At 37.4% G+C, this 57671-nt stretch carries 48 protein-coding genes and 2 pseudogenes (1 of these 50 running past the window's edge); 15 read left to right on the forward strand and 35 right to left on the reverse strand.

Going from position 1 to position 57671, the window contains the following annotated elements; genetic code table 11:
* The 3 genes from BN1082_RS10190 to BN1082_RS10200 form a co-directional block, all read left to right on the forward strand.
* Positions 1-507, forward strand: the end of a protein-coding gene (locus BN1082_RS10190) for a CdaR family transcriptional regulator (protein WP_090633934.1). 615 nt of this gene lie to the left of the window's left edge; 507 of the gene's 1122 nt are visible here — the last part of the coding sequence; the start codon falls outside the window, past its left edge; it ends in the stop codon at positions 505-507.
* Between the two features lie 109 nt (positions 508-616).
* Positions 617-2029, forward strand: a complete 1413-nt coding sequence (gene glcD / locus BN1082_RS10195) for a glycolate oxidase subunit GlcD (protein ID WP_090633937.1) — start codon at positions 617-619, stop codon at positions 2027-2029.
* The gene (locus BN1082_RS10200; RefSeq protein WP_090633939.1) at positions 2026-3372 is read left to right on the forward strand and encodes a (Fe-S)-binding protein; all 1347 of its coding nucleotides are present in this window, start codon (positions 2026-2028) and stop codon (positions 3370-3372) included. Before glcD ends, BN1082_RS10200 begins: the two co-directional genes overlap by 4 nt.
* A gap of 1541 nt (positions 3373-4913) precedes the next feature.
* Here BN1082_RS10200 and BN1082_RS10205 read toward each other — a convergent pair.
* Together BN1082_RS10205 and BN1082_RS10210 are read right to left on the reverse strand one after the other, a co-directional pair.
* Positions 4914-7010 carry an ATP-binding protein gene (locus BN1082_RS10205; protein WP_090633941.1) on the reverse strand — a complete coding sequence of 699 codons (2097 nt, stop codon included), beginning with the start codon at positions 7008-7010 and terminating at the stop codon, positions 4914-4916.
* Between the two features lie 526 nt (positions 7011-7536).
* A complete protein-coding gene (locus BN1082_RS10210; RefSeq protein ID WP_090633943.1) occupies positions 7537-9105 on the reverse strand; it encodes a hypothetical protein in 1569 nt (522 codons plus the stop codon).
* A 312-nt stretch (positions 9106-9417) separates the two neighbouring features.
* Here BN1082_RS10210 and BN1082_RS10215 point away from each other — a divergent pair, with 312 nt between their 5' ends.
* Positions 9418-10158, forward strand: a complete 741-nt coding sequence (locus BN1082_RS10215; protein WP_090633945.1) for a GntR family transcriptional regulator — start codon at positions 9418-9420, stop codon at positions 10156-10158.
* A 331-nt stretch (positions 10159-10489) separates the two neighbouring features.
* Positions 10490-11878: an MFS transporter gene (locus tag BN1082_RS10220; protein ID WP_090633947.1), complete on the forward strand. Its 1389-nt coding sequence runs from the start codon at positions 10490-10492 to the stop codon at positions 11876-11878.
* Between the two features lie 329 nt (positions 11879-12207).
* On the opposite strand, the gene BN1082_RS10225 is transcribed toward BN1082_RS10220, so the two are convergent.
* The 6 genes from BN1082_RS10225 to BN1082_RS27420 all read right to left on the reverse strand — a co-directional run bounded on the left by BN1082_RS10225 (position 12208) and on the right by BN1082_RS27420 (position 18941).
* Entirely contained in the window at positions 12208-12645 is a 438-nt protein-coding gene (locus BN1082_RS10225) for an OsmC family protein (protein ID WP_425412147.1), read from the reverse strand.
* Positions 12646-13574: 929 nt separating this feature from the next.
* Positions 13575-15218, reverse strand: a complete 1644-nt coding sequence (locus BN1082_RS10230) for an amidohydrolase (RefSeq protein ID WP_342666638.1) — start codon at positions 15216-15218, stop codon at positions 13575-13577.
* Between the two features lie 222 nt (positions 15219-15440).
* On the reverse strand, positions 15441-16847 hold the full coding sequence (locus tag BN1082_RS10235; RefSeq protein ID WP_090633951.1) for an MATE family efflux transporter: 1407 nt from the start codon (positions 16845-16847) through the stop codon (positions 15441-15443).
* Between the two features lie 149 nt (positions 16848-16996).
* Positions 16997-18283 (reverse strand): NAD(P)/FAD-dependent oxidoreductase, encoded by a 1287-nt coding sequence (locus tag BN1082_RS10240; RefSeq protein WP_090633953.1) that lies wholly within the window; start codon positions 18281-18283, stop codon positions 16997-16999.
* 216 nt (positions 18284-18499) lie between these two features.
* Positions 18500-18781, reverse strand: coding sequence for a cupin domain-containing protein (locus tag BN1082_RS10245; protein WP_090633955.1), 282 nt, complete (start codon positions 18779-18781; stop codon positions 18500-18502).
* 13 nt (positions 18782-18794) lie between these two features.
* A complete protein-coding gene (locus BN1082_RS27420) occupies positions 18795-18941 on the reverse strand; it encodes a hypothetical protein (RefSeq protein WP_176699730.1) in 147 nt (48 codons plus the stop codon).
* Positions 18942-19106: 165 nt separating this feature from the next.
* Between BN1082_RS27420 and BN1082_RS10250 the strand changes: the two genes are divergently transcribed.
* A complete protein-coding gene (locus BN1082_RS10250) occupies positions 19107-20345 on the forward strand; it encodes a MerR family transcriptional regulator (RefSeq protein ID WP_176699731.1) in 1239 nt (412 codons plus the stop codon).
* Between the two features lie 539 nt (positions 20346-20884).
* On the opposite strand, the gene tnpA is transcribed toward BN1082_RS10250, so the two are convergent.
* The 3 genes from tnpA to BN1082_RS10265 all read right to left on the reverse strand — a co-directional run bounded on the left by tnpA (position 20885) and on the right by BN1082_RS10265 (position 24695).
* On the reverse strand, positions 20885-21289 hold the full coding sequence (gene tnpA / locus BN1082_RS10255; protein ID WP_090634945.1) for an IS200/IS605 family transposase: 405 nt from the start codon (positions 21287-21289) through the stop codon (positions 20885-20887).
* Between the two features lie 283 nt (positions 21290-21572).
* Entirely contained in the window at positions 21573-23279 is a 1707-nt protein-coding gene (locus BN1082_RS10260) for a S53 family peptidase (protein WP_090633959.1), read from the reverse strand.
* 423 nt (positions 23280-23702) lie between these two features.
* On the reverse strand, positions 23703-24695 hold the full coding sequence (locus BN1082_RS10265; protein WP_090633961.1) for a peptidoglycan recognition protein family protein: 993 nt from the start codon (positions 24693-24695) through the stop codon (positions 23703-23705).
* A gap of 513 nt (positions 24696-25208) precedes the next feature.
* On the opposite strand from BN1082_RS10265, the gene BN1082_RS10270 reads away from it, so the two are divergent.
* The 3 genes and pseudogenes from BN1082_RS10270 to BN1082_RS26980 form a co-directional block, all read left to right on the forward strand.
* A complete protein-coding gene (locus tag BN1082_RS10270) occupies positions 25209-25637 on the forward strand; it encodes a helix-turn-helix domain-containing protein (RefSeq protein WP_090633962.1) in 429 nt (142 codons plus the stop codon).
* Positions 25628-26440, forward strand: a complete 813-nt coding sequence (locus BN1082_RS10275; RefSeq protein WP_245640408.1) for an RNA-guided endonuclease InsQ/TnpB family protein — start codon at positions 25628-25630, stop codon at positions 26438-26440. The genes BN1082_RS10270 and BN1082_RS10275 overlap by 10 nt, the downstream gene beginning before the upstream one ends.
* A 360-nt stretch (positions 26441-26800) precedes the next feature.
* Positions 26801-26935, forward strand: a pseudogene (locus BN1082_RS26980) (DUF4386 domain-containing protein); the annotation flags it as partial.
* Here the strand turns inward: BN1082_RS26980 and BN1082_RS10280 are convergent.
* A pseudogene (locus tag BN1082_RS10280) lies at positions 26891-27414 on the reverse strand (Crp/Fnr family transcriptional regulator). The pseudogenes BN1082_RS26980 and BN1082_RS10280 sit on opposite strands and share 45 nt — an antisense overlap.
* A 183-nt stretch (positions 27415-27597) precedes the next feature.
* On the opposite strand from BN1082_RS10280, the gene BN1082_RS10285 reads away from it, so the two are divergent.
* Positions 27598-28458, forward strand: a complete 861-nt coding sequence (locus BN1082_RS10285; RefSeq protein WP_090633965.1) for a helix-turn-helix domain-containing protein — start codon at positions 27598-27600, stop codon at positions 28456-28458.
* Between the two features lie 55 nt (positions 28459-28513).
* On the forward strand, positions 28514-28891 hold the full coding sequence (locus BN1082_RS10290; RefSeq protein WP_090633967.1) for a VOC family protein: 378 nt from the start codon (positions 28514-28516) through the stop codon (positions 28889-28891).
* An 84-nt stretch (positions 28892-28975) separates the two neighbouring features.
* Here BN1082_RS10290 and yeiL read toward each other — a convergent pair whose 3' ends face one another.
* Positions 28976-29647, reverse strand: a complete 672-nt coding sequence (gene yeiL, locus BN1082_RS10295) for a transcriptional regulator YeiL (RefSeq protein ID WP_090633969.1) — start codon at positions 29645-29647, stop codon at positions 28976-28978.
* A gap of 81 nt (positions 29648-29728) precedes the next feature.
* On the opposite strand from yeiL, the gene BN1082_RS10300 reads away from it, so the two are divergent.
* From BN1082_RS10300 to BN1082_RS10305, 3 genes are all read left to right on the forward strand, one after another.
* Positions 29729-30901 (forward strand): MFS transporter, encoded by a 1173-nt coding sequence (locus BN1082_RS10300; RefSeq protein WP_090633971.1) that lies wholly within the window; start codon positions 29729-29731, stop codon positions 30899-30901.
* Between the two features lie 502 nt (positions 30902-31403).
* Positions 31404-31649 carry a hypothetical protein gene (locus BN1082_RS27425; protein WP_176699733.1) on the forward strand — a complete coding sequence of 82 codons (246 nt, stop codon included), beginning with the start codon at positions 31404-31406 and terminating at the stop codon, positions 31647-31649.
* Positions 31630-32715, forward strand: a complete 1086-nt coding sequence (locus BN1082_RS10305) for a GerAB/ArcD/ProY family transporter (RefSeq protein WP_090633972.1) — start codon at positions 31630-31632, stop codon at positions 32713-32715. The genes BN1082_RS27425 and BN1082_RS10305 overlap by 20 nt, the downstream gene beginning before the upstream one ends.
* A gap of 272 nt (positions 32716-32987) precedes the next feature.
* Here the strand turns inward: BN1082_RS10305 and BN1082_RS10310 are convergent, their stop codons facing one another.
* From BN1082_RS10310 to BN1082_RS10410, 21 genes are all read right to left on the reverse strand, one after another.
* The gene (locus BN1082_RS10310; RefSeq protein WP_176699734.1) at positions 32988-34289 is read right to left on the reverse strand and encodes a C40 family peptidase; all 1302 of its coding nucleotides are present in this window, start codon (positions 34287-34289) and stop codon (positions 32988-32990) included.
* Between the two features lie 826 nt (positions 34290-35115).
* Positions 35116-35979 (reverse strand): nitrilase-related carbon-nitrogen hydrolase, encoded by an 864-nt coding sequence (locus BN1082_RS10315; protein WP_245640384.1) that lies wholly within the window; start codon positions 35977-35979, stop codon positions 35116-35118.
* Between the two features lie 35 nt (positions 35980-36014).
* Positions 36015-37496 (reverse strand): sodium:solute symporter family protein, encoded by a 1482-nt coding sequence (locus BN1082_RS10320; protein ID WP_090633977.1) that lies wholly within the window; start codon positions 37494-37496, stop codon positions 36015-36017.
* Positions 37493-37693 carry a DUF3311 domain-containing protein gene (locus tag BN1082_RS10325; protein ID WP_090633979.1) on the reverse strand — a complete coding sequence of 67 codons (201 nt, stop codon included), beginning with the start codon at positions 37691-37693 and terminating at the stop codon, positions 37493-37495. Before BN1082_RS10325 ends, BN1082_RS10320 begins: the two co-directional genes overlap by 4 nt.
* A gap of 117 nt (positions 37694-37810) precedes the next feature.
* Positions 37811-39436, reverse strand: coding sequence for an amidohydrolase (locus BN1082_RS10330; protein ID WP_090633981.1), 1626 nt, complete (start codon positions 39434-39436; stop codon positions 37811-37813).
* A gap of 204 nt (positions 39437-39640) precedes the next feature.
* On the reverse strand, positions 39641-40972 hold the full coding sequence (locus BN1082_RS10335; RefSeq protein WP_245640385.1) for an alkaline phosphatase: 1332 nt from the start codon (positions 40970-40972) through the stop codon (positions 39641-39643).
* Positions 40973-41317: 345 nt separating this feature from the next.
* Complete coding sequence (locus BN1082_RS10340) at positions 41318-42178, reverse strand: PhnE/PtxC family ABC transporter permease (RefSeq protein ID WP_090633983.1); 861 nt, start codon at positions 42176-42178, stop codon at positions 41318-41320.
* Positions 42178-42963, reverse strand: a complete 786-nt coding sequence (locus BN1082_RS10345; RefSeq protein ID WP_090633985.1) for an ABC transporter permease subunit — start codon at positions 42961-42963, stop codon at positions 42178-42180. The genes BN1082_RS10340 and BN1082_RS10345 overlap by 1 nt, the downstream gene beginning before the upstream one ends.
* A complete protein-coding gene (gene phnC, locus BN1082_RS10350; RefSeq protein WP_090633987.1) occupies positions 42953-43741 on the reverse strand; it encodes a phosphonate ABC transporter ATP-binding protein in 789 nt (262 codons plus the stop codon). The genes BN1082_RS10345 and phnC overlap by 11 nt, the downstream gene beginning before the upstream one ends.
* 112 nt (positions 43742-43853) lie before the next feature.
* A complete protein-coding gene (locus BN1082_RS10355; RefSeq protein ID WP_090633989.1) occupies positions 43854-44915 on the reverse strand; it encodes a phosphate/phosphite/phosphonate ABC transporter substrate-binding protein in 1062 nt (353 codons plus the stop codon).
* Between the two features lie 137 nt (positions 44916-45052).
* Positions 45053-45766 (reverse strand): phosphonate C-P lyase system protein PhnL, encoded by a 714-nt coding sequence (phnL, locus tag BN1082_RS10360; RefSeq protein WP_090633991.1) that lies wholly within the window; start codon positions 45764-45766, stop codon positions 45053-45055.
* Between the two features lie 69 nt (positions 45767-45835).
* The gene (gene phnM, locus BN1082_RS10365; protein WP_090633993.1) at positions 45836-47020 is read right to left on the reverse strand and encodes a phosphonate metabolism protein PhnM; all 1185 of its coding nucleotides are present in this window, start codon (positions 47018-47020) and stop codon (positions 45836-45838) included.
* A 24-nt stretch (positions 47021-47044) separates the two neighbouring features.
* Positions 47045-47890, reverse strand: a complete 846-nt coding sequence (locus tag BN1082_RS10370; protein ID WP_090633995.1) for an ATP-binding cassette domain-containing protein — start codon at positions 47888-47890, stop codon at positions 47045-47047.
* Positions 47877-48746 carry an alpha-D-ribose 1-methylphosphonate 5-phosphate C-P-lyase PhnJ gene (locus BN1082_RS10375; RefSeq protein WP_090633996.1) on the reverse strand — a complete coding sequence of 290 codons (870 nt, stop codon included), beginning with the start codon at positions 48744-48746 and terminating at the stop codon, positions 47877-47879. The genes BN1082_RS10370 and BN1082_RS10375 overlap by 14 nt, the downstream gene beginning before the upstream one ends.
* On the reverse strand, positions 48730-49875 hold the full coding sequence (locus BN1082_RS10380) for a carbon-phosphorus lyase complex subunit PhnI (RefSeq protein ID WP_090633998.1): 1146 nt from the start codon (positions 49873-49875) through the stop codon (positions 48730-48732). Before BN1082_RS10380 ends, BN1082_RS10375 begins: the two co-directional genes overlap by 17 nt.
* Positions 49875-50471: a phosphonate C-P lyase system protein PhnH gene (phnH, locus tag BN1082_RS10385; RefSeq protein WP_090634000.1), complete on the reverse strand. Its 597-nt coding sequence runs from the start codon at positions 50469-50471 to the stop codon at positions 49875-49877. Before phnH ends, BN1082_RS10380 begins: the two co-directional genes overlap by 1 nt.
* 12 nt (positions 50472-50483) lie before the next feature.
* On the reverse strand, positions 50484-50909 hold the full coding sequence (gene phnG / locus BN1082_RS10390; protein WP_090634002.1) for a phosphonate C-P lyase system protein PhnG: 426 nt from the start codon (positions 50907-50909) through the stop codon (positions 50484-50486).
* A gap of 152 nt (positions 50910-51061) precedes the next feature.
* Positions 51062-51763: a GntR family transcriptional regulator gene (locus BN1082_RS10395; RefSeq protein ID WP_090634004.1), complete on the reverse strand. Its 702-nt coding sequence runs from the start codon at positions 51761-51763 to the stop codon at positions 51062-51064.
* An 81-nt stretch (positions 51764-51844) separates the two neighbouring features.
* Complete coding sequence (locus tag BN1082_RS10400) at positions 51845-52726, reverse strand: PHP domain-containing protein (RefSeq protein WP_090634006.1); 882 nt, start codon at positions 52724-52726, stop codon at positions 51845-51847.
* A 577-nt stretch (positions 52727-53303) separates the two neighbouring features.
* Positions 53304-53609 (reverse strand): ArsR/SmtB family transcription factor, encoded by a 306-nt coding sequence (locus tag BN1082_RS10405; protein ID WP_090634008.1) that lies wholly within the window; start codon positions 53607-53609, stop codon positions 53304-53306.
* 27 nt (positions 53610-53636) lie between these two features.
* Positions 53637-54401, reverse strand: coding sequence for an SDR family NAD(P)-dependent oxidoreductase (locus tag BN1082_RS10410; RefSeq protein WP_090634010.1), 765 nt, complete (start codon positions 54399-54401; stop codon positions 53637-53639).
* Between the two features lie 219 nt (positions 54402-54620).
* On the opposite strand from BN1082_RS10410, the gene BN1082_RS10415 reads away from it, so the two are divergent.
* Positions 54621-56543 carry a S53 family peptidase gene (locus BN1082_RS10415; RefSeq protein ID WP_090634011.1) on the forward strand — a complete coding sequence of 641 codons (1923 nt, stop codon included), beginning with the start codon at positions 54621-54623 and terminating at the stop codon, positions 56541-56543.
* A gap of 249 nt (positions 56544-56792) precedes the next feature.
* On the opposite strand, the gene BN1082_RS10420 is transcribed toward BN1082_RS10415, so the two are convergent.
* The gene (locus BN1082_RS10420) at positions 56793-57608 is read right to left on the reverse strand and encodes a class II aldolase/adducin family protein (RefSeq protein ID WP_090634013.1); all 816 of its coding nucleotides are present in this window, start codon (positions 57606-57608) and stop codon (positions 56793-56795) included.
* Positions 57609-57671 lie beyond the last annotated feature (63 nt).

Genomic DNA, 57671 nt, shown 5'->3' on the forward strand with positions numbered 1-57671 from the left:
ATCGATTGCTCCGACTCCGTTCATCCAACCACAACCAAAAACCGGCTTATACACCTTCTACAATTTTTAAAAAATAGCTTTGGAATTTCTGCCTATGCTGGGGTTGGCCAGAAAGCAGCTCCGTCTGCGATCCGCCATTCCTATGAACAGGCTGAACGAGCATTGAAAATTGCCCGAAACAAGCGAAATATTGTGTTCGATGAGGAATTAACACTTGAAATGATTTCCGGCGAGCTTAGTCCAAAAGTAAAATCAGATTTCATTGACCGTACGATTGGTTCAATTTTAGACGATAAAGAACTATTAGGAACGTTAAGAGAATTATTTCAGCAAAACCATTCGTTAAAAAATACCGCGAAAAACTTACATATCCATATTAATACCTTACATTATCGCTTAAAAAAGGTAGAGGAGCTGACGCAATTAAATCCAGGGAACATCCATGATTTACTAAACATATATTTAGCCCTGCTTTTTTTGGATGAACAACCAAAAATCAAAAAATAAAACAGCTTTTTTTTAGATATATATCCATAGCTGGAACCCTTCATTAATTTTATACTGTAAGTAGTTTGTAAATAGGGATGAAGCACGGAAAACGAATGGGGGAAACAGCATGCTTTCAAGTGAAGTAAAAGAAAAATTAATATCAATTGTATCCGAGGTAAACTTCGATGATTCTAAAACAGAATGTCTTGTTTACTCTTATGATGCTACACCAAATTTCCAGTCAATGCCCGATGCCGTGGTTAGTCCACGAAATGTAGAGGACGTTTCCCAAATAGTGAAGATTTGTAATGAATATAAGGTTCCGATTGTTCCACGAGGTTCTGGCACCAATCTCTGTGCTGGAACTTGCCCGACTAATGGTGGGATTGTCCTTCTTTTTAAACATATGAACAAAATTATTGAAATTGACGAAGAAAACTTAACGATCACCGTACAGCCAGGTGTCATCACACTTGATATGATTCACGCCATTGAAGATAAGGGCCTGTTCTATCCTCCTGATCCAAGTTCCATGAAAATCTCCACTATTGCCGGCAACATCAATGAGAACTCCGGCGGATTACGGGGCCTCAAATATGGCGTAACGAGGGATTATGTCATTGGACTCGAAGCGGTATTGCCAAATGGAGATATCATCCGAACAGGTGGAAAGTTGGCAAAGGATGTCGCAGGCTATGATTTAACTCGTCTTTTTGTTGGCTCAGAAGGTACGCTTGGTATTATCACTGAAGCCACGTTGAAATTAATTCCTATGCCGGAAACAAGGAAAACCATGCTCGTACTCTATCAAGACCTATCTGCTGCTGCAAAGTCTGTTTCAAAAATTATTGCTAATAAAATCATTCCGACAACACTGGAGTTTCTTGATCAGCCGACATTAAAGGTTGTCGAAGACTTTGCCCAAATCGGGCTGCCTACCGATGTGCAAGCTGTTCTTTTAATTGAGCAAGATGGTCCTCCTGAAGTGGTGGAAAGAGATATAAAAAAAATAGCGGATGTTTGTAAGGAGGAGAATGCAGTATCGATTCAAATCGCTGCATCTGAGGAAGAAGCCGAAGCCCTAAGAACAGCTCGACGCGCTGCTCTCTCCGCGATCGCACGTTTAAAGCCGACAACGATCCTCGAGGATGCTACCGTCCCAAGGTCAGAAATTGCCAATATGGTGAAGGCCATCAATGAGATAACCGAAAAATATCAGCTAACGATTTGTACCTTCGGCCACGCTGGAGACGGTAATCTACACCCAACGTGCGCGACCGATGCAAGAAATCATGAAGAAATGGAACGGGTGGAGAAAGCGTTTGCGGAAATTTTTGAAAAAGCGATTGATTTAGGAGGAACAATCACCGGGGAACATGGTGTTGGAGTAATGAAGGCTCCATACCTTGAATGGAAGCTTAAAAAAGAAGGAATTGCCGCTATGAAAGCGATTAAGCAGGCTTTTGATCCTAATAATATCATGAATCCAGGGAAAGTTTTTGCCAAAGACAGCAAGAAACGAGTGGTGGTTACAAGATGACATCTGAAAAAGAGCAAGAAAAGATTCAGGAACAATTTAAAGCGCGAATGAACGAAGATGAATTGTTAAACTGTATGCGCTGTGGCTTTTGCCTGCCCACATGTCCAACCTATATTGAATCAGGCTATAAGGAATCACATTCTCCTCGAGGGAGAATCGCTTTAATGAAAGCAGTCGTGGATGGAATCATCGAACCGGATGAGGACTTCGAGCGTTCACTCGAACTTTGCCTCGGCTGCCGTGCTTGTGAACCCGTTTGTCCTTCCGGCGTGAATTATGGTCACTTGCTAGAAGAAGCCAGGGACATTATCAATCAAAACAAAAAACATTCCTTGCCAGTGCGTGCGATTCGAAAAACAGTTTTTCAAGGGTTATTCCCCCACCAGAACCGCATGCGTAATCTCGTAGGTCTTATCGGTTTCTATCAGCGTTCAGGGCTCCAAACCATTGCCCGGAAGACTAGATATTTAGGCCTTTTACCTAAACCAATTGCCACGATGGAAAAAGTTCTGCCAAAGGTCCCTACGATGAAGGAAATGAAAAACAGGCCCGAACACCTGAATCCGATGGCAGAGAAGATTCATAGGGTTGCTTTTTTCAGTGGCTGTTTAATGGATACAATGTTCCTTCAGACAAATGATGCCACCATGAAATTATTGCAATTAGCCGGATGTGAAATCGTTATTCCTAAGAACCAAACATGCTGCGGAGCATTACATGGTCACAGCGGTGAAAAGGAAGCGTCCAAGGATCTTGCTAAAAGAAATATTATGGCCTTTGAAGCGTTAGACGTGGACTATATTATTACTAATGCTGGTGGATGCGGAGCGTTCCTCATTGATTATGATCATTTACTAAAAGATGATCCTATTTGGAAAGACCGGGCAGTGGATTTCAAGAAGAAAATCAAAGACATTTCCGAAATTTTAGTGGCGGTTGATTTTCATAAGAAAGTGAAACTAGAGCTTCCGCCTCAAGTGATTACCTATCAAGATTCTTGTCATTTAAGAAATGTAATGAAAACCGCCTCTACCCCACGAACCCTGCTTCAATCCATACAAGGAGTTCAGTATCAAGAAATGAAGGACGCAGATCGCTGTTGCGGTTCCGCCGGAATTTATAATATCGTAGAGTCAGAGATGTCGATGGTGATGCTCGACTATAAAATGGTTCAAGCAAAAGCTACTAGTGCTGCCACCATTGTCACAGCAAATCCAGGCTGCCTATTACAAATGCAACTTGGCATTGAGAGAGAGAACCTATCCACTAAGATGAGGGCGGTTCATATCGTAGATCTATTAGCAGAAGCTACTAAAAACGCTAATCCAAACATTAATATATAATTTTTACACTCATGGGCTGCTTTTCAAAAAAGTTAGCCCTTTACTCTCTTTAATGCATAATTAAATAGGAAGTAGATGCTAATTATCTTTTATACATTATTAATGGTTTATTCATCATTTGTTCATTTCTTGGGTTTATTATGAATATATGAAAAGGACATGATCTTTTCATAGACCTCCACCCCCCTTTTATATATATTTTTTTATCCGGCCTAGTGCCGGAAATTTTTTTTGCCCTTAAAACTCCAATTTCTATGTTTTAACTACAAAGAAAAGAGACTATTACAAAAGTATAAAATACTTCTGCTACAGTCCCCGTTATTCTTTTAACTATTAATTATATAGTTTTATTTCGGATGCCCCTTTACTCTCTTTAATGGGTAATCTCATAGGGAGTAGATACTAATTATCTTTTATACATTATTAATGATTCATTCATCATTTGTTCATTTCTAGGGTTTATTATGAATATATGAAAAGGACATGATCTTTTCATACCCTTCATCCCCCTTTTATATATATTTTTTTATCCGACCTAGAGTCGGATATTTTTTTGACCTTAAAACTCTAATTTCTATGTTTTAAATACAAAGAAAAGGGACTATTGTTAAAGTAAAAAATACTTCTGCTACAGTCTCCGTTATTCTTTTAACTATTAATTATATAGTTTTATTTCGGATGCCCCTTTGCTCTCTTTAATGCGTAATCTCATAGGAAGTAGGTGCTAATTATCTTTTATACATTATTAATGATTTAGTCATCATTTGTTCATTTCTAGGGTTTATTATGAATATATGAAAAGGACATGATTTTTTCATAGCCTTCCATCCCCCTTTTATATATATTTTTTTATCCGGCCTAGTGCCGGATATTTTTTTACCCTTAAAACTTTAATTTCTTTGTGTGAAATACAAAGAAAATTTTCAACAAAGTTAGCCCTTTACTCTCTTTAATGCGTAATCTCATAGGAAGTAGCTGCTAATTATCTTTTATACATTATTAATGATTTATTCATCATTTGTTCATTTCTAGGGTTTATTATGAATATATGAAAAGGACATGATCTTTTCATAGCATTCCATCCCCCATTTATATATATTTTTTTATCCGTCCTAGTGCCGGATATTTTTTTGCCCTTAAAACTCTAATTTCTATGTTTTATATACAGGGCTGTTTAAACTTGCCTGTTGATTTGCGCTCCAGGCGCTTCGCTTTCCGCGGGCGTTCCGGGGAGCCTCCTCGGCCCCGTACTCCCGCAGAAGTCTCGCGCCTTCCGCTCCAATCAACAAAGTTTCAAAAATCAACAATGACCTTTAACACAGCCAAATACAAAGAAAAGAGACTATAGCAAAAGTAAAAAATACTTCTGGTACAGTCCCGTTATTCTTTTAACTATTAATTATATAGTTTTATTTCGGATGCTGAAGCAAATCCACCGTATCCTGAAACTATTCAAGCTTTACGTATTGAGCATCTACTTTACTGAAGCTTGCATTCTTATGAATAAAATGGCTGATGCCAATAAAAGCAACTACAATGAATTATTTAGGTACAAAGTGCGAATTAAATTTAACAAAAAAAGTAGTGCCTTCTCGTCCAGTTTGAATTTCAATTTTTGCGTTATGTCGAGCAGCAATGGCATAACTTACACCTAATCCTAAACCCGTTCCTTTTTCCTTTGTAGTGAAGAATGGAGTACCTAATTTTTCTAATATTTCAGGCCTAATCCCTTCTCCTTCATCTTGCACTGCAAGAGTCACCCAATCATCTTCCTTGTAGGTTCTTAGTGTTAAAACTTTTCCTTCATTCATTGCTTCTAAGCCATTACGGTATAGGTTAATAATTAATTGGCGTATCTCATTCCGATTCAAAAGTAATTCTGGAATGTCGTTCGTCTCTATTTTTATCTCTTTATTTTGGTTAAACGCATCAACTTTAATTAATTGGGCTATATCATGTAAGATTGCATTTAAATCTAATTTCTGTAAATCTGATGTTCTTGTATTGCTCATAGAAAGGAATTCTGTAATGATAGAATTCGCACGGTCAAGTTCTTCAATCATTACATTCAAGTGATGTTTGTACTTCTTAAATTCAACCTCTTCATTTAAAATCTGCAAAAATCCCCGTACCGTTGTCATGGGATTTCTTATTTCATGACTGATTCCGGCAGCCATTTGGGCGATTAACTCTAGCCCAGATAGCCTTTTCATTTCCTTCTCATATTTCTTTTTTTCTGTTATATCCTTAATCAGACTACAAATCCCTTCGTCATACGGATAAGCAACAATTTCATACCAACTATCCGTATTGGGACAGTGAATTTCGAAATGTACGGGTAACCTTTCTAGCATAACCTTATGAAATTCTTGATATAAGACTGTATCAACGAATTCCGGGTATACTCCCCATATATTCTTGCCTAATACGTCTTTTGATGTTTTATTCAGAGGTAAAAAAAGATTCTTATTTAAATAAGTAACTCTCCAATCTTTACTTAATGCAATGAATCCATCTGTAATACTTTCAATTACACTCAAATTTTTCTCGTTAGCAATGGTTAGTTCCTTTGTCCGCTCTTCTATCATGTTTTCAAGTTGGTTCATATTCAATAAGCTGGATATCGTACAAGTCGTGGCTTCAACGATAGATTGCGCCAGCTGGATTTGTGAACTAGTGTAAATGAGATCTTTTCCGTCCATATTGACAACTAAAATGACCCCTAAAACCTCATCCATTGAAACTAAAGGAATCATAAATAGACCCTTTATAGCATATTTAAGGCAAATATCATGGTTCAGTCTTTCATCTGCAAATACATTTGGGATGAAAATTGCTCTTTTTGTTTTAATAACCTGTTGCCTTAATGCATCATAACTTTGATCCATCTTTATCTGTTTACATATCTCTAACCAGTTTTCGTTTGATCTATCCCTATGTAAGTTCGCATGTTTAATACTTCTATCTGCGATAGGATTCAGGAAGTGGACATCTAAATTATAGTTGTCCATAACCTTTCCTAAATAGAAAAAACATGTTTGGAGACTTTCTTGCATCGAGGAGCACATAGAAAGATCACGAGTAACATCAAGAAGCAGCTGCTTTTCTGAAAGAAGTTTTTCCTTTTGCGTTAAATAATTCGCATTTCGAATAGCAACTGCAGCCATATTCACATAAGCCTCAACACTTTGAATTGCTGATTCTGTTAAGTTCATAGCAATTCCAACATCAAACAAATAAACCAAACCATATAACTCTTGCTCAAATGTGATCGGTAAAGCTAACATCGATTTAATTTGAAATGCTTTAATCGGTATAGGATTGGGTCGATGATCCTTTGAAGTATCAGGGATGTAAATGGTACTTTTTGTTTCAATAAGTTCTCTTGCCAATAAATCCATTTTAGGGTCAATCACCTGCGTATCAAGTGTCCAACCATTAATCATTTCCGGCTTTCCAACATACCCTCTGAACGTGCCATCTCCTTGTGGCAAATAAATACCTACAGAATCACATTGGACTATTTCTTCAGATATTGCAGTCGTTACATACTCCAGCACATCACGTAATTCTAGCCTCGTATTAATCAATTTTGTTATATTTGCAAGACGGGAATACCTTGTTTGGTCATTTAACATCCACACTAACCCCAATCGCTTGGTATAATCTGTTTTTGTCGCAGTAAGAATTCTGACTAAGTAATGTGTCTAATTCAATCTGAACAAAACAGACTATTCTTCATCCTTTTTGGTATACGATCTTATTATTCTTATTTTACATTAGTTTACATGGGAATTAACACTCCAAAAAAAAGTTCATTTACTTATGGTGCGGTTCACTGGAACGTTGGAACTACAGGAAGCCGTGTTCCACTACCATCTTTCCATAATTTAGTTGATTCCACAATATCTTTTTTCCTCAGTTTGAGTGACAAATACACATATTGAAAATTTTAATGAATTTTTGAAAGCGCATTAATTTCCATAGAAAAATAAGTTATAATTTTTGCCCTTACAACTCCAATTTCTATGTTTTAAATACAAAGAAAAGGGACTATTGCAAAAGTAAAAAATACTTCTGCTACAGTCCCTGTTAATCTTTCAACTATTAATTTAATAGTCTTATTACTAAAGCTGAAGCAAATCCACCAGCAAACAATAAGTTTTACAAACTTTTCTCTTTATAAAGTAAGAATTTAGTTGGCACTCTTTCCACATATTGCTCTTGTTGAGCAACCAAACGATAGTTTTCATTAAGGTAAGGAACGTTGACCTGATCTACATCCGTTGCTGGATCAACTCTTAATACAACAAATTTAATTTTTTTCTCTTTTATATAGCGATTTTGCTCATCCATATTTTCAGGATAAATATCATAGTTAACGTTTTGTCTTTCAAAATAGCGGATATTCGGTACAATATTTGCTGTTAAGTAAAATCCTCCATCTAAAGAGCCATAATTTAATAATGTTGGATTAGGTTCTTGATGCATTATTTTAGCAAATGTTTCTTGCGCAAGGGGCTCCTTTTGATAGAACTTCGAAGATTTCATATTAAAATTATAACTAAAGCAAAGAAAAATTGTTGTGATCGCCATCGCTAATAGAGCAAACCATTTACTATTATTAAACCTATTAATTCGGGATTGAATATTAGCATTTTGAATAAAATGACCAATCGCTATCAATCCAAACAATCCTAGAGGGGTAATGATAAGAAAATAGTATGGATAACCTTTACCACCAATATACACTCCTACTATTAAGAAAACTACAGTACTTAAAAACAACCATTTTTGACTTTTGTCTTTATAATATTTCCATGTAAACATAAAATCAATTAAACCAATAATAATCATCATTCTACTTTCAAAATTATCATTAAATGCATCTCCGAAAGTAAACGCAAAATTGATGAGTTTTTCAGTTATACCAACTTGTTCTGAATACGTACCAAGATTAAATTTGAAATACACATCTATCAAATCTTTAATTGCATGATTCATACCAAAATAGATAACCCATGGAATACTTGCAAGAACTAGCCCCACGAACGTGTAAATAATTGCATTCAACAAATCTTTCCATCTTTTATTACCTATACAAATGAACAAAATCGCAAGATAGAATCCGATCCAGGGTCCGACAAGGGTAAATTTAATCCAAAATACACACCCAATCATAATCCCATTTAAAAGAAAAATTGATCGTTTAAAAAGAGAATCAGAGTCATACTTAAAATATTTAAATATTATATACAGAAGAGTCATTAAGAAAGGAATCGAAAACTCTTCAGCACTATCCCCAAAACGAAATGCATGTTGATTTAGTATTAATATCGGGAAAAAAATAGATATAATAGCCGAAGGCATCCAATTCAAATAAAGACGAGAAATCTTGAAGGCTAAAATAAGATTCACAAACATTGCAAGACTTTCCAATATGTATACGCCATAAAAAGTTGAATGGGAAAACAAGTAAGCTAATGCATGCAAACCATATAACAAAGGCCCCTTTTGTTCAAAAAGATCTTTATAAGGCACTAGTCCATTAGCCATACCTTTTCCAACTGTAAAAAATGCATTAGAATCTACCCACTCACTTAATACAAAAAACGGAGAAGTTTGCGTAAAAAACAACATAATAAAAAAGGCATAAAAAAATAAAAAAATATTTAGTTTTTCAAATGATAGTTTACTTGTCCTGAGCTCATTAACCCTAACTGACTTTTTCATATCTTTGAAGTTTTCCCCTCATTCATTTAATAAAATTATGTCTTTCATCTTCCATAAAGTCACCCCAATTAATAGTAAAATTGGGAAAAACCATTTATATCATATCAAATAAGCTGCATCAATAATAGTGCGACTTTTTACCTACACATCTTTCTTCTTAAGTTTGGGTGACAAATACACCTAGTGTAAATTATAATGAATTTTTGAAAGCGCATTAATTTCCATAGAAAAATAAGTTATAATAGAACAAAAATAATAATCTACTATAAAAAGAGAGAAACAGAGTTAGAAAAACTATAGGGGAATAAGAAAATGCACAATAATCTTCAAGTACTCAATAAACCGAAAAAACCGCTATTCGTCATTGTGTATGACCAATTGTATAAATTAATCATGGATGGAACATTTCCTCCCGACAGCCAGCTTCCAACAGAACCCGAATTGGCCAAAATATTTGGTGTCAGCCGAATGACATTGAGACATGCTTTGGCACTATTGCAGGAAGATGGATTGGTTAAGAATATCCATGGAAAAGGAAATTTCATTACAAAATTTCATCATAATGAAAGTATCGATGGCTTGGAGAAGTTGGGGAATCCCTTATATAAATGTTATTCGGCAAAAATAGACGATATCGAACTTAATTTCCGAATTGACCTAGTATCTGACTATGCAATGCAAGTATTAGATCAACAAATGACTGCAGTTGTTGCGTTGGAACGCTGGTATAAAAATCACGATAAGATAGTAGCTTATGCTTTTACCATGATGCCAATTGAATCCGTTTCCAAATTAAATCTTGACTTACATAACGAGAAGCAAGTCTTGGAAATGTTGGAGGAGAAAGTATATGAACTTGCTAATTCCTCTACAATTGAAATTAAACGTTCTAATTCCGTTAATACTCCATCATTAAAATACCAAATTTTCTATGGAGAGGAATGTGATTTAATTTTAGAAAGTGTCTATATCAGCGATAAATACCCTGTGGTTTATAATAAATACTATATACCAACAGAATTTAGTCAAATCAAAATTAAAACATCTAAATAAGCGCATAATCACTTAGAATCCTCCATTATTAGGTAAAGTTCTATGTATAATTTGGAAGCGGTGTATTTCATATGAAATACACCGCTTTTTTGTTACAAAAAAGACAAATTTTCAAAGAAAAATAAGTTGTACGCAAAGGAAAGGTATGATATCCTTTTCATTGTCCAAATTCATACAAGTATTTAGACAACTATACAATATTGTATAAATCAGAAGGTTATCATACATTATCATGAAAACGCAAACAATAAGTAAGTTGTTTTTTGTTATTCATGCAAACGCTTCCTAGTAAACAACACGAAAAGGATAACAAAAGGAGAGGAATATAGCTATGTCTACAATAAATGCAGATGCAAGTATGATGAAAGCTCAGGAATATAGTGCTAAGAAAGCAGTACCTGTTATTTTACTGTTATTTCTATTATGTTTGGTAATTGACAATTCGTTTAAAATAGTTTCTGTTGATATGGCAAAGGATTTTCACATTTCTGCGACAGTGGTTAGCTGGCAAGCAACCCTAGCTGGTCTTGTGGTTGGAATTGGGGCAGTCGTTTACGCAGCATTGGCGGATTCCATTAGTATCAGAAAACTTTTTGCCGTTGGTATAATTTTAATATGTGTCGGTTCAGTCATGGGGTATATTTTTCAACACTCGTTTTTACTAGTTGTTATCTCACGAATTATCCAAACTGCAGGTCTAGCATCAGCTGAAACATTATATGTTATATTTGTAACAAAACATTTACCTGCTAATGAACAAAGGAAATTTTTAGGATTAAGTACAAGCAGTTTTGCTCTTTCACAGCTTATAGGTGCATTAACTGGCGGTTTCGTTTCCACCTATTTCCATTGGACAACTTTGTTCTTACTTCCTTTAGTAACACTTTTCACCCTTCCTTTTATTTTAAAATATCTTCCTAAGGAAGAGGGAAAAAACAGTAATATAGATGTATTAGGATTATTTCTAGTTGGAAGCATTGCAGCATCGCTAATACTATATATCACCAATTTCAATTGGATTTATCTTCTCTTGTTTATTGTTGCAACTATCTTGTTCCTTGCTTATATCAGCAAGAACTCAAAAGCTTTTATCGGAATATCATTCTTTCAAAATAAGCGGTTTATCTCATTGCTTGGAGTTGCTTTTGTAATTTATTCTGTACAGTTAGCATATATTTTCTTATTTCCATTCTTGATTGAAAAGATCTATGGTTTGCAGCTAGATACGGTTTCACTATTATTGATTCCAGGCTATATAGCAGCTACTATAGTCGGGGCTCTTTCTGGAAAAATTGCGAAGGTCTTGGGAAACAAGCAATGTATTACGATCGCTATGTCTCTCATAATAGTCAGCCTACTATTAGGCGGATTCTTTGTAAAAACTTCTGTTGTTGTATTCGTGATTTCCATGATCTTATTCTCTAGTTCATTTGCGTTCATGTATGCACCTTTACTTGATTCTTGCATTTGTACGATTGAAAAAGAAAAAACAGGAACAGCAATCGGATTTTATAATTTAACGCTTAATATCGCTATGTCGATCGGAGTTGCCTATACAGCAGCAATGATGGACCATCCCGCAATGCGAAAAAATTTCCTAGGGATTATAAGCAATGTGGATGCTTCCGTGTTTAGTAATATCCTATTCGTTCTTGTACTCATTACCCTTTTCAGTTTATCTCTGTACTGGGGATTAGTAGGACGAAAAGAAACAAAATAGATGGTGGTTTTCCAAGTTGGACAAGCTGTCCACTAGTTAACTATTCATATTGAAATTGATTGTAAGATAACCTTAAAACGATTATTTCATGTTAGAACCCTAAGAAGTTTAGGGTTCTTTTTTTATTGAATGGTTCTGGTAAAATAATGGTTCTTGGTGACCAATTTCTAGAAATAGAACCCATACTGGTCACCAATAAGGGCTCTTGTTGACCGATTTCTAGAATTAAGCACCAAACAGTTTACCAAAGGAATCTAGATAAAATTCACATTACCATATTAAATAAACTAAGATGGATAATCCATCTTAGTCTACAAAAAATACTTATCCTATTTTTTATACCAGTTCGATTCTATTCTAACACCTGCATCTTTTAATAAATTATAAACAGGACATCTTTTTTCTACTTCTTCTTTTAATTCCTCAATCCGAGAATCATGCTCGTGAGTTCTAATGGCAACGTCAAAATTAACACTTTGAAAATGTGGTGAAACCCCTTCAACTCCCATGAGTCCTTGTAAATCTAGTGTCGCATCATTTTCAAAATCTACCCCTTGATATGAAAAATTCTTTTCTTTAGATATTAACCCAATCATAACTGAAGTACAGCTAGACAATGCAGCTAATACATATTCAACAGGATTTGGTCCTTCATCTGTGCCACCTAGACTTTTAGGCTCATCAACTATGAATCTTGGAAAATTTCTAATTGAAATTGAAGTTTTTAAGGCCTCTTCCCACTTTCCACTTGTTTTTACCTTTAACATATTTTTCGTAAACACAAAGCCACCCCCTAATTCATAGTAAATTGATAGGTTTTATTATAAAATAAATATTCTAAATTGTAAATTTATTTTCACGTTTTATTCATCTACAAAATTCCACAATTTCCCCACAATACAACATAGTAAAATCTGCAACCACTGTTCTTACATAAAGCCCAATAAGCTATTTAAACGAAAACGGCGGCCTCCATTTTATGAAGGCCGCCCTTGTTTTTCCTTTTGATTGAATCTATAGCTTACATCATCCACATATAAATCAATTGAATTGCTGTTGTCATTTTTTGTAACAATTTGGATTGTCTAACCTTTGTAATTTAGTGGCTGCAGCTATTCTGAACTCACCGTGCCGACAGTTCCGCCGCCTATACTTTCGGATGATCAATTTATATCGCGATAAACTACCAAAAATAGAGGTAAAAGGAGAAAACGGTAGTTTATAGAGGCAATAAGCGACCGAAATCTGAATGAAATCGAAAAAACGATCGCTTATAAAGGTTCTAAACCCTTTTTGGACAACACTGTTGATTTTAATTTTTGAGTTAATAAGCAACAATGATTTATAACATAGCCATTGAATTATAAAGGCAGAAATATATACCTTATTTACCTATAGTAAAGTTCTCCGATTGTTACCAAAGAACCATAGAAAAAATTTACATTACCATCATTAATAAACTAAGAGGGATAATCCATCTTAGTTTATAAAAAATACGTATACAATTTTTTATATCAGTTCGATTCTATTCAACAGGACATCTTCTTTATCCCGCATTAACGGGCAATAAGCCCCCACCCCATCTCAAGATTAAGATAAGCCAATAAGATAGTTGGGAGGATAACTGCCTCTAAAAGCCCGATTGGTTCAACTAACTATCAGTGGGGGATGAAGATAACTCCCATTGATGGAAGTTTCACTTAATAACTTGCATCTCATTTTGAAAAACGATAGCACCATCAACCATAGTTAAGACTACTCGAACATCTGGAATGTCTTCAACTGGGATTTCAAAAAGGTTTCTGTCTAAAACAACAAGATCTGCCAGTTTGCCAACTTCAAGTGTGCCCAGTTCTTTTTCTCTAAATGATCCATAGGCAGGGGATAACGTATAATCTCTCAACACTTCGGGTAGGGAAAGACGCTCCTGTGGATTAAATCCTTCTGACGGCGTTCCATCATACCCCATTCTTGTTAGCGCCCGATAAATGCCTAACATCGGATTTAATTGTGCAATTGGGTAATCAGTACCTAAAGCCAACAATGCACCTGAATCCTTTAACGTTTTCATTGCAAAAACAAAGGGCTCACGTTCCGGTCCAATGTATGATATATAATTTTGCCGTTGCTCCTCATTAAAACCCAAATGTTCTGGCTGCATAGATGCGATTACCCCAAGCTTTTTGAAACGAGCACTATCATCTGGATGAATAACCTCTACATGTTCAATACAATGTCTTGAATCTCGCTTCCCATTGATTTTCTGTGCTTCCTCAAAAGCATCCAAAGCCAGGCGAATAGCACCGTCACCTATCGCATGAAGGCGGATCTGAAAGCCTTCTCGATCAGCCTCTATGATCCATTTTTTAAGCGTATCTGGAGGCAAGACTGTTTCTCCAGAGGTTTCTGGCTTATCTGCATAAGGTTCAAGTAAACAAGCAGTATATCCGCTTATTACTCCATCAACAAATTGTTTCAGCCCAGAAACTTGAAGCTTGCTTGATGTATACGTATCACGTAATTGTTTCGCATTCTCCAAATCATCGTTTAGAGGAGGTGAAAGATGAATCCTAGCTGTTAATTCCCCATTTTTATCTAAATCAGCAAACAACTTATAATCCTGTAATTTTTCCATAGCGGGGGATCCATACAAGTCATTTACCGACGTTACTCCCAGCAAAGCCGTCTGTTCGAGGAAATTTTTCATCATTCGAATAAGGCGTTCCTTTGAAAAATTGAATGCATGATAGGTCACGAGCGCATTCGCAGTCTCATACAAAATACCCGTTGGTTCTCCGTTTTCATCTTTTGCAATGATCCCGTGGGGTGGATTGTCTGTATTTCGATTAATATTGGCAATTTCAAGAGCTTTGCTATTTACCCAGACATAATGCCCTTCCATATGAAAGAGAAGGACAGGACGATCCGGGAGTACGCGATCGAGTGTAGCTCGATTTGGAAGCCGATTGTTGTCCCAACTTCTCTGATCCCAAGAAAAACCAATAATCCATGGATCATCTGGTCTTGAATTTGCAAAATCAAGTACCATTTTTATCGTATCTTCTTCTGAAGATGCATCAGCTAAAAAGACACTCTCTTCTGCAAGACTTCCCATTAACATATGCAAGTGAAAATCATGAAAGCCAGCCATAATCATTTGATCGGAAAAATGATGTATTTTCGTATTAAGGCCAATAAACGCATTGATTTCCTTTTCAGAACCAATGGCTGCAATCTTATTATTAATAATGGCAATATAAGCAGGGATTGGCTTATCCGTAAGGCCTGTAAAAACAGCATTACTAGAGAGAATGATGTCGGCTTTTTGGTTCATTTTCATTAGGATTTATCTCCTTTTCACTTTACTATTCTGAATGCCCTATATATTAAATAGCGCAGAATCAGTCAACTGCTTAGCACTAGATGACGCTCCTAATTTCACATTACCTCAAATTGATCTCAGAACTCATTTTATCATTTTTATTCAAAATATTCAGATAATTATTTCCATAAAAAACTTAATAATCCTCTCTCATTCTAGTAATTTTGAAGAATTAATTGATCACGCTAGTTTTGTTTCTTTCAATCGCTTAAACTCTTTTCTAATAAAATAAATAGCAATGAGAACACCTGGAATTTCCGAAGCTGGCCCCGAATACCATATTCCATCAACACCCCAAAATTTAGGGAAAATAAACATAAATGGAAATGTGAATAATAACATTTTGCTAACGTTAATAAACGATGCGGTCCAGTTTTTCTCTTGTGCTTCGAAATATCCGGCAATAAGCAAGGTAACGGCATTTAATGTAAACATGCAGTTAAATACAGTTGTCGTCCAGATGCCAAGTTTCTGTAAATCAGGATTTCCACCAGAGAAAAACGACATAATTGGATCTGCAAAATAGATCAAGATTACAGTCAATATCACGAATAAGGTAACCGTGAAGAAGAGTCCCATTTTAATCGCTTGCTTAACGCGGTCAAAGTTTCCCGCACCGTAATTGTAACTAATGATTGGTTGAAGTCCTGTCATTCCACCGAGAGCTATAAACGCAAGCAGATTCGTAATATAACCATTTTGAATGGTGAAAGCGGCAACGTGCATCCCGCCCCCGTAGCTTTGCAGTAAGTTGTTGAAGAAAATAATCGCAAAAAACATCATAAACTGACTCGAGAAAGATGCAAATCCTGTCCATGCCACTTCACCAATTGTCTTTAGTTTTATTTTCATGTCTTTCCACTTAGGTTTAAGATTTGTTTTACCGAACCAAAAATAGAAAATTAGCAAAACAGGGACCGATTGCGCAACCGTGTTCGCCCATGAAGAGCCCATCATACCCATGTGATACTTCACTACTAAAATCCATTCTAGAGTCGCTGCAACTGCCGATGCGACTAACCAACTGCTCATTGATAATACAGGTTTTTCATCGATATTGGTTAAAATACTTAGTACAACGGCCAATATCGCTACTGGCAATGAAATCCATAATAGACGACTGTATTTCACCGCATATGGAAGCGATTCATTACTTGCTCCGAATAAGGTCATAAGTTGATTTTCAAAAACCAATCCAAGTACAGCTAGCAAAATGGAGATGAAAAGAGTAAACCATAAGGTTTGTCCCATAATCTCTCTAGCTTCTTTGATCTTTCCTTTTCCAAGTCGAAGTGAAATGACCGCTCCGGCTCCGATACCAAAAAGAACGCCAAGCATACGGGAAATTACCATGACTGTAAATCCAATTCCGATCCCTTCGACTTCCACCGCCTGAAAGTTACTGACGAAATAGCCATCGACAACCGATACAACTCCTAGAATCGCATTCGCCATAATTCCTGCCAAAGCAAACCGTAAATATAGTAACGGAATACTTTTGGTTCCCAGCACTGAATCATGCACTGGCTTATTCGTTACTTCTACTTGTTCTATCTCCGGTGACTGACGGTTGTCGACTATTTCCATAAGCATATCCCCCTATAAAAAATTTTTGCAGCAAGTTAAGCCAATATTAATTGGCATACCAGCCTACAGGTTTGGCAAGCTGGACTCTTAATGTAATTTAAAACCTCATTTTATAAAGAATGAACGGCTATTGATAACACCGCTGGGCTTTACGCGATAATATCTAACAGTTTAAAACCAATATGTGCAATATTGACCAGCATAGTTTTCTGGTTATAAAACGGGAAAGATTTGAGGCGTTCCTTTTCAAATCGATATCCACCGGCACTTCCTGTAACGATCCATTGTGCTAATAACTTACCGAACAATGTCGAAAGAGAAGCGCCGTGACCCGTATAACCCGCTGCAAAATATGCGCCTTCTTTGGTTCTTCCGATAACCGGGAATTGATCAATTGTAACTCCTATAAATCCACCCCAACGGTAGTCCATTTTGCTTCCCGCCAGTCTCGGCATCAATTTAATCATCGCATTGTAAACTTTTTGATACACGCCATCACCTAAATTTGGACGAATATCGCCACCTCCAAATACGATTCGATTTTCTGGTGTACGACGGAAATAGTAAAGGAAACTACTCGTATCAAAAACCATGCGATCATTAGGAATAACGGTATTCAACAATGATTCTGGAAGCTGTTCAGTTGCTATAATACGTGCTGAAATTGGCAGTACGCCTTGGTTAAGTTCATTCATTATTTTTCCAGAGTAGGCATCTGTAGCGACAATAATGTCTTTCGCAGTAACAGCACCTTTTTCTGTTAAAACTTTGACACTGTTTTGACCGTACTCAATAGATAATACTTTAGAATGCTCAAAAATTCTTGCACCGATCGATTTAGCTGCTTCTGCCAGCCCAATTGCATAATTAAGCGGCTGGAATGAGTAACTCGAGTCATCAACTAAACAACCATGATAAATAGGGGAATCGATCTCTATATGCAATTGACTTCGATCGAGTACTCTTGATTCGTACCCGAAATGTTTGTTTAAGTATTCACTTTCAAGTTTCAATTCTTCAAAATGCTTGGCTTTGTAGGCAACTACAATGTGACCTGTATTTCTAAAGTCACAGTTGATTTGATGCTCATCAATTATCTTTTTAACTAGTTCAATACTAATTAAGGAAAGATCGTTTAGTAGTTTTGCCTCGTCCTGACCATACTTTTTGACAAGCTCTTGCATAGTTGGTTTATAGCCTGGCAATACCATTCCGCCATTACGACCGCTAGCTCCGTATCCAACCGTTTCTTGCTCTAGGACAATGACATTTTTCCCTAATTTTTGCAAGTGAAAAGCAGAGGAAAGACCTGTGAAACCTGCACCAATAACAACAACATCCGTCTCTTCATTTCCTTCTAAAGTTCTTCCTTTCTCGTAACTGTTTGCAGTTGCTTTCCATAGTGAAAGAGTATCCATTCGATCCATCTTATCCATTCCTTCTTCTTTTTTATTTGAAAGAAAATTACTAAATTTTCATATTACCACTCTTTATCTCCTATTATCGAATCCAACTCTTTCCTTCTGAAACCGTTTCCAAAATTAGTTTCTGTTCATTAACCGTTATAATCTCACCATTAACAAACGCATTATTCAGTCATTCCTCATCCCATCCCCCCTTGACTTTATTACCATGATGAATCCATCAAGAAGTTACTCCCATTCAAAATTGTTTTTGTACGCCTTCTTGACGTAATGCGGAATTTCCCATTTGCACGGAAGTCCTTTTGGAAAAGAAACGAGCATATTAGGTTGGATTAAATGGACTGTATCTCCAACCGTAACAAGCAGCTCTCCTTCTAAAAAATAGCAGGTTTCCTGTTCAGGAAATTCTCCTTCCGTTACACTCGGGCCGCTATCCCATACCTCCCATGTATCAATACCCAGACTTTTTGCTTTCTCCCAGCTCATCTGTTTGATGATGAATCCTTTCATCGTACCATTCCTCCTAATATCCCGTATCAACGGGCTGTAAGACCGCTACCTCAAGATTGAGAGATAAGAAGATAGGTAGGGGATCATTTACCCGATTAAGATCCTTTGTCAAAGATGAGGAGTAACCATTCGTTGCTTCCCAAAGAGACAAATTGTTCATTTTTCCAAATCCCCTCTTTCTTTTGACCATTTTCCTTTTGTATACTAAGTGTAGGATAAATATAAGATGTCCAGTTAACCTAATGGCAACCTCTTTATTTTCAGAAATTTTAAAAAATTATTGGGTATAGCCGACGTTTTTTCAGGATATGAAAGGAGTGAGCAAGTGCGGATCGGTACTTTTGCCAAAAAATTCGGTGTAACCATCGATACAGTTCGTTATTACATTGAACTTGGTCTTGTCATCCCAGTTAAAAAAGATGCTCAGTTTGAATTTGTGCAAACATGTATAGATGACATGACCTTGATTACAGAATTAAAGCAATACCAATTCACCCTGAACGAAATTCTCAAAGTCCTGTCATTCAAACGGATTACCTTATTTACAGACAATGAGGATATCGACTTTTACATCCAGACACTTCTTGAAAAAAAGCAGCAACTTTTGCAAGAAAAGGAGCAGATTGACCATTCGGTCCGTTTAATCGAGGAGAAAGTGGAAAGTTTATACAAGATATCTGTAATCGAGAATGCAACCGGTGTTCCTTTATCATTCGTATCCCGCTTTCATTGCCCTGAATGTCAAGTAACACTAAGGATTAAAGAGGCGCAAATACAAGGAGAATATCTGTTTTCCGGCAGGATGGAGTGCGGATGCGGATATATGGCGGAAATCGAGGATGGGATTATGATAACTCCCGTTAACAATCAAGCTCCTAAAAACGAATACTATATTTATGACCGAGAGATGTTCCATGACATGACGCCGGGACTCATCAGCGTACTGGAAAAGGGAAACTTGTGGGTGTTCAAGAGAATGGCTAAGGAAAATCTAACGAATCGGGTCGTCATTCAGACCAACATAGAGACATTTGTCTTTTCACCGAAATTCGTTGCGGCACTGCAGCCAGATGTTTTCTATATATTTACAGGAAACAACCTCGAGATGCTGCACAAATTAAAAGCAAAAATCCAATACATCAACCCTCAACTTCCCGTGCTTTACATAGTAAACACTGATATGAGAATCCCGTTAAAACATCAATCCATTGATTGTGTCATCGACTGCTTATCATTCATTGAATATTCGTTGTTCAACCATTCGTTTGCATTGGAAAAATTGCTTCCATATTTGAAGAAAAACAGTTTTATTGTTGGGTTCACCTCCTATTACGGGACACATGCCAGATCACTTGCTAACATGGTTCGTTTCTTTCCCCACTCCTTCCCTAAGAATCTGCATCAAGGGTTTGTAGAGGGAAATCTGAACGAGCACGGATGCAAAGTAACAGAAAAAGAGTATCTCGGTTTCGTAACCAATCCTGGAGAGTATATCGAGTTTCATGTAGAGAAAGAGAAATTACATTTTTCCGCCTATCTCGCAATGTGCCAATCCGTGTCTTAGTCACATCAGAACAGGAGTCGATGAGCTTATACCTAATAGAAAAGTTCCTTTCTGATCAAAAATAAAGGGTAGCTGTCAGCAATGACCTCTACCCTATCACCAATCGCTTTTTAGAATGAGACTTTATGATTTCCCCTAAAGATCCTTCGCTTCATATATTTTTATTGTGCCTAGCCATGATAATAAAAATAAAATAGCTATTATTACACTTCCACTGACACTCCCCATGCCTGAAGGCAGGGGGTTCTATTTCATACCAACTTTGGCTCTCCAAACCTAATGCGAAAAGAAAGAGGCTTGGCATCACCTTTACCTAATGAAACTTTTTAGGTCGAAACCGTTCTGACGAACTTCGTTCGTGTGGTTGGATTTCCTTCCATCTCACAGCTTATTGACCCACGGAGCGTGTCTACACCGTTGTTTATTATTTTAGACTCCAAACGTAGAAATTAATTTCCGTTCTTTCTTCATTTCTTTTAAATCACTGACGCAAGTTTCTAACAAGGGTTTGATTTTATCCCATTCCTTGTTGGCTTCTTTTAACGATAACTTATGGGACTTGGTAACGTGTTTAGCTGAAAAAGCACTACATCCAAAGTAGTTCCACCAACGGTGGAAACAAAATAACTGTTTGTCCAAAGAGAAGGAATACGGCTTTTTAGCCAAGGAAATTCTTTGCGAAGAATACGGGAAGAAACCCCTTTTAAATGGCGAACCAATTTATTGATACCAAATTGAGGGTCTACCTCGACTAGAAGGTGAACGTGGTCGGGCATGACTTCTAATTCGATAATCTCTGCTTTCACCCCATTGGCTACTTCAAAAAGAATTGATTTGAGTCTTTCATCTACTCCTTCAACTAAAACATTTCTCCGATACTTTGGACACCATACAACATGATACTTACAGGAATAAACGACATTGTTATTTGACTTGTACTTCATATAACTTTTCATAGTTAAATTATACCATACAACTAAATCTAATAAACTACTTTTGATAAAGAATACCGCATCCACCGACCATTCATAAAGAAAGCCCAATATCCTATTTAAACGAAAACGGCGGCCTCCATTTTATGAAGGCCGCCCTTACTTTTTTCTTTTTATTGAATCTGAAAGCTTAGAAATCAGTTGGATTTCTGTTGTCATTTGTTCCTTTAAAAGCAATTTGGATCGTCTGGCCTTTGTAACCGTGCTGACAGTTCACTCGCCTGTACTCGGACGATCAATTTATATCGCGAATTAGGTTATAGGCGTCAGGTGTACCAATACCAGTAGCCATATCATAGCCAGATGTTGCTGGATAGTACAAGTTATTTCCAGAAGTAATATCATGATAGGCCTGATAAGTTTGTGTCGTATTAAAAGCCTTATACAAGGTTGGATTCGCTTGGCCAAGATTCCCTTTGCCATTCGCTGCTGCATATTGATTATTAAGCGCCGCGATTCCCGCCCATACCGGTGCAGCAGCCGATGTACCTCCCACTACAGTCCAGGTACCTTGGCTATAGATAGAATAACCAGTACTTGGGTCAGCATCTGCTGATACATCTGGAACCTGACGTTTTCCGTTCGAATAACTATTTAGTACACCAGGACCTGACTGGAACGAAGGCATTGCATATATTTTGGACAAACCACCGCCCCCACCGGTCCTGTTCCTTTTGTTGCTCCAAACCAATTCTGAGCTATAAGATGAGCTGCTGAGATTTAGGTGGGTACCTCCAACGCCTGTCACGTACGGATCATTTGCTGGACTGTCGACCTCTAAAGTAGAACCGCCGGAATCGTAGGCGCCATTGTCACCAGACGCAGCAAAAATACTTTGTCCTTGTGCAGCATATTGCTGGAAAATCGTATGTAGGCTATTCATGGTTGCACTCGAAGAATGCTGCTCGCCTATTCCCCAGCTGACAGAGATCGATTTTGCTTTATTATCAGAGGCAATTTTTTGATAAGTATCGATTAAACCTCGATCCGTATTTGGTCCCTCATATACGACCACTTGTGCTTTTGGAGCAATCGCATTGATCACCTCAATATCCAGTTCTACTTCGACTTCACCTTGACCTGCAGCACCGCTATAACCGTCGACATATACATTCGTTGGTGCAGGACTTCCAAGGCCATAGTAACCGTTATAGGTGCTAATGTTCGAAGCTTTATACCCGTCTAGCTCCATGACTGCTACGGTTTGACCAGCTCCTGTATAACCGGAACTTGCCAGCGGACTGATATCGTATGCCCCTTTTAATTCAACTGGTGTATACCCACCCGCTGGGCCGCTGCCAACATTCGGTTTTACAGCTGTTGAATTTGGATTTACTAGCGGGGATGGGGTACTGATTTTGGGATGTGTAAAGTGTGCTTCGTTATTTAAGCCTTCAATATTGGTGATCACCCCGGAAAATTCTGCTGGGATGCTAGGCGCAGTGTCATTTGAATAATAGATTTCCCCTTTAGAATTTTTATAGTTATTAATTTTTATACCAAATGTATCTTCCATCTGTCCAGTTGTACCGCTAACGGTAATAAACGCATTATTGGATGAAACGTTTTGTACTTCAAAGCCTTCACTTGTTAAAAAGTTCTTAACATTGGCTAGCGTTTCATCAGTTGGCCCATATTGATTTTTGAATTCGTCTGGTGATAAATAGTGCTTGTAGTTGGGGGATGAGGGATTGTTTAGACTAGCAATAAAATCGTCTAGTTTATCACTGTTTCTTAATTGAAGGGCAATCGTTAAGGAAGCATTTGTACTGCGACTTGTGTGACCAATCAGGTTACCGTGCTTTGCAGCCATTGGAGTTGCTTTAGTAAGCTGAACGTGGTTTGACGCTGCAGCAAAGTTTGAACCTCCAGACATGTACAACGTCAAACTTAATAACGATGCAACAGTTGGTATCAATAGCTTTCTTTTCCCTTTTTTCATCCTTTCAACTCTCCTTTTCTTTTTATTTGGTATAAAATTCAAAATATTCAATTTTCAATTATATTTTAATAGGTAGATTATACCTAAGTATATATGCCATTTGGCACATTATTAATTAGAATTGAATGAGAAAGTAGACTGACTAACAAAATACTCCTGCAAGAATGTATTTGAAAGAATTAAAAAAACAACCTACCGCCTGATAGGTTGTTTCTTACTGACTTTTATAGTCAAATTTAATCTATTTCTATAATACATTCTTAAGAGGATTAAATATTTACCCTACTTTTTAATTTACGGGAAGTACATGAATACTGTCTGATAGAACTGGTTAATTCGATTCAGGACCTTTTAATTTGGATGCTAAATGGTTCGTAAAAATCCACAATAAAGACTTAATATGACCTTTAAGGGAATTTAAGTTCAATGCATAGATGCTGAAATTTCTTGCATTTTACGTGACACTAGAGGATAAAAATAAGTTTTTGCACTAGTAGTAGAGTTCCCCCCAAAAAATCCAGTACCAGGGCAAGTTTTAACCTCATTTTCTTTACTGTTATCTAACACTCTCTCCTTTGTTTTGTAATGCCACCAATGATGATAAGTAATACTGTCAATGGACGGTGTTAACCCGAATTTTATACAAAGTAAAGCAGTTAAATAAACAATCGTTTCCTTTTGTTCCTCAGACATTACATCATGGCCAATATCAAAGTTCCCAACATTTTCGATGGTTATCCCTACTGAATTTGCCATAGATCCAATTGAACCTTCGGGAGCTATGTCAAGTGGTCTAGCAACGGCTATTTTCCCATCAGGAAATGTCGTGATATTTTGAGCAATATTTTTCCATCCCATTGTATTTACATGATAATTCTCCATACTCTTCAACAGTCTAAAATGATTAGAACCATCAAATGTCTTGTATGATGGTGACCACGTATGGTGTTGTTGGATTAAACATATTTTTCTAGTAAATCTGTTGTGAAATAACCAATCCCTAAATTCCTCCTTCGTCATAAGAATATACTGTCCTTGCATTGTCATTTTTTTAGGAGTAATCTTTAATATTTGCCCTATATGTATTTGCTCAGATGAAAGTCCATTTATTGTTTTTATAATATCGACTGAAGAATTATATGCTGATGAAATATCCCTAAGTGTATCCCCTGCAACAACTTCATACATCATCGGAACCCACAATTTCTGACCAACTAATAATGTATTGGATTGCAATCCATTTGTTACTTTTAGCTCTTCTACAGAAGTATCATATTTATTTGCAAGTTCAGGTAAAGTATCACCTGATTTTACTTCATAAATATTGCTTGGGTTATTTCCAGCTGCATGAGCAGGAGATATATGAAGTAGCATATTTAAAATCAACATAATTACAATCAGGAAAAATTTTTTCATTTTTTATTTCCTTTCAAATGTAATCAATAAGCTCTGTTTTTGCATCAATGTACCTTTTTCATAAAATTTCTTTAACCATAGTTTGTAGAACTGCAAAGAGATTATGCTTTGGTGATTTGAAATTTAGTTTTTTTCGTAAATTCACTTTTCGCATAAAAGGTCACTCTTACAGAAAAAAGCACCTAACCATAGTTAGATGCCTTTTTAATAGCTATTTTCAACAGTTAATGAGGGAAATTTATCAAAAATGAAAAACATCAAGAGTATTCAGCTTTTCTTTGATGCTTCGTTTGATGTCTTTGTGCTTACTTGTGATACGGTCACAAAATCTACTACTATAAATAATTGTGACAATAAAAATGATTTGCACTCTTGATGACCTACCGTCCGCACACCCATTACTTTAGTGATGGGTGTGCCGGCGGTTTTTTAAGTATAATTAACAAAAAAGCGTACAAATGTTCGCGTTTGTGGTATACTATTCTTATCAATAATAATTGGAGGTGAGTCTAAATGGCAAGAAGAACAACCAAACAACGAAATGAAGAATTAGCCAAAGAAGGCAAACGACTTCGCCATTATGGACTCAAACTCCGCATGAACCCTTCTAAGAATCAACGACAAGCCATCCATCAAAACATAGGAAATGCTCGTTTTACGTTTAATTTTTATCTTTCCGAAAAAAAAGAAGTGTATCAATTAACAGAAGAAACCCTCACCTACGGTGAGTTTAAAAAGGCTTTTAATAATTTGAAAGATCATCCTTACTTTTCTTGGCTAAAAAAGTCGGATAAGTTTGCCTTAGAATGTGCCATGGAACAAGTAGAGGATGCATATAAACGCTTCTTTAGTGGTCAAAACGACTTCCCTCAATTTTCAAAAGCAAACATAAATCCAAGCAATCCTACACGACAAAAGAAACCAATGGAAATATTAAATTGAATATCGAAAAGGAAACTGTTCAACTTCCGAAACTAGGAAAAGTAAAGGTTCGTTTCTCCAAAAAGCATCGACAGAGGTTCCGAGAAAACGGACTAAAAGGAAAAATTAAGTCCGCTACGATTACTTACCATAGTAGTGGTCAATACTATGTCTCTTTGAAACTAGAAGAAATCGTGGATTTAGTCAATCCATTGGATTTTCCCCTTATTCCTGACGACCAAATTATTGGTTTGGATTTAGGATTAAATCATTTTTATATTGACTCTAATGGGAAGAAAGTGGACAACCCTAGATACCTCAAGGAAAATCTACAAAAGTTAGCCAAGCTACAACGACAATTAAAAAACAAAAAAATCGGCAGTTCCAACTACAAGAAATTACAAAAGAAAATTAGCAAACTTCACCTTCATATTGGGAACCAACGAAAAGACTTTTTGCACAAAAAATCTCGAAAACTCGTGGACGAAAACCAAGTTATTGTGTTGGAAGATTTGAATGTAAAAGGTATGATTCGAAACAGGAAGTTGGCAAGGAGTATCGCAGATGTCGGTTGGGGAACCTTTAAAACCTTCATAACTTATAAAGCTGTGTGGGCGAATAAAACTGTCGTGTTGGTTGACCGTTTTTTCCCTTCTTCAAGACTATGTAACGGTTGTCATAAGAAAAATACGCTATTATCACTATCTGACCGTGTTTGGGTTTGCCCTCATTGCGGCACGGAACATGACAGAGACGAAAATGCGTCCAAGAATATAAAAGAAAAAGGGATACTCATATTACGGTCCCTTCCGAAAAGTGCATAAATGAAGCTTTTTTTACCGTCGGAACGACGGAGTGTGCCTGTCAGCGTCTTAGACGTTGTTTATCCTTACTTGGAAGGATAATGGAGAGAATGTAAGACGTTCCGTATTGGAATGCAGTTCTCGATGAAGCAGGAATCCAACGACTAGCGTTAGGTCACAAACAGGGTTTTACGCCCGAAAGGGCGTTAAATCCTGCGACTTTAGTCGTGGGAGGTTCAATTAAGTCAATGACCAGCCATAGTCTTCCTTTTAAAATGAAAATCAACAACGTAATACAGGAGGTATCTTATGGCTAACTAGGTAAAAGAACAATCGTATCAGCGAAAATCTGCTTTGACTGCTGGTACATCACTTATCATCATGTCACTTGCTGCATTTTTTTCCTATGGCTTTGTCCATGGAAGTCTTGTGGTGCAAGGGTATGCCAGCGCCACTTTTCATAACATTAAGTCATCCAATATGCTTTTCAAAGCTGAAATCTTTGGTTGGGTTATTTGGTCGTTTCCGTAATTGTGCTTTGTAGCGTTCTTCGGTGTAGATGCGATAAATGAAGCCAATTCATCTTGTACCTCACCAAAGTTGTGCTCGGTCATCTTTCGTGTCATTGTTTCTAATTATGAGTATTTGTTATACATGTCATTTTGGGTATCAAGGGCACCAACGACCAATATACAATCTTCTACACAAGTTAAAGAATACGCCGATGACTTATCTTGTTTATGATGATTGAAATTTGGAATGGCTTGTTCTTCTGTATAGAAATTGGATGTGACCTCTTTTCCCATTTCATCTATAGAATACTGCCTCACACACCCCTTCAATACGAAAAAACATTTAGTGGGAACATCTCCTTGTCTAAGGAGCATTGTTCCTTTTTTATATTCTTCAATAAGTACATCTTTAACGATTGCCTGTTGTTCCTCTTCGTTAAGCGTTGTAAATTTAGTCAAATACTTTAATAATATTCCTTCCATTTTGCTTTCAACTCCTTGGTTAAGCCATTATGCTTAATATCATCATAATTCTAAACCGTTTGTTTTGATTAAAAGAATAGTTAGATCAAATTGATAAATGAGAAGATGTTATTACTTGCTTTCCATTATTATGTATAATTTACTTATCTGAAAATTTAGTTACATGATTATGGAGACGGTAGTATGACGAATAAGACTCCTACTAATTATATTTTACATGCAAAAAGCAACCAGTTTTATTGGGAAGGAAACGGTCAATTATCTATTAAAACATTCTATAATGGAAAGGCACATTACAAGACTAGTAAAGGTTTTTTTGCTGTTGAAGAAAGCAGATACTTACTTCTTAATGAAGGGGCCTATACCATTTCAATCGATGACAAAAAGGCCGTTGAATCTTTTTGTATTTTTTTCAAAGATGGGTTTTCTGAAGAAGTTTTAAACACATTCCTTACATCAACTGATAAACTTCTAAGTGATCCTTTTAAGGATACAAATTCTATTGGTTTCTTTGAAAAAACTTATCAAACAAGTGATAAACTTTCTTCTCAATTATTAAACTTGAAAGAGAATCTTCCTGTTCTTGAAAATGACCCTATTGGTTATGAAGAACAATTCCACAAATTAATGCATACTTTATTATTTGATCATATCAATACTCTTAGAGAAGTTGAAACACTAAGTGCGGTACGAAATTCTACACGTGAAGAATTATATAGAAGGATAAGTATCGCCCATGATTATATAAGATCCTATTATGATAAACCCATCAATTTAAATGACATTGCACAGATTGCTTGCCTATCGCCAAACCATTTATTAAGAACATATTCTCAAATATATGATAAAACACCTCACCAACATATTTCACAATTTAGGATACAAAAAGCAAAGCAGCTTCTATTAAATTTAGACTTCTCTATTACAGATATAACATTTGAAATTGGTCTAAATAACCCTGTATCTTTTAGTAAAATGTTTAAGCAACATGTTGGAATTTCTCCCCTTGAATTTCGCAAAAAAGTGATTTTGGATAAGAAATAGTAGATTAAATTGTTTATTCTTATGTTGAAATGATACTTGAAGGGAGAAATGTTTTTTGGAAAATAATATGATTCAAAAAGTAGGACAAATTGGGGTACCAGTTAAAAACCTAGATAAAGCAGTACATTTTTATAAAGATCAACTTGGGCTTTCCCTTTTATTTAATACTGACAACATGGCGTTCTTTGAATGTAACGGGCTTCGTCTCCTGTTAAGCCTCCCAGAAAAGGATGAATATGTTTATTCTAGTTCAGTTATTTATTTTCAAGTTAACAATATTAAAGACACCTATGAAAAATTAATAAATATGGAAGTTGTTTTTATCGATGAACCACATATTGTAGCGAAAATGGGACAAATGGAAACATGGATGGCATTTTTTAAAGACACCGAAGGAAATACTCATGCTTTAATGAGTGAGGTACAAATTTAATAAAAACATTGAGAGGGTGTCCCAAAACTTTTTGGGGCACCCTCCTCTTGCTATCTATACCACTATTTATTAATCGCAAGTTAATTATTTATTCCTCAACATCTCAGCAAGTTCATATAGTGAGTTGTGCTGTTGAATGCGATAGTGACGTCCTTCCTTTTGCAAATACCCTTTATCACAAAATTGTGCAAGCACATGCAATAAGTGTCGATAGGAGACGCCTAAAAAATCACAGACAGTTACGTGTTTCTCCTTATAGACCTCTCCATCAGCGGTTTGCAAAATAAAATCTGCAAGCCGGTTTTCAAGCGGGAAGGCGAGACTTTGCGAATACTTTGCAGAAAATTTTGTTGCTTTTATACTTAAAAACTTGGTTAGTTCACGTAGAAATTTCGCATCTTCTAGCATTTGTGCGCGATAGCGATGAAAAGGAAGCGCAAAGCAAATGGTCTTAGTGGATGTTTGGATCCCTTTTGTATTGTACACCTCATGTAATAATTCCATTTCTCCAATATAATCATTCGCGTTGATAAAATTAATTAAGGAAACTTTCCCATTTTGATGCGTTACATAAGTTTTTGCTTTTCCTTCAATGACATAAAATAAAAAATCCGGTCGCATGCCTTCTTGAATAATCCATTCATCGCGTTTATATTCATGCACTTCTATAAACTCTTCAATAGGAAAAGAAAATAACTGCGCAATGGAGTACTCCTTTAAATAGCTTTGCCTTTTCTCATTTTTATAAATTTCCATAATCCACCCCAAAAATATGAGATATCTCATATTATTGTACGTATCTCCATGATATCATGCAAACAATGAGGGGGATACAGAATGAACACACAACGCTGGATGAGTAGACAGTTTTTTAGTTTTTATATGACATGGGGCGTTTTTCTACCCTATTGGACTGGATGGATGATTCATACAAAAGGGATTACGGTTTCACAAGCTAGTTTGATTATGAGCTTAGGTTTGGTTACAAGAGGCATTTCTACATTAATTGCGTTTCCTTATTTATCGAGGAAATTTAGTAGTAAAACCTTATTAAATGGGATGGCAATCGGCACACTAATTGCCATTCTGTGTTGTATTCCAGAGAGTTCCTTTGTTAGTTTACTTGTGGTAACGTTACTTTTGAATTTTGTTTACCCAACGTTGATGCCTGCTTTAGATAGCGCGGCTGGCGTACTTGCGCAAAATAATCAATTAAGACATTACGGGAAAAGCCGCTCGTGGGGATCTATCGGGTTTGTCGTGGCCGGCATGATCTTAACCGTCTTTACAGGGGCGTTTGGGGATGAAGTGATTTTATGGGCGCTATTACTCAGCACATTGGTATTTGTGTGTCTTGGTTTTATGCGTGCACCCGTTGTTTTATCTGAAAAACCGCAAGCGGATCAAACAAAAAAAGGTGGTATGCTGGAATTATTTCGCATCAAAAACTTTGGTTTGGTGCTCGTCATTGTGATTTTACTGCAAGCGGCACACGCTTCTTATTACAGCTATGGCTATCTTTTTTTACAAGAAATCCATGCACCCAAATATTTAATTGGTGTGATTCTTAACATTGCCGTGATCGCAGAAATCATTTTCTTCTTAATCGCAGATCAGAGATTTCATAAATTTTCAGTTGGCTCCTTACTGACACTAGCGGCACTTGGTTCAACCGTACGTTGGATATTAGTATTTACCTTTCCAAATGTTATTGTTTTCTGTATCGCGCAAACATTGCATGCATGCTCATTTGCAATGGGGCATTATGCCTTTATGAAATATTTAATCAAAAATATTCCACATGCGCAGATTTCGAAAGCACAAGGTATGTATTCAGCGCTGGCACTTAGCTGGAGTACTGCGGTATTCACGATGTTCGGTGGTTATTTATACGAAATCGAGCCAAGATATGCCTTTATCGGGATGATTGTTTGTACCATACCGTCAATGCTGCTTGCGCTTGTTTATCGGAATTTGGAACATAAAAAGGAAATAGCAATTTCTATTTAGTTTGTTTATTTAAGACCATACGAAGCTTAAAACGATCTTATCTGCCGCGCAAATCTTCGGATATTCATGCAGCGGCATATTTTCGTTTTTCCGATGCTTAAGATTATTGTCGAGTCATTGGGTAATATTGGGCTATTTTTATAAAGCAGGCTTGTCCACTTTGGACAAGCCTATTAATTTAGCATCAATTAAAATCTTACTCGTTTCAATTAAATGTATAATTTTACAATAAATTTAAATTTGAAATATATTTTATTAACAAATTACTTATATACTAAGATTATAAATAATAATTCCTAAAGGAGTTGTTATAATGATGGAATTCGTTGTTCGACTGGTTATTTTGATTCCCATTCTTACAATTCTTTAATCTTAACAATATACGAAGCTAATCCGCATTTATATACGTTCTCATCCTTGCTTCTCTCAAATTATTGGGAGAAGCTTTTTTATATTTGTACTCCAGAAAAAATTTAATTTCTACCCATTAATAAAAATATGTTTGAACAATAGGTTGAAACCACTATACCGTTTTCTGATTCATCTGCAGCATCAAGGAATAATGCTCCTTTTAATGGTTAAATTAATAAAAATTGTCATGTCTCTTCGAATTGAAAATTTTATGGATACATTTATACGTTTTCCTATATGGAGCTTGAATCAACGCTCCCATGATCCGCATCCAAAAAGGATGAATCAAGAAAGATATTCAAGGGAGTGGGAACAGGATGATCCCAGAAAAGAGTAGAATTTCTCAGGGGCAGCTTATGTTTTTTATTTTACAGTCCCAAGTGGGGGTTGGAATTTTATCGCTTCCAAATAAAATGCAAGCAGGCGCCAAGGGCGGAGGGTGGATTTCTGTTTTAATCGCCGGATTTGCCGTCCAAGTAATTATTTTAATTCTTTGTGCACTTTGCAAACGGTTTCCTTCCGATACAATATACCATTTCTTACCGAAGATTACCGGGAATCTTATTGGGAATCTGCTTTGCATTGGCTATATTAGCTATTTTCTGCTTACTGCAGGAACGATTTTAGCCAAGTTTGCCGATGTCGTGAGTCGATGGGTGCTGCAAGAAACACCTAGATGGACATTATTACTTCTCGCCGTTCTTACCTGTATGTATTTGCTCAAAGAAAACGTACGAGTAATTGCAAGACTGTTTGTCATCACTACATCAACAATCATTGTAATGGTGATATTATCCTTGATCGGTTATGTCAAAATGAACTTAAGTTATATTTTTCCTATAACAGAAGTGGGTTGGGGGAAAATACTTTTAGCAGCGAATGATGCCTTATATCCTTTAATTGGGTATGAAGTAATATTGGTAATTTATCCATTTGTTAAAGGGAAAAGCGGCGGGAAATTAAAGGCAACTTCTTTAGGGAATATGTTGAGTACACTTTTTTACACATTTGAGGTGTTTACCAGTTTAATCATATTTAGTCCAGCGGTCATGCCCGCGATTTCGGAACCTCTCCTCTACATGCTGAAAGGTTTTTCTTTTCAGATCATTAATCGGATTGATTTGATCTTTTTATCGTTATGGGTATTTATTGTTTGTACTTCCATGGTTTCATGGACATTCATGGCAACGGTTGGATTGGCTCGCTTCTTCCACCGAGACGAACATAAAAAGGCCGTTCCTTATTCCTTATTCATAATCTTTATTCTGGCTATGATGGCTCAAGAATCATCGATCAGCGACTTCTTTGATCAAATGGTAAAGTTTGCTCATTATACTTTTGTGATTGGAATTCCGTTGATCCTCCTCTGTTTGACGTACTTAACTAGAAAAAGGTGGACGTAAGCTAAATGAAAAGGATCTGCTTGTTATGGACGGCCAGAAAGTGAGTATAGTTGAATATCCGAAAGATTGCTTATGATAAAAAAATGTCACGCAATTAAACAGTATCTTACTAAAGAGATGACTGATTTGGAAAAAGATCAATAAATAAAAGAGCCATAGATTCAAAATGAATTTATGGCTCTAACTATATTCAAAATTAGATTTTTACAAGTTAATCATCTTTCGGTTGTTCTTGTTTTGAGACCTGTATCTCTTTTTTACAACCTACTTAATTAATATGGAGATCTAGCACCTAGATATCTAGTTTTCCAATATGTAGATGTCATATCAGAGATAACTACACCTTGTGATGCAGCACTAATGAACTTATTGTTACCAAGGTAAATTCCAACATGTGATGGTCCTATTTTGTATGTTTGGAAGAAGACAAGATCCCCTACACTTGGTGAATTTACTGGAGTTGTTGCATTCCACTGTGTTTCAGCTGTCCGAGGTAGAGAAATTCCTACATTATTAAATACATATCTTGTATAACCACTGCAATCAAATCCTGCTGGAGTATTTCCTCCCCAGCTATATGGTGAACCCATGTATTTCTTAGCCTCATCAATAACTGCCTGTACTTTTGATGCGGAAGTCGCCGGTGCTTTTTGAGCTACATTTGAATTTGCAGGCGCAGCTGGTTTTTGAGCAGGTGCTGGATTTGCAGGCGCAGCTGGTCTTTGAGCAGGTGCTGGATTTGCAGGTGCAGCTGGTCTTTGAGCAGGTGCTGGATTTGACGGCGCAGCTGGTCTTTGAACAGCTGGTGTATTAGACGGTGCTACTGGTTTTTGAGCAGCTGGTGTATTGGCCGGTGCCGCTGGTTTTTCTGCAGCTGGTGTATTGGTCGGTGCCACTGGTTTTTGAACAGCTGGTGTATTGACCGGTGCCGCTGGTTTTTCTACAGCTATTGATTTGGACGGAGCCGCTGGTTGAATAGGTGCTGAAGCTGCAGGCACTTTATTCATGGCAACATTTGATTGAGCTCTGCTCACATTTAGAGTTTGTCCAACATTAATTCTGTTAGTTGTTAAATGGTTGTTTGCTTTAAGCTGGGAAACCGATAGATTAAAACGAGCTCCTATCGTAGAAAGGGAATCACCTTTTTGAACAACATAAGTCGAATGGTTGGTAGTAGTTGATACCGGAGCTGGAGCTGGAGCCGGAGCCGGAGTACTTGAATTCGAATCTGCTATTTTCAATTGCTGACCGATACGAATCAAATTTGATGTTAACCCATTTAAGCTTTTAAGTGTACTTACTGAAGTATTATAAGATCGTGCAATTGTCCAAAGACTATCACCTGATTTTACCGTGTATGTAAGTGATAACTTTTGATTCACATAAATTTTATCATCTGATAGATGATTCCAATCTTTTAAATCATTAATAGAAACATTGTTTAATTTTGAGATTTTCGAAAGGCTGTCTCCTGAATGAACCGTATATGTATTTTCTTGTGCACTTGCAGAGGCTCCAAAAGCAGTAATTATAAGCCCGGCAGATGCAACTGCTGTTACTAGATTTTTCTTCAACTTTAGCACTTCCTTAAAATTCTTTTTTTTTTAATATATTAGGATACTAAAGAAATTTAACATAAAAAACAGGCAGGTAAAATGGGTATTAAGTAAGGTTATTCCTCCAATGAGAATGTAAGCGCTTCCTATTACAAACAATAGAAATAGAGCTAAATGTTATAATGTAAGGGGTTTAAGCCCATATTTCGAGTTTATTCAACACTATTTGTAACATATTTGTAAACATATTTTATTTTTAGTGAATTTTTCGATAAATACTATTTTACTAGCTTAAAAGAACTAAAATACTCTTTTGGCTATTGATGACCTTTGATTTTATTAATTTCTTAGCCTTGTTGATGTTGTTTTTTGTAAAAAGAAAACTAGAGTTAATATCAATTTCTCAGGTATTGGTGACTGAAATCATTTTGAATTTTATGTGCCGTTTTGGCTGGGATATATGCCGTTCCATCTCGAGCACCCATTTTATCCATTAAAAAGAGCCCCATTTATTAATTTAGGAGCTCTTTTTCTAGATTTTCACCTGCAAAAAAACCGATATGTGCCATTTTTGATTTTTATGTGCCGTTTTGAGCGGGATATGTGCCGTTTTTCGATTTTATGTGCCGTTTTTCAAATTTATGTGCCATTTCATCTCGAGCACCCTTTTTATCCATTAAAAAGAGCCCCGTTTATTAATTTAAGAGCTCGTTTTCTAGATTTTCACCTGTAAAAAAACCGATATGTGCCATTTTTTACTTTTATGTGCCATTTTGACCGGGATATGTGCCGTTTTTCAAATTTATGTGCCATTTCATCTCGAGCACCAATCTCAATTAGATTATTAAATAGAATTATATGGCTCATACCTTCTATAAAGATCTCCACGACGAGTTCGATCTTTAAATGTAGTTGCTGCACCATGTTTTCGATTCAAGTAGAGCTCATCGATATTTACCGTTCCAGTAATAACAGTGTGTTTATTAGGCTCTGCTTCGATAATTATTCCATTCTCTGGCCATGCAGCGTCACATGGACTTATTATCGATGCACTCCCATATCCATTTGGTAGGGGATCGCCTGGCTCACCAACAATGGGACAATGAACAAAATATACTTGATTTTCAATGGCGCGTGCATGTCCACAATGGCGTACTCGCCAAAATCCAGCCTCGGTAAAGGTAAATGAAGGACAGAAAAGGATATCTGCTCCATTTACACTTAATATCCTTGAGATTTCAGGGATCTCTGCTTCATAACAAATGGCCAAACCAATCTTGACTGGTCCTATAGAATATACTTCAAGATCGTTTCCCTCAGCTATTTGCCAACTAGCCTCTGCAGGAAAAATATGCGTTTTTTTATGTTCAATATATGAACCATCTTTATCAAAAATATAAGAAATATTGTAATAATTGTTTTCACGACGTTCAAGATGTGATCCTGCAATGATAATCTGTTTTCTTCTTTTGGAAATAGAGCTAAAAAGATCTTTATACTGCCCAGAATATTTATCAATTTTCGATAATGAAGAAATATCAGTTTGATTAAAGCTAGCGAATAAACCAATAGTTAAAAGCTCAGGAAAAATAACGTAGTCCGAGTCTTCCGGAACTTGATTTATTAATTCTTCAACTTGTTTCTGAAAGGCATCAAAAGATGGTGATTTCTGGATACGAAATTGGCAAGCAGAAATTTTTACATCCAATACTATACCCCCAAATAGATTTTGTTGTTATGACATTAACTTGTCTTTACTTGAGTCAATTGTTCCTTTTCTATCGGAATATTTTTAGTAGCTATACTAACAATGATGGTAATGACAATATTTATTAATAATGCTATTGCTCCTGTGCTGATGTCGTTAATAGTGTGTGAGACAGTTGGAAAAAAGGTTGCGATTTTTATATTAAAAATCGTAGCATACAATACAATGAGTACTCCTGTAACAATTCCTGTCATTGCGCCATATTTATTTATAAAATTATTTTTGGAAAAGCTAAAGAAAAATGCTGGTGCTAATTGTGTGATCAGACTATATGACATGATGTTTAACAGTGCAAGTGCTCCCCCACCAGATATAGTGAAGATTAAAGCAGTCAAAGAAAGGAGAATGATGAATAGTTTCGAGGCAATTAATTGTTGCTTTTCGCTAGCTTTTGGAACAATGACTTTGTAAAAACTTTTTGTTAAGCCAACAGATGCAGACATTAGCATAACAGATGCTGGTACTAAAGCCGTTAGTAAACCAGCTGCTCCAACTATCCCAACGACCCAAGGATCAAATGTTTTAATAGATAATCTTAAAAGAGAAAGATCTCCAGCTGCGCCTTGTAAACCAGGGATTTGTACGATAGCTGAAAAGCCAATAAAAAAAACAAACAGTAATAATATGGTGTATAAAGGTAGGGTAATTGCATTTTTGCGAAGTGCTTTTTCACCATTTGCTGAGAAAACGACAGTGAAAGAAGTCGGTAATAAATAAAAACCGATTGCATTTAAAAGGATAGTAGAGATAAACCACGGTACACTTAGTCCCTGACCGGCCAACGTTAACATTTCAGGTTTAACAGACTGAACAGACTCAAACATTTGCTGAATCCCGCCAAAATAGTGGATAGGGATGTATAGGCCTAAAAAAATAACTACTCCCAAAATCATAATATCTTTAATCACAGCTGTCCATGCTGAGCCATGGATACCAGAGACTATTACATATGTTGTAATAACTATTGCACCAATTACACTTGCAGCCACTGGTGAAATAGCTCCGTAAGAGGCTTCTGAAACAATGATCCCTAACCCTTTCATTTGTATACAAATATATGGGATAATCGCTAAACTTCCCACAATAGCTACTATAATCCCCATTGTACGACTATCATATTTAGCTGCAAAATAGTCAGGTTGTGAAAGAATACCATTTTCTTTACCGTATCTCCAAATTTTTGGTGCAATCCAATAAGATAGTACATATGCCAGAAATATATACGTAGGCACATAATATGCAGCAGCCCCTTTTGAATATGCCCAGCCACTTCCTCCTAGAAAAGTAAAAGTCGTATAAACCTCACCGGCTATTAATAGAAATACGAACAAGGCTCCAAAACTTCTGCCACCAACTGCAAATTGCTGCAAATTCATATTTTTCCCTTTACTCGCTGATATCCCTAAATAAAGAGCTAGGATTAAGAAAATGAAAATAATAAATAATGATATATTCATTTTGTCTCACTCCCTTGATTATCAGGATCAAACTTATAAATAATAGTTAAAATAACCGAGGAAAATACCATCCAAAATACAATCCAAAATAAAAGAAAAGGCATTCCTAACACGTAAGGCTCTATTTTATTTGCAAATGGCAAGAATCCTACAACCCCTATAAAAGGTATTAGAAGTAAGAGTTTAATATATTTCAAAATATGCCCGACCTCCTATTTCATTGTTTGAATTTGTATGGATTAAGAACAAATATTATAAAAGGATTTGTTAATAGATTAATGTAAAATTTATTAACAAATCCTTTGTTATTAGATCTAATTTTTCATCATTAATTCATTTTCCCTTTGATAGACAATTTCTCCATCAATAATCGTTGCCTCTACTTTCAAATCCTTAATACGGTCTGGTTTAGCTCGTAAAATACTTTCATTTAAAACAACTAAATCAGCTAATTTCCCCACCTCTAGGCTGCCTTTAATATCTTCTTCAAAACTTGCATAAGCACCATTCCATGTGTAAAGTTTAATAGCTTCTAATACACTAATGGATTGATTAGTGCCAACTTCGGCCCCAAATTGGCTTTTTCTATTAACTGCAGTATGAATTCCTAATAAAGGGTTAAAATCAGTAACCGGCGCATCTGAACTACCTGCAGCAATAATACCTTTATCAATATAATCACGAGCAGCGTACATATAATTAACACGTTCACCATAATTGTGAACATATATCTCGCCATATTCATATGGAAATGGTGGGTTTGGAATAGGGATAATTTCAAGTTGTTTCATTCTTTCTTGTAAATCTGGGGTTGAAATCCCGGCATGTTCGATTCGATGACGGTGATTTTTCCTTGGAGATTCTTTTAACGCTCTTTCTACGCAATTTAAATACATTTCAATGGCTTTATCACCTTGAGCGTGTACGGTAATTTGATAGCCCTTTTTATGTGCTTCACCTAAAACTTTGTATATTTCTTCCTCACTATAATAAAGAATTCCGGATTTGGTAGGATCGCTGGAGTATGGTTCTCGAGTTGCAATCGTTGGACCAGAGCTGCTTCCATCTAAAAATATTTTAGCCGGCCCGACTCTAAATTTCTCATCCCCTGTACCAGTGACGATCCCTGCATTCATCATTTTATTTACAAATTTATCGGACTCATTTATAGTACCAATTATTGCATATACCCGAACACGGATTTCTTTGTTTTTTATAGCTGTTTGTAACAAACGATAACTATTAGAATCAGAAGTACCTGCTTCATGAATACTCGTGATACCACCTGAAATGAAGTGATCCGATGCGATTTTAACAGCTTTCATAAGTTCAGCATCTGTATAGCTCGCAACCTCATTCATCTTCATATTTGCAGCTTCAAATAATTTACCTGTAAGGTCCCCATGCTCATTTTTTTCAATTATTCCACCTTGAGGATTCGGTGTATTTTCGTCAAATCCAGCCTTCTCCATTGCTGCTGTGTTTACGATACAGATATGTCCACATGTACGAGAAATGATGATTGGATGATCAGTAGAAATTGCATCAAGCTCAGCAATCGTTGGATACCGCTTTTCCATTATCGTGGTTTCATTAAACCCCCATGCTCTTATCCATTCACCTTTTGGAGTTACTAATGCTTTTTTCTTAAGATCATTCAGCAAAGCTGCAACAGAGTCGATGTGACTTTCTTTACAACTGATATTCAACTGATTAACCCCATATAAAATCAGGTGTAGGTGAGAGTCAATAAATCCAGGAAGAAGGGATTTTCCTGCTAAGTCAATGACTTCAGTCTCCTCCCCAATAAAATCCTTCATTTCTAAATTTGAACCAACTCCAATTATACGATTATCCTTTATTGCTACAGATTCTACTATTGAATTTTGTTTGTCTGCTGTAATAACTTCACCATTGATAAATACTAGATTAGCTTTCATAAACACACATCCTTCTCATATTATTTGAAAATTAAGTTAATTAATCTACTAATAATAGTATTATTTTATTAAAGCGCTGTCATTAAACAGTTGGTAAGATTTTTTTCAAGAGCTATTTCACAATCCGTAAAAAATATAAAAGTAAACAAGGGCTACCTCACAAGTAGAGGCAGCCCTTTTAATCTTTATCTTTATTTTCCTTTATTAATCCATAATCTGAAATAGAATCTTAGCAATATCACTGTTTTCCATTCTTCCACTAAACATATGCCTATTTAGACCATACGCATAGATTGGAACATCCTCACCTGTATGCCCTTTTGTTGTCCAGCCTGTACTGGAGTAGTGATTGATGATGTCGATGAGCGTTTGCCGTGTATTTTCTACTCCCATTTCTAATGTGGATTGAATGTTTTTCAAGTCCTCTTCTTGAAGAGGAAAATGCATGTAATTCTTTAACGTTGTTAGATCTTTTGTTTCGTGCAAACGGCTTGCAATAACAAACGGTGTAGAAGTGATGGATTTAATCACACTTGGATTCCATTTATGGTTGCCATCACGATCGATACTCATCCCTCCAGTTGAGTGATCAGCCGTCGCAATAACAATCGTATCCTCTCTACCTAGTGCGAATTGAATCGCTTCTTTAAAAGCTGCTTCAAAGTCTTTAACCTCGCTCATTGCTCCTACAATATCATTGTCATGCCCTGCCCAATCAATTTGACTTCCTTCCACTAAAAGAAAAAATCCATTTGGATTTTGCTTCAAGCGCTTTAGTGCAGCAATTGTCATTTGCGATAGTGACGGGATCGTTGGATCACGATCAATTTGTTTCGGGAGTTCAATCGGTGCAAATAATCCTAGTAGCTGCTTATTCTTATTCGTGACTAGCTCGTGTAAATTTGTCACATAGCCATATTCATTTTTTACAAATTCTTCGATTAAATTTCGGTCATCTCGGCAGAAATAAGAGGTTCCGCCCCCGAGCATCACATCTATTTTATTTTTACCATCGATTCGTTCATCGAGATAATTATCGGCAATTCGATTATATTGCTCTCTAGATTCATTGTGTGCAGCAAACGCTGCAAGTGTTGCGTGATTGATTTGACTTGTCCCAACTAGGCCAGTAGATTTCCCACGAAATTTAGCATATTCTAAAACGGTGGGGACGGCTTGTTTATTTATGTTCAAGCCAATCGCTCCGTTAAAGGTTTTAAAACCGGTTGATAAAGCTGTTCCTGCAGCTGCAGAATCAGTAATATTACTTTCACTATCTAGAGAATAGGTAGATTGGGAGCCAACAAAGTATTGATCAAATATTGTGGGATTCATGATCCCTTTTTGGGAATCATGATTAAAATAACGGAGACCAGTCGTATAAGAAAACCCCATCCCATCGCCGATGAGGAAAATCACATTTTTTACTTTCTTCGTTCTATTGAAATGATTTTGAATGATAGGATTAGATTGAATGAAAGGATTCAAACTAAAATCATGTTGCAGAACGGTGGAATTGAACAAAGATAACAGCACCTTTCTTTTTATCCTTAATTACTGTTTTATTCTGAGCTTTCCATGTTTATGAAATGAACAGAATTAACTATTTATATTTCATATATAACATAAAAAAAGGGTAATCATGCTTGGAATACAACAATTTTACAAAAACTCTAAAAATTCTTAATAATTCGAATGAAATTGGATATAAGACATAGGAATAAAATGAAAAAGCCTCTGCAAATATGTGTTGCAGGAGCTTTTTTTATTAATGTTAGGAACTCATTATACAATCTGAAATGGATCCCAGTACTTCATAAATCATTTAACAATTTGACTTCATTACTGTCTTTTCTGCTATCACACGAAAAAGCCTTTCGATTATAATCCTGTTTTTAAGTTTCTTTTTACTTTAGTAGCTCCGAGCTCGAGTACAATGGCAATTATTAGGATGAAATAGGTAATCACACCCACTTCTCTAATATCATAATAAAATCCACTTGCCATGAACATGTCGTATCCAATCCCGCCTGCACCTGCAGCAGCCCCCATTGCAACGGCGACAGCAAAGTTAATTTCAAAGCGTAAGAAAGTCCATGAGATTAAATAGGTGATGGTTGATGGAATAACAGCCTGAAAGACAATTTGCCACCAATTAGCTCCGCTTGCTCTCAGTGCTTCCATTAATCCTTCATCCACTTCCTCAAATGCCTCGGAGTAAGCTTTAATTAAATAGCCTACAGAGTGGAATGTCATTCCAATCACTGCCGCCTCACTTCCGAGGCCGGCTGCAACTGCAAATATTAACACCCATAGGACTGTCGGTACTGACCGGATGAAGGTCACGAAACCTTTAATCACTATCGAAACTTTTTTATTTGTTAAATTCTGTGCGGCACATAACCCTAAAAACAGTGCAATAATCGCCCCGAATAACGTGGTCAGAAACCCAAGCCCTAGCGTGACCATTACCTGATAGAATGCCTTGCCAAATGTGAAATGGTTAAATTTTGGTTCAGCGAACATTGTCTTCACATTATCGATTGTCATCCCAACTGCTTTAGTAAAGTTAATATCCTTATAATCAAAACTATAGAATCCATATATAGTTAAAATCACAAGCGAAATGAGTGTCCCTGGTATTACCAAAGAAGCTTTGTTAAACATCCTTACTTTTATGAGTTTGGGCTCCCTCACTTGCAGGTTGGGGTCAGAGTCAGCAGTTAACGATTTTACTTCCACTATAAAATCACCCTTCTAATAAAATTTGAAACCCATTCAATTATAAAAATCGTCAAGATAATTGCGATTACCACCAAACTTGCGCTGTGATAATCAAGATTCTTATAGTACAAATTAAATGCAAAGCCAATACCAGTACCAGTTAAAATCCCTACTATTGCAGAATTACGGATATTGGTCTCAATCATAAACAGAATCCAGCTAATTAGCTGAGGAATAGTGGAAGGAATCACAGATTGAAAGATTATCGAGAAGTATCCCGCTCCTGTAGCTCGTAACGCTTCAACCGAACTGCTGCTAACTTCATCAATCGATTCTATAAACGCCCTTGTCATAAAACCAAAGGAGCCAAAAAACAGAGCAAAATATCCTGTTAACGCACTTTGTCCAAAAGAAAATAGCAGGATCATCGACCAAGCGGCAATATCAATGTTTCGAAATATCGTTGCGATCCCTCTGCTGATTTTACTCAAGAATGGATTGAACCCCGTAGCAGTTGAACCTGCGACCGCAAAAAAGAAGGCTAGGATGGATGCAACCGTTGTTGCTGCAATGGAAACCAAAACTGTCTGCTGTAGTTTATCCATGATATTAGGTAGTTTTTTCATTGCATTAGCGTCAGGATAAAAATTGGAAAATGACCAAACCAAGGCTTTCGGAACAGAGGAAAGGCCTTTTGCAAAATTGAATTCTGTAATGACGACTGCAATAAACGTTACTGCAGCGAGCAGTAGAATAAATACAAGGGAACGAATCTTTTTTGTTAGAAAAACATCAGCCTGCATTTCTTCCTCCCCGTTCAAAAATCAGTTCTCCCGCTTCCGAACCATAAATTTTGTGGATCGTCTCATCGGTCAATTCTTCAGGCGATCCGTCAAAAATCACGCTTCCCTTGTTAACCCCGATAATTCGGTCCGAATATCTTAAGGCTACATCCACCTGGTGTAAATTAACCAAGCATGTAATACCAATGGAACTTGATATATTTTTCAGGTGATCCATAATAATTTTGGACGAATTCGGGTCAAGTGAAGCAATTGGCTCGTCACACAAGAGCATTTTTGGCCCTTGAATTAAGGCTCTTGCAATTCCGACACGTTGCTTTTGTCCGCCGCTCAGCTGATCGGCCCGTTTATAAATCTGCTCACCTAGTCCCAAGCCTTCGAGCAGATCCAAGGCTTTTTCCTTTTCCTGCTGATTATATATTCCGAATACACCAGCAAATGTTGATTTATAGCCTAGTCTCCCATGAAGGACATTTTCAATCGCACTCAGTCTTTTAACAAGATTGTAGTGTTGAAAAATCATCCCGATTTTTGTTCTTAGTTTCCGCAAATCCCGATTTCCAAGAGTACATACATTTTCGCCATCAAACATGATTTCTCCGCTGCTAGCATCAATCATCCTATTGATACAGCGAAGGAGAGTTGATTTCCCTGCTCCTGATGGGCCAATAATGGAAACGAACTCTCCTTCTTTCACAGAGAAATTAACATCAGATAGCGCTTTAGTATCTTTACCATATTGCTTCGATACATTTTTCAGTTCTAAAAGCACACTCATTGTTAACTCCCTTTTCATTAGGCTGTGTTAAACTTAGGAGTTGATTTGCGCTCCAATCAGCATAGTTTCAAAATCAACAATGCCCTTTAACACAGCCTTTAATTAAAATAGTTTACTTAGACAATTTTCTAATTGGGTCAAAGAATTTATCATCGACCTCTACCAGATGTTCTTTTCCAGATTTCATTTTGAACAGCCCGGAAAATTTAGAGTCAGCAGGAACAAAGATTTTTTCGTTTTGAGTAACCTTATCACTAATTAAAACATCGTGAATCTTCTTTTGATCGTCAGCAGAGAGAGTTTTTGTGTTTACAACAAATGGCGAGTTAAGCACTGGTGTAACTGAAATAAGCTCAAATTCTTTTCCAGGAAGAGTATTGAATGGCTCAGCGGCATCTTGTTTTACCTGGTATACTGCTCCAGGTGTGTTTGCTTCACCAGATGATAGTTTCACGTAGTTTGCTACACATGTATCACAAAACGCTGCAACATCTGCCTTACCTGTTAAAAGATTAACTGCAGAGCCCTGGTGAGATCCGCCAAATAGCACTTCACTGAAAAACTTGTTCTTTCCGCCTTCTTGCAGGTCTTCTGCCTTCAAATCTTTGTAGTTACTTTTCTTGCTGAAATAATCGACAATTCCCGCCGATGGAACTTTGAACCCAGAGGTGGAGCTGGTTGAAACAAATGAAAATTTCTTTCCAGCAATTTTATCAATCGAGAACTTATCACCATTTTTGTACTCATTTGCATCGCCTTTATTTACAGCAAGCCAGCTGTAATATACAGCATCTGTAAGCGTACCTGATTCACCACTAGGAACGACCACTGGAAGGACTTTATTATTTTTATTATGGGCTTCAATATAGCCTTGGGCACCAAGGAATGCCATATCAGCATTACCGTTAGCGATCGCTTCGATTGCGACTATGTAATCCGTTGTTGTCTTATGTTTAACTTTTTTCCCTGTTGCTGCTTCAATTTCTTTCCCTATCTCTGTTCTGGCTTCTTCTAGATCCTGACCAGATTCATTTGGCAGCCAAGCAATCGTGATGGTGTCATTTCCTTTTTTCTCTGAGGCTGAACCTTCCGTTTTCGAAGAACATCCAGCTGCAAAAATAATTAAGGCAGATAAAAAAACTAACAATCCACTCTTTGTCAATGCTTTCTTCATTAGTAAAACTCCTCCCAAGCGACCCTTTATTAGTATTTTTTTGAAATTATTAACTTCCGTACACTTAAATTATACAAAGCCAATATTAATAGACTGTAAATTTACTATTTAAAAATTGCTAAGATTCTGTGAGGAATTTATAAAGATTTTGTTGAAATTTGGAATTTACCTTCCTGGATATTGTATTCCCTGTTGCACAAATCCTTCATAAATTCGAGATCATGAAAAATACCAAGCATCGTTGTACCTTCATTCATAAGCTGCTTGATGATCTCCTTAACTTTTTGTTTTGATGATTCATCAAGGCTGGCGGTTGGCTCATCTAAAAGTAAAAGCCTTGGCCGCTTTACCATCGCCCTTGCGATGTTAAGCCGAAGCTTCTCTCCTCCCGAAAAGGTGGCTGGATAACTATCCCATAGTTCCCGATCAATTTCAAAATGCTCAAGCATTTTCACTGTTTCTTTTTCTGCAATTTCTTCCTGATGCCCCATTTCAATAATGGATTGCTTCACCAGCTCTCTAGCAGTGGTTCTGGGCATCACGTTAAGAAACTGTGATACATAACCAATTTCGTGCTTCCGTAAATATACCATCTCTCGTTCGGTAGCTAATGCAAGGTTAATGGGACCAAATTTAGTCGAGTTGTACCAAATATCACCTCCTTCAGTCAAATAGGTTCGGTAGATACATTTTAAAATCGTAGATTTTCCGCTTCCGCTTTTTCCAGTTATACCAATAAACTCGCCTTCTTTTACATACAAGCTAATGTTAGTAATGGCTTTAATCTGTTTGTTTAGATTGTGGAGGGTAAAAGATTTGGCCAAGCCTTCAATTGATAATATGTTTTCCATTTATCCACCTTCTTTCATGAGGTTAAATTGATAAACTGTTTAGGAGATATTTCCTCACACTTTCTTATGTCAAATTCGATAATTTGTTTTTTGGATTAGCTTTCCATCTACCATTACAGTTGTAATCACCGGAAAATCATGCTGGATTTTCTCTATGATAAGCAGATCCGCCTTTTTCCCTTCCTTTATCGACCCAATTTCATGATCAAGCTTTACTGCCTTAGCAGGATTGATTGTTACTAGCCTGAACATTTCAGCCAAATCCTGCCCATAGGTTTTGTTCATCTCAAAAATGGCATGGAGCATGGCAGCTGGGTAGTAATCACTGCACAAAATATCGATAGCCCCCTCCTGGATTGCTTCAGCAGCGGAAAGATTTCCACTATGAGAGCCCCCCAGCAGGACATTTGGCGCTCCTGCCAGCGTGGACATACCTTGTTCCTTTGCCTTTTTTGCTATTTCCATCGTTATTGGGAACTCGCTAATTTGAGCACCGAAGCTTTTTACCAGCTCCAGCTTTTCGATCGTATCATCATCATGCGAGGCAATAGCAATATTATTTTCCATTGCTGCCTGTGCGATATCCCGCATCGCGTCTATTGCCAGCTTCTCTTTCGTCATGTGCTTTGTTATGATTCTATCAATCTCGTCATCACTTATACTTATATCGTTATAACCTCTCACAGTATGACGATAGACTTCCAAGTCCCGATATTGTCCCTGGCCGGGGGTATGATCCATGAATGAAATGAGGTGAACCTTGTTTTCGGCAATATAGGCCTTTAGATTATCAACCTCATTCACATTGTCGATTTCAAATCTCGCATGGAATCGATGGCGCACTAAATGACTGTTGGTATGGCTCTGTTCAATCAGATCTATAAATTTCTTGACGTTTTCAGGCTCACGAATCGGCTTATGGACGTACTCCGTAAACTTATATAAGGATAGGGAATGGTACATCGTGGTAATGCCATGAGCAATTAATTCTTTCTCCGCTTCCCTAAGGCTTAAGTAAAAATTCATTAAGGAAGTGGGCCTTGGTGCTGCCATATTCTCAATATAATCAGAATGAAGATCAATGAAGCCTGGAGAAATATAGCCGCCGGCAGCATCAATGACTTCAAGCGTTTCATCGATTGGCATTTCACCCCGAAATGCAATTTTTTCGATTCTGTCATCTTTGATCAGCAGGTCGAAACCTTCCAATATCGCTGCTTCTGTAACGATATGTCCGTTTGTAATAAGGTACATTTTGTTTCCTCCTTTTTTACAGGATTAAAGAAGTGATTGAACGAGCTGCTGTGTATAAGGACCTTGAGGATCTTCAAGAATTTGATCCGTCAATCCCTGTTCAATTACCTTCCCATCCAACATGACCAATGTTCGGTCCGCAAGCATCCTAATCACTCCAAGGTCATGGGAGACCACAATCATGCTGATATTCAGCTCATTTTGCAAATGCTTGATCAAATCCAGAACACTTGCCTGGACTGATAAATCCAGTCCTGTCGTCACCTCATCCAAAAGCAGGATTGGCGGGTTATTAGAAAGAGCTTTGGCAATCTGAACCCGCTGCTGCATACCTCCAGAAAAATTTTTCGGTGCTTCTTTCATGCGGTAGCTTGGAATGTTCACATATTCCAGAAGTTCCTTTCCTCGTGATTCCATCTGTCCGACATTCCTGTTCCCAGCTGAAATCAGCTTTTCGGCAATATTTCCAATGGAGGAAAAATTCATTTTCAAACCAAGCAAAGGGTTTTGGTACACCTTCCCCATCAAGTGATTACGAATATATCTTTTTTTCTGCGATGATTCTTGTAAAAGATTGTTCGCACCATCTCCATAATTCTGCAGGTAGGCCTCTCCGCTCGTTACTTCTTGGTCAAAGTAAAGGCATCTCATCAGCGTAGACTTCCCGCTGCCGCTTTCGCCGACAATTCCCAGTATTTCTCCCGGGTGTAAGTTAAAACTGATATCCTGGCAGGCATAGACGGTCCCGCATACCTGACAATAGTTTTTAATAAGAACCCTGTCAGCTAAGTCCCGGCATTTACTGCATCCTTTACCAAATTGCTTATTTAAGTTTTTAATAGATAATATGGGTGCTTCAAAGCTGCTCATTTCTTTCACCCCCTGCCATTTGTTTCTCATTCATTAGTGATAAACAATAGCTGGTATCGTTGCATTGGTAGTAAGTTTCGTCCGTTTCATTATCGAAAAGCTCATCCATGAAAACGCCTGTTGATCCACACAACCTGCAGCTTTTATCCTCAAACGATTCCACCTCAAAAGGGAAATCCTCAAAAGCTAGTGACTCAACATCCGTATAAGGAGGAACTGCGTAAATCTTTTTCTCCCGGCCTGCTCCCAGGAGGATTAATGCCTCAGACCTGTGCATTTTAGGATTATCGAATCTTGGAATCGGGCTTGGTGCCATGACATACCGATCATGGACCATGACCGGATGATCGGCGTCTGTCGTGGTTGTACCATATTTCATGATCTGCTCAAACAGCATGACCCATGCTCCGCTGTATTCCTTTTCAGCATGAAGATTTTTCGTTTCCATTTCACTCGGTTCATAAAGACGCAATGGTTCTGGCAGTGGAACCTGTAATACCAGGATCTGATCTTTCGTTAATGGGACTTCCGGAATCCGGTGCCTTGACTGAATAATGGTTGCTTTTCCGGTTTCTTCAGTTACTTCGATTCCAGTTGTATCTGAAACAAGCCTTTTTATATTCACAGCATTGACAGATTCATCCGATCCTTGGTCGATCACTTTTAATATATCTTTTTTACCAATAAGTGAGAGTGTTAACTGAAGCCCGCCAGTTCCCCAGCCTCTAGCAATCGGCAATTCTCTCGAGGCAAAAGGTACCTGATATCCAGGAATTGCGATTGCCTTTAACGTTGCTCTTCTTATTTCCCGCTTGGATCCTTCATCAAAAAAAGCAAAATTATATTTTAATTGCATTTGTGTCTGCCTCCTTTCCGTCTGTCATCCCTTCATCTTTTTTCGTTTTTCTGACACTGTCTAGCTTCGACTGGAACGTGACGTAATGTGGCATTTTTAAGTGTGAAATAAAACCTGTCGATTCCACAGAATCAATATGGTACAGAACAAATTCTTCGTCCTGCGTCGGATACTCGGCGTTTCCCTTTTCAAGACTGTTATCGAGAATTCCCATGGCGATTGCTTTTGTCTCGTTTTGTCCATAACAAATGCCATAACCGATTTCAAACTCAATCTCTTCTTTCCCATTTCCTTTTTGGATCGTAACAGGAATGAGCATTTCCGCTTCCGTCACTTTTATCTCACCAATATAGTAGGAATCCTCTTCTTCCTTCATCTCGTCCACCGGATCGTCAATATAAACCGGCAGGCTTCCGAGTCGAAGTTCGCCAACCGTTGGATGCAAGGCTCCATACCCGCGAATCACAGCATAAGCTAATGAGGTAACTGCACCAGTCTGACCACGGGTTAAAATTTGCAAGCGCTGGCTTCGGCTGCTCGGGAATTCCAAGCTTTTTTTCGTGACATCGTCAGGCTCCCTGTCATCATTTCTGCATTCTGCCATTAACCCTTCTTTTCGAAGATAATCAAGGACTTTAGGAAAGCGCTCTGTACGATTACTTTCATTTACTTGTTTGCTTTCAAGCAGATAGGCATTAACCCATTGCACCGCATCCTGTTCTGTTTCCGTAACAAGGTCAAAATCTAACAGACGATGGGTATAATCCGTAGTGGCCCCTAGCACCTGGCCTCCTGGTATATCTTTAAAGCTTGCTGAAATCCTTCTTTCTATCTGCATTTCCTCTGGATCTGCAATTCTTGAATAATGCTTTCTTGGAAGTGTTGAGCGGTATGCTCTCAGCAAAAATACAGCCTCTTCTGGATTCCCTTCTGCTTGTTTGATTGCTATAGCAGCAAGCATTGGTGAATAAAGGCTGCTTTCTGACATCACCTGGTCAATCAGCCCTCTCATTCCCGCTTCTATTTTTACTGTCTCAAGAACAGTCCCGGACTTTAACCTTTCAAATTTCAAGCTCTTGATAGATTCTTTAATGGCAAGAGTTCCGCCTTTTACAGCCACATATCCCATTAATCTGTCACCCGTTTCCTAATTTGAGTCGTTCTTGGCAAGCAAAGAATAGAGTCGTTTGCATCTGTAAGGATGATGTCTATCCCTAACGGATACTCCTTATTTTTTTCGTTACGAATATCCAGCCATGTTTCGGCTGCAGCAATACCGAGAGCATGCTCCGCTTCAATTCCAGGACCCGTCAAAAAAAGCTCTGTGCCAGTACTCACGCTTTCCGTTTCGATAATGAAGGTCGCTGACTCGTGCGGATTAATGAGACTGCCGAGTTTTGCTGATCTGATAGCTGCTTCAAGCCCTTTCTGATCACAATCCTTTAAGACGAAAATGAAATCAGCCTTATCTGTATCCGCTGCTTTTGCATAGGTTAGCTGATTAATCAGCCTTGTTATTTTTTCTTCACGCACTGAAACCACATTGAAGGTTACTTCCGTATCAAGAAGCATAAGTGCCAAAACTTCTATTAAAGGATTACAGCCTATATGAAAATCGGCTTTTGCGGTCACTTCATGAAGATCTGAAATTACACCAGGCCTTGACATCGAGTCAATGACCTTACGATAAGCCGTCTGTATATCATGAACTAAATCTATTTGCATCAAGTCACCCCCTTATTCCGTATCCATTGTTTCAAAGCTTACCTTGGTTTTAAGAACCTGATTCATTCTTGCTGACTTTTCCTTTTTAATCATTCTATCTTCCTCTAGCAGCAATTTCTCCCAACCTTCAGTTTCCTTAAGTCCAGCCTTATAAGCTGCGTCAATGACAGCCAGATGATAGGCCAATTCCTTCTCATGCCCAGCCACAATTCCAATACCCAATGAACCGTTTATTAGGACCTTGCATTCTGTAACAAAAACCTCGCCTAGATAGAAGAGGCTTTTCTTGGCCGATTCTCTAACCTTCACCATTACAAGTCCATCATTCGGATCCTCAATCGCTGTCGCTTCATATGTATCCAGAATTTCCTTTGCCATTGCGGCAGCCAATTTTTTTGAACCGTTAATTAAAATCTCTGTTCTTCTTTTTCTTCTCATCAGCCAGCCTCCGTTTTTGTTGTTTCTTCATACTTTCAATCTATCTTGTTGCCAAGCTGGGGAATGTTAATATACTGTTAAGAGTCTGTAAATAGTGTTTAAGCGTACATTTCTTTAAAGTTTTAAAAACAATAAAAACCAGCACCAGCTGGTTAGATAACATAAGTGAATCGATCACTCCGATATATTATTTTTGTATATTCCAATACCGTTCCGCTTTCTTTGTCTAAACAGCCAGATTCCAGCACTAAGAGGGGAACAAGACTTGCGCAATCAAGTACCTCCCTTTCAAATTTAGTTGGAAAAGCAACGCTTAAAGTGCTTGGCGCTGAGAAAAAATTCAAAAAACCTTGTTTGTTATAATAATCAAACATGGACGTAATCTTTGGTCCCGCCGCTTCGATATCTTGAAACACCACTTGGGCCACAAATGAAATATGCAAGGCAATCGGTTTTCGATCCACAAGTCTAAGCCGCCCTATTTTAAAGACCTTGTTAGTATCTTCAACACCTAAAAATCGAAAAATTTTCTTATTATAATCTATTTCCTCACAAAAGATGGTTTTAGTTTCTAAATGATACCCCTGTTCTTGCATTTTTTTACTGAAGGATTCATCGCCGGAAAGCACGAGTGGGATTTGATTTTTCCTGTCTTTAACAAAACTCCCCTTCCCTTGTCTTGAATAAATAAACCCTTGCTCCTGCAGCCTTTCATACGCTTTCCGTATCATAATTCTTGGAACCATATACTTTTCAGCCAATTCATTTTCCGAAGGCAGCTTATCATCTGGGTCAAATTTACCTGATTTGATAACTGAAATCATTTCGTCGACAATCATCAATTCGTCCACCATATCAATCCTCCTGCAGCCTTCATGATCAGCTCACCTGACTATAGTTTCTCCTTTTTCGGCTGATGAATTAAATTCCTTTATTTACCGCTCTTTTTCTACTAAAATTGATGATTTTAAGAATTTTCCCCGCGCCTTTAATCCCTCAACAGCTTGAATCCCTGGATCTTTGGAGCCAATGACCACTTCTTTTTCACCATAAAAGCCGTGGAAATCTGTGCCTCCAGTCATAATGAGGTCGAAATGGGCCGCACAAAGTTTTGCTCTTTCTTCATCCTCGGGGCCATGAAGCGGATGCCACACTTCAATTCCCTGAAGACCCGCTTCCACAAGCTCTGGTACAGCCTCAAAGCTTTTGTACTGGCCAGGATGAGCAAGAACAGGTACCCCTCCTGCCTGAATAATGGCCTGGATAGCCAAACGTGCATCGACATACTTTACAGGAATAAACGCAATTCCAGGAGCTTCGCCATTTTGCCCGCGGGAGAATAGCTTTTTATATAAATCGCCGTAGATGGAATCTGTATACCCATTTTCAATTAAGGCATGCATGATATGCTGCTTATATACACCCGTTCCACCTTTGGCATATTCTTCTACTTGCTCCCAACTAATGGTATACCCAGCTTCTATTAAATTTTGAACCATCACATAAGAGGCATCATGACGTCTCTCAAGAAGAGGTCTGCATAGCTTCTCAAGCGAGGGATGTCCATGTTTAATAAAGTATCCAAGAACATGGATTCTTCGTTCTCTGTTAAAATCATAGGCAGAAATTTCTATTCCTGGGATGATCTCAATTCCTTTTTCCTTCCCCAGATGGACCATCTCTTCCAGTCCTTTTGTTGTATCATGGTTCGTGATGGCTAGGTGGCTGACATTCTCCTTCAGTGCCTTTTCTAAAATTACTTCGAAAGAAAACGAACAATCCGATATATTCGTGTGGCAGTGCAAATCAACCTTCATCCTTTATTCCCCTATTCAAAATGGCATTCTATCATTTTTAGGTTAACTTGATACCAAGTTTAATAGGTTAATTTATTGTTAAAATTAGGTTAAAACATTATGAAGATACTGGAAAACAGGGTTTGTTTCAAATCGGAATGAAATTTGACAGTCGATAAGCTACCGTTTTTTCGTTTGTCCTTTGTTTTTGGTAGCTTAGGACCTTTCTAAGCTACCGTTTTTTCGTTTCCCACCTGTTTTCGGTCGCTTAGAACCTCGATAAGCTACCGTTTTTTCGTTTGTCCTCTGTTTTCGGTCGCTTAGAACCTTTATAAGCTACCGTTTTTTCGTTTGTCCTTTGTTTTCGGTCGCTTAGAACCTCGATAAGCTACCGTTTTTTCGTTTGTCCTCTGTTTTCGGTCGCTTAGAACCTCGATAAGCTACCGTTTTTTCGTTTGCTTTATGTTTTCGGCGCTTAGAACCTTTATAAGCTACCGTTTTTTCGTTTGCCCTCTGTTTTCGGGCGCTTAGAACCTCGATAAGCTACCAGTTGGTTTGATTCTTTGAATAAAAAATTAAAATGAAAAAAGAGAGTGAGCTATAGAATACACTCACTCTCAACTATTTCAATCAGCCGCTTTAATTGCTCTACACTTTGAATTAGAGAAAGAGAATAATAGCGCTGGGTCCCTTTTTGTTCTATTTTTACTAATTGAATATCACGCATGATTTTTAAATGATGCGAAATTGCCGGACGGGACAGTTTTGATTGCTCGGCGATTTCATTTACACTCAACGATTCTCTTTCTGCCAGCATAAGAATTATATCCTGTCTTGCTGGATCACTTAAGGCGTTAAATAACGGTATACACGATCTGAATACCTCAATAGCTTGTTGTCCCATATTTCGTTTATCCCCTTCGTTCCAAAATTATTTTTCCCCTGCGATATACTTGGCGATTTTAGCCGTTAGGCTTCTAGGCATAAACTTAGCCCCGAGTGTACCTGCCTTATTAAATGCTCCTGTAACAATCACACGTTTTCCGCTCATCATTGCCTCGTAACCCTTTTTCGCTACAATATCAGAAGCCATTGCTTGGCTGAACATTTTCGTACCCTCAACATTGGCAACAGAACCGAAATTGGTCTTCGTTGGACCTGGGCAGAGAGTTGTAACCGTGACAGAACTGCCGGCTAGTTCTTCGACAAGTGCTTCTGAAAATGAAAGGACGTATGCCTTGGTTGCATAGTACACCGCCATTAGCGGACCTGGCTGAAATGCCGCAGTACTTGCTACATTTAAAATCCTACCACTGTTCCTATCTTTCATTTTTTGCAGAAAGTAGTAGGTCAACTCCGTCAGTGCCGATACGTTTAATTGAATCATATTTACTTGTTTTTGAATATCTAGTTCATCAAACCCACCCATTAACCCAAAACCGGCATTATTAACGAGAACATCAATATTTATTCCTTGTTTTTCAACTTCTTCAAAAACTTCCTTCGGTGAACCTAGGACGCTCAAATCCTTAAGAATAACGGTAACTTCAATATTCTTAAAGGATTGCTTGATTTCCTCCAGTTGTTTCCCGTTTCTAGCAACTAGTACAAGATTATAGCCATCTTTAGCAAACAGCTTTACGAACTCATATCCTAAACCGCTTGATGCTCCTGTGATTAATGCAGTCTTCTTCATAATATATGTTCCTCCATTATCTGTTTAAATGTTTAAGCATTTAAACAAATTGTATTTAAATATTTCTCTAATGTCAATTTCACTCATTTATACTTGCAAATTTTAGCGAATCCTGTCGTAATAGTCAGATTTTTTTGTATTGTCTATCAATTTATTTTACAACATAATTGAGTAGTACAAGTATTTGTACAAACACTTCATAAGGAAGAAGGTAATTGGATGAAAAAGATGTTAAAAAAAATTAGTACCGCTTCTCTATTAAGCTCCATGATGCTTCTCACAGCAGTACCTTCCTTAACAAATGCGGAAAGTCCACAAACAGTAACAGTTCCACAAGGGGGAAATCCACAAGTTTTACAGAATGCTAGTGTGTTTGGAGATTTACCAGGGGATACTCAGGTCACGGTTGATATTGTGATGAAAATTGACGATAAGGACAAGCTTGCCAAGTATATTAAAGAAACTACTACTCCTGGCAGCAAGAATTATCGTCATTATCTTTCTGTTGATCAATTTAGTAAAAGTTATGGAGTGAATCCAGAATTAATTAAAAAAGCTACGAATTATTTAAGTTCTTTCGGCATTCAATCAAAAGTTTATCCCAACAATTTAATCATTACTGCAACTGGAACTGCTGATCAGCTTAATAAAGCTTTTTCAATCTCAATAAAAAAAGAAAAATATAATGAGAAAATTTTTCATGGTACGAAGGACACTCCAAAATTACCGGCAAGCTTTGGTAAAGATGTTCTTTGTATTTTAGGATTAAGTGACTATTCAAATTTCACGTCACGTGCTTTAAAGCAGCCAGCTCCTTTAACAGAAGGTGAAAACACTCCAGTTGGCCCTTTAAACCTAAGCCCGAGTGATTTAATTAAGCAGTACAATGTACAACCGCTTTATGACAAAGGGGCAAACGGTGCCGGCCAGACAATTGGAATTGTAACCCTGGCAGACTTTAATCCAGAAGATGCCTATACTTTCTGGGAAAAAGCAGGAATAACTGTTAAACCAAACCGGATTACGAAAACAAATGTCGATGGCGGATCTGGATGGGACGGATATGATGAAACCACCCTTGATGTCGAGCAGTCAGGTGCATTAGCCCCGCAAGCAAATATTAATGTGTATGTCGGTCCAAATACTGATACTGGTTTTACAGACGCATTTGCACAGGCAATCAATGAAAATAAAGCCCAACAAATCTCTGTAAGCTGGGGAGAAAGTGAACCTGCTATTCAGTATTTCGTCCAACAACTAGCTGAGACTCCGCAATACGCAGAAGTGTTCAATCAGTTGTATATGCAAGCTGCGGCACAAGGCATCTCCATGTTTGCAGCTGCAGGTGACGAGGGTGCTTATGATGCCGCAAGGGAATTCGGGTTAAGCTCTACTGTTCCTAATGCTGCTTCTCTATCAGTTGATAACCCTGCAGATAGCCCATATATTACAACAGCAGGCGGCACCACTTTACCATTCCATTTCCATTCCAATGCATATAACATCGATGTAAAGAATGATCAAGAGCGCGCATGGGGCTGGGATTACCTTTATAATTATTTTGATAAACGTGGTTTAAATAATATAGCCCAATGGCCAAACAGATATCTTGCAGGTGGTGGCGGCGGATTTAGCCTATTTTTTGCTACCCCTGATTATCAGCTTGGAGTACCAGGTGTTAACAAATATTCTGCAGTGAAACAATGGACGCCAAATGCAGACCAAACTTCATTAACTCGTGATGCTGCTCCATCGATTGTAACAGGGACTGGAAATGGACGAAACATGCCGGACATTTCAATGAACGCAGATCCTTACACAGGATACATGGTTTGGTTTAGTGATCCAGGTGCACCGGGTTCAAATTCTGGATATGCTACTTACGGGGGAACATCCTTTGTTTCACCACAATTATGCGGCCTATCCGCGTTAATTAATAGCGCAAATAACACGCAGGCCGGATTCTGGAACCCACAAATCTATCGTTTTGCACAGCAAGCAGACTCACCGTTACACCCTTTGAACACAACTGGAAATTCAAACGATAACGGATTCTTTACCGGAACTCCAGGAACCATATATAATCAGGCTACAGGACTTGGTACACCAGACGTTGCTGCACTTGCTAATAAATTTAAATAATTTATAAAAATAGGCTGACCTATGAGTCTAGTATTTTTTAGACTTTTAGGTTCAGCCTATTTTGTTGAATTTTTTAATATGTCCTAGTCCTTTAGTGGATCTTTCATTGTTACTTCTATCTAGTAAAAGTAGCTATTCGACAGTAAAGCCTCTCTATTCGCCAATAATGACTTTCCAGAGGCAGACGGAAATGTTTTTCTTTCGCCTGCCTCCTCTCACTAATGTAACTATGGTGCCTGACACCATTAATTATAAATAGTTTTTCAGAACCTCTTCGGTAACTTTTCGGACAATATTTCCAATTAATTCTTCTTTGCTCGAGGCTTGCTTAATTTCATCTTTTGGGTGGTTTGATTGTATCGAATCATGGGCTTCACATTTGCATTGCGGTATTCCTCCAGTTTTTATACCCATTGCTTCCCTAAGTTTGATTAGATCCGAAACCTGTGAACTGTTTAATTCATTTGCCTTTTTAATAATATGGTTTGAATACATCAGCATGGTTGCATAGTGTTCGAGTGATTCCATTCGATAATAAGCTTCAATTAAATCTCGCCCCCATGTAAGTGCACCATGGTTTGCTAACAGGACTGCATTGTGATCCTTACAATACGGTGCAATCGAATTTGGTACCTCCTCCGTTCCTGGCAATGCATATGGAGCAACCGGGACGGTTCCTAATAGAACAACAGCCTCTGGTAATACCGGTTTATCTAAGCTGATACCTGCAATTGCAAATGACGTTGCAACTGGCGGGTGGGCATGAACAACTGCATTCGCCTCAGGATTTTCATTGTAAACTCTGAGATGCATTTTAACCTCTGAAGAAGGCTTCATTTTACCTGAAAGAACATTCCCAGAAAGATCCATTTTCACCATCATGTCAGGAGTCATAAATCCTTTACTTACCCCTGTTGGCGTTGTCCATATCATGTTTGGACCCACTTTTACTGAGATATTGCCATCATTTGCAGCAACATAACTTCTATTATAAACTCTTCTTCCGATTTCGCAGATCATTTCCTTGGCTTCAAAATCAGTATAGTATTTTGGCTTTTCCTGCATTTCATCCTGCTCCTTTGTTAAAGGTTAGTTTTAAAAAATCTACATTCATTGATAACAGTCATT

It is taken from the genome of Neobacillus massiliamazoniensis, from assembly GCF_001048695.1.
Lineage (GTDB): Bacteria > Bacillota > Bacilli > Bacillales > Cytobacillaceae > Neobacillus > Neobacillus massiliamazoniensis.

What these genes read in the sequence shown, in the direction of transcription:
- glcD (WP_090633937.1), top strand. Translation starts at nt 617, where the DNA reads ATGCTTTCAAGTGAAGTAAAAGAAAAATTAATATCAATTGTATCCGAG.
- BN1082_RS10200 (WP_090633939.1), top strand. Translation starts at nt 2,026, where the DNA reads ATGACATCTGAAAAAGAGCAAGAAAAGATTCAGGAACAATTTAAAGCG.
- BN1082_RS10205 (WP_090633941.1), bottom strand. Translation starts at nt 7,010, where the DNA reads ATGTTAAATGACCAAACAAGGTATTCCCGTCTTGCAAATATAACAAAA.
- BN1082_RS10210 (WP_090633943.1), bottom strand. Translation starts at nt 9,105, where the DNA reads ATGAAAAAGTCAGTTAGGGTTAATGAGCTCAGGACAAGTAAACTATCA.
- BN1082_RS10215 (WP_090633945.1), top strand. Translation starts at nt 9,418, where the DNA reads ATGCACAATAATCTTCAAGTACTCAATAAACCGAAAAAACCGCTATTC.
- BN1082_RS10220 (WP_090633947.1), top strand. Translation starts at nt 10,490, where the DNA reads ATGTCTACAATAAATGCAGATGCAAGTATGATGAAAGCTCAGGAATAT.
- BN1082_RS10225 (WP_425412147.1), bottom strand. Translation starts at nt 12,645, where the DNA reads ATGTTAAAGGTAAAAACAAGTGGAAAGTGGGAAGAGGCCTTAAAAACT.
- BN1082_RS10230 (WP_342666638.1), bottom strand. Translation starts at nt 15,218, where the DNA reads ATGAAAATGAACCAAAAAGCCGACATCATTCTCTCTAGTAATGCTGTT.
- BN1082_RS10235 (WP_090633951.1), bottom strand. Translation starts at nt 16,847, where the DNA reads ATGGAAATAGTCGACAACCGTCAGTCACCGGAGATAGAACAAGTAGAA.
- BN1082_RS10240 (WP_090633953.1), bottom strand. Translation starts at nt 18,283, where the DNA reads ATGGATAAGATGGATCGAATGGATACTCTTTCACTATGGAAAGCAACT.
- BN1082_RS10245 (WP_090633955.1), bottom strand. Translation starts at nt 18,781, where the DNA reads ATGAAAGGATTCATCATCAAACAGATGAGCTGGGAGAAAGCAAAAAGT.
- BN1082_RS27420 (WP_176699730.1), bottom strand. Translation starts at nt 18,941, where the DNA reads ATGAACAATTTGTCTCTTTGGGAAGCAACGAATGGTTACTCCTCATCT.
- tnpA (WP_090634945.1), bottom strand. Translation starts at nt 21,289, where the DNA reads ATGAAGTACAAGTCAAATAACAATGTCGTTTATTCCTGTAAGTATCAT.
- BN1082_RS10260 (WP_090633959.1), bottom strand. Translation starts at nt 23,279, where the DNA reads ATGAAAAAAGGGAAAAGAAAGCTATTGATACCAACTGTTGCATCGTTA.
- BN1082_RS10265 (WP_090633961.1), bottom strand. Translation starts at nt 24,695, where the DNA reads ATGAAAAAATTTTTCCTGATTGTAATTATGTTGATTTTAAATATGCTA.
- BN1082_RS10270 (WP_090633962.1), top strand. Translation starts at nt 25,209, where the DNA reads ATGGCAAGAAGAACAACCAAACAACGAAATGAAGAATTAGCCAAAGAA.
- BN1082_RS10285 (WP_090633965.1), top strand. Translation starts at nt 27,598, where the DNA reads ATGACGAATAAGACTCCTACTAATTATATTTTACATGCAAAAAGCAAC.
- yeiL (WP_090633969.1), bottom strand. Translation starts at nt 29,647, where the DNA reads ATGGAAATTTATAAAAATGAGAAAAGGCAAAGCTATTTAAAGGAGTAC.
- BN1082_RS10300 (WP_090633971.1), top strand. Translation starts at nt 29,729, where the DNA reads ATGAACACACAACGCTGGATGAGTAGACAGTTTTTTAGTTTTTATATG.
- BN1082_RS10305 (WP_090633972.1), top strand. Translation starts at nt 31,630, where the DNA reads ATGATCCCAGAAAAGAGTAGAATTTCTCAGGGGCAGCTTATGTTTTTT.
- BN1082_RS10320 (WP_090633977.1), bottom strand. Translation starts at nt 37,496, where the DNA reads ATGAATATATCATTATTTATTATTTTCATTTTCTTAATCCTAGCTCTT.
- BN1082_RS10330 (WP_090633981.1), bottom strand. Translation starts at nt 39,436, where the DNA reads ATGAAAGCTAATCTAGTATTTATCAATGGTGAAGTTATTACAGCAGAC.
- BN1082_RS10345 (WP_090633985.1), bottom strand. Translation starts at nt 42,963, where the DNA reads ATGCAGGCTGATGTTTTTCTAACAAAAAAGATTCGTTCCCTTGTATTT.
- phnC (WP_090633987.1), bottom strand. Translation starts at nt 43,741, where the DNA reads ATGAGTGTGCTTTTAGAACTGAAAAATGTATCGAAGCAATATGGTAAA.
- BN1082_RS10355 (WP_090633989.1), bottom strand. Translation starts at nt 44,915, where the DNA reads ATGAAGAAAGCATTGACAAAGAGTGGATTGTTAGTTTTTTTATCTGCC.
- phnL (WP_090633991.1), bottom strand. Translation starts at nt 45,766, where the DNA reads ATGGAAAACATATTATCAATTGAAGGCTTGGCCAAATCTTTTACCCTC.
- phnM (WP_090633993.1), bottom strand. Translation starts at nt 47,020, where the DNA reads ATGTACCTTATTACAAACGGACATATCGTTACAGAAGCAGCGATATTG.
- BN1082_RS10370 (WP_090633995.1), bottom strand. Translation starts at nt 47,890, where the DNA reads ATGAGCAGCTTTGAAGCACCCATATTATCTATTAAAAACTTAAATAAG.
- BN1082_RS10375 (WP_090633996.1), bottom strand. Translation starts at nt 48,746, where the DNA reads ATGCAATTAAAATATAATTTTGCTTTTTTTGATGAAGGATCCAAGCGG.
- BN1082_RS10380 (WP_090633998.1), bottom strand. Translation starts at nt 49,875, where the DNA reads ATGGGATATGTGGCTGTAAAAGGCGGAACTCTTGCCATTAAAGAATCT.
- phnH (WP_090634000.1), bottom strand. Translation starts at nt 50,471, where the DNA reads ATGCAAATAGATTTAGTTCATGATATACAGACGGCTTATCGTAAGGTC.
- phnG (WP_090634002.1), bottom strand. Translation starts at nt 50,909, where the DNA reads ATGAGAAGAAAAAGAAGAACAGAGATTTTAATTAACGGTTCAAAAAAA.
- BN1082_RS10395 (WP_090634004.1), bottom strand. Translation starts at nt 51,763, where the DNA reads ATGGTGGACGAATTGATGATTGTCGACGAAATGATTTCAGTTATCAAA.
- BN1082_RS10400 (WP_090634006.1), bottom strand. Translation starts at nt 52,726, where the DNA reads ATGAAGGTTGATTTGCACTGCCACACGAATATATCGGATTGTTCGTTT.
- BN1082_RS10405 (WP_090634008.1), bottom strand. Translation starts at nt 53,609, where the DNA reads ATGGGACAACAAGCTATTGAGGTATTCAGATCGTGTATACCGTTATTT.
- BN1082_RS10410 (WP_090634010.1), bottom strand. Translation starts at nt 54,401, where the DNA reads ATGAAGAAGACTGCATTAATCACAGGAGCATCAAGCGGTTTAGGATAT.
- BN1082_RS10415 (WP_090634011.1), top strand. Translation starts at nt 54,621, where the DNA reads ATGAAAAAGATGTTAAAAAAAATTAGTACCGCTTCTCTATTAAGCTCC.
- BN1082_RS10420 (WP_090634013.1), bottom strand. Translation starts at nt 57,608, where the DNA reads ATGCAGGAAAAGCCAAAATACTATACTGATTTTGAAGCCAAGGAAATG.